The sequence below is a fragment of the Streptomyces sp. NPDC007808 genome (genome assembly GCF_042868655.1).
In the GTDB taxonomy this organism is placed as follows: domain Bacteria; phylum Actinomycetota; class Actinomycetes; order Streptomycetales; family Streptomycetaceae; genus Streptomyces.
In genome coordinates this window covers 1-56296 of sequence record NZ_JBIAEQ010000015.1, presented here as the reverse complement: position 1 = coordinate 56296, position 56296 = coordinate 1, and the positions used below count along the sequence as shown (strand labels likewise).

Below are 56296 nucleotides of genomic sequence, written 5' to 3'. Positions count from 1 at the left end.
GGCCCCGGCCCGTTCCGAGATGCTGCGCCGGGCGGCCCCGGCGCTCCTCGGGTACGTGGCCGTGCGCGCCCTCGGCCTGCTCGCCCTGACCCTGTGGAGCGCGGCGCGCGGCAAGGACGCGTACACCCTGCTGACCGCGCGCTGGGACGCGCTCTGGTACACCCGGGTCGCCGAGCTCGGCTACGGCTATGAGGTGCGCCTGCCCAACGGGGACGTGCACTCCAACCTCGCGTTCTTCCCGCTGCTGCCCTGGCTGGAGCGGCTGGTGGCGGAGGTCTCGCCACTGTCGTACGCCGACGGCGGCTTCGCCGTCAGCCTGCTGGCCTCGCTCGCGGCGGCCTGGGGGATCTTCGCGGTGGCGGACCATGTGTACGGCCGTCGCGTCGGGGTGTGCGCGGTTGTGCTGTGGGCCGTGCTGCCCGTCGGGATCGTGCAGTCGATGGCGTACAGCGAGTCGCTGTTCACCGCGCTGGCCGCGTGGTCGCTGTACGCGCTCCTGACCGGCCGCTGGCTCACGGCGGGCACCTTGGCGCTGCTGGCCGGGCTGACCCGTCCGGTCGGGCTGGCCGTGGTCGCGGCGGTGTGGGCGGCGGGCGTCGCCGCGCTCGTACGGGACCGCGGTGCGGGCCGGTCGCCGGACGCGGACGCCCCGGCCCGTGCCCCCGGCACCCCGGTGCGTCTCGTCCTCGGCATGCTGCTCGCCCCGCTCGGTGCGGCCGGGTACGTCCTGTGGGTCGGCCACCGCACCGGCAAGGGCCCGCTGGGCTATCTGGACGTCCAGGCGGGCTGGCGCAACGGCTTCGACGGCGGTTACGCCTTCGCCCGGTTCGTCGCCGAGAAGTTCACCTCGTTCCCCTCGGCCCTCGCCGGGGTCGGGCTGCTGGTCGGCGTCGGCCTGGTGATCCGGCTGTACGTCGTGTGCGTACGGCAACGCCAGCCGCTGCCGCTCCTGGTGTACGCGGGAGTCGTCACCGCGCTGGCCCTGTGCGCGTCGAGCTACTTCGGCTCGAAACCGCGGCTGCTGCTCCCCGCCTTCCCGCTGCTCCTGCCGCTCGCCCAGCCCCTCGCCCGACTGCGTACGCGGGGGGCCGCCTTGCTGGTGGGGGCCGTGGCCGTGGGGTCGGCCGTGTACGGGGCGTTCTGGCTGAACGGCAGCGGTCCGCCCTGACCGCCGGTCACTCCGAGTGTGCGCCGGGAGAATTCCGTATGAGGAAACGGTAAACGAACTCAAAAGCACGAAAAAACGTCCATCCGGAATGATCAAAAGAATTGAAGGCCACGGCCCTCGTCGAATACGGATTCGCTGGAAATAAACCTTCCACTGAGAGGAATCCCACATCACATCGTCATCACAAACCCGGTGAATCGACGAGGATCTGAGCTCACTCGCTGTAACGTCGATTGGGTGCGTACCGAACGGAAGCCCACCCGTCTGGACCGGGTGTTCGCCAGACTCGATCGTGAGCCGGAACGACCGGCCCACATCACCGTGCCGGAGACGAGCCGACACCGGATCGTCCTCTTCGGCGCGACCCTGGCCTTCTACGTGGCGATCGTGTGGGCCGTCGTCATCACCTCGTGGCTGGTCCGGCTCGACTGGCAGGTCATGTTCTTCCGGCCGTACCAGCAGTGGGCGGAGATCCACGCCTTCGTCGACTACTACGTGGTGCTCGGCCAGCGCGGCCCGACCGCCGTGATGGTCGCGGCCTGGCTGGGCTGGCGTTCCTGGCGGCAGCACACACTGCGTCCGCTGCTCGCGCTCGGCGTCTCGCTGCTGCTGCTGAACGTCACGGTCGGCGCCGCCAAGATCGGCATGGGCCGCCTCGGCCCGCACTACGCGACGACCGTCGGCTCCAACGAGATGTGGCTGGGCGGCGATATATTCCCCAGCGGCCACACCGCCAACGCCGTGGTGACCTGGGGAATCCTGGCCTATCTGGCCTCGACCCCGAGAGCGCGCCGCTGGCTGTCGGCCCTGTCGGCGGTGACCTCGCTGGGCGTCGGCCTGTCCACCGTGTACCTCGGTACGCACTGGCTGAGCGACGTACTGCTCGGCTGGGCCGCCGGACTGCTGATCCTGCTCGCCCTGCCGTGGTTCGAGCCGTTGATCGCCCGCTCGGAGGCCTGGATCTTCGACCTGCGCGACCGCTGGCGCGAGCGTCGGGCCGGCTCGGTCGCCGCGCCCACCGCCACACCGGTCCAGGCTCCGGTGCTGCTCACGCCGCGTCCCGCGCCCACCGACGACGAGGTGGCGGCATTCGAGGCGGCCCCCTCTGCCCGCTCACCCCGGGCTCCCGTCCATCTGGCTCCCGGCCCGCACACGGCCCGCGGCGAGCGCACCCCGGTCGGCGGCCGCCGCCCCCCGCATCCGGACCGCATCGCCCGCGGCGCGGCCCCGAAGGCCCGCTTCATCCCGGGGGGCTGAGCGACTTCGGCTCCCGGGCCGGTACGCACACCACGCCCGCACCACGACGGCCCCGGCTCCTGCGCAGGAGCCGGGGCCGTCACGCTGTGTCAGCCCTTCCAGGCCCTCGCCACGTGGCCGTTCTCGACCTCGAAGTTCAGGCGACCGCTGCGGTATTCCATGGTGATGATCGCCCCCGGCGGCAGCGAGCGCACCGTGGACCACCCTCGCTCTCGGGCACGTCGCTCGGCCCGGTCGGCATCGAGTCCGACGTAGGAGTCCGGGCTGTCCTGGGGCTCGGCAGGGAGATTCGGAATGGGTGCCATGCCGCCACGCTAGGGCCTTCGGGAAGGATCGGGCCAGAGCCGGGCGGGGAACCTTGTAGCGGCCATCCGGGTCATACATCCCCCTCCGGTCACGCTTTTGTCACAGGATCACGACACGCGTTTCGACTCCGCTCCGTCACACGGACGAGCGGTTTCATAGGCCTTCCGCAGGCATTCGATCGTAATTTCCGCGTGTCGTGACGGCCCCGCCGACAGCCCGACGGAAAAGTTCCCTGAGAACGATCCCCGGACCCCTTTTCCCTCCCATTTCGCGCGGGCCGCGGAAGCCGGTGCCGCACAGGAAATACATGGTTCCGGCACATGGCCTGCGCACGCCCCCTGTCGGAGCGTCGCCGACGCGAGCATCATGGCCTGAGCTCGCGTCGACGCGTGCGGCGCGGGTTGTGCGGGCCCGGGGCGCGACGAGCGAAGGGGCGAGCGAGCGATGGGGACGCAGACCGTACGGGCGACGGCACGGCCCACGGGGAGCAGACAGCCCGGCGGCCGGGTGGTCGTCGACTGGCTGACCACCACCGACCACAAGAAGATCGGCCATCTCTACCTGATCACGTCGTTCGTGTTCTTCCTGACCGGCGGTGTGATGGCCCTGCTGATGCGTGCCGAGCTCGCCCGGCCGGGGCTGCAACTGCTCAGCAACGAGCAGTTCAACCAGATGTTCACCATGCACGGCACGATCATGCTGCTGCTGTTCGCGACCCCCACCTTCGCGGGCTTCGCCAACGAGCTGATGCCGCTGCAGATCGGCGCCCCGGACGTCGCCTTCCCACGGCTGAACATGTTCTCGTACTGGTTGTTCCTGTTCGGCGGCCTGATCGTGCTGAGCTCACTGATCGTGCCGAACGGCCCGGCGTCGTTCGGCTGGTTCGCCTACGCGCCGCTGAACAGCCTGGAGCGCTCACCGGGTGTGGGGCCCGATCTGTGGATCATGGGTCTGGCGCTGGCCGGCTTCGGCACGATCCTCGGCGCGGTCAACTTCATCACCACGATCATCGGGATGCGCGCCCCCGGGATGACGATGTTCCGGATGCCGCTGTTCACCTGGAACACGCTCTTCACGTCGATCCTGATCCTGATGGCGTTCCCGGTGCTCGCGGCGGCGCTGCTGGTGCTGGAGGCGGACCGGCGGTTCGGCTCGCAGGTCTTCGACGCGGCGAACGGCGGGGCGATCCTGTGGCAGCACCTGTTCTGGTTCTTCGGGCATCCCGAGGTGTACATCATCGCGCTGCCGTTCTTCGGCATCATCACCGAGATCATCCCGGTCTTCTCCCGCAAACCGCTGTTCGGCTATCTGACGCTGGTCGCGGCGACGATGGCGATCACCGGTCTGTCGGTGGTGGTGTGGGCGCACCACATGTTCGCCACGGGCGCGGTGCTGCTGCCGTTCTTCTCCTTCATGAGCTTCCTGATCGCGGTCCCGACGGGAGTGAAGTTCTTCAACTGGTCCGGCACCATGATCAAGGGCTCGCTGTCCTTCGAGACCCCCATGCTGTGGTCGACGGGCTTCCTGGTGACCTTCCTGTTCGGCGGGCTGACCGGGGTGATCCTGGCGTCGCCGCCCCTGGACTTCCATGTCACGGACTCGTACTTCGTGGTCGCGCACTTCCACTACGTCGTCTTCGGCACGGTCGTGTTCGCGATCTTCGCCGGCTTCTTCTTCTGGTGGCCGAAGTTCACCGGCAAGATGCTCGACGAGCGGCTCGGCAAGATCCAGTTCTGGACGCTGTTCATCGGCTTCCACACCACGTTCCTGGTGCAGCACTGGCTGGGCGCGGAAGGCATGCCGCGCCGCTACGCCGACTATCTCGCCGCCGACGGCTTCACGGCGCTGAACACGGTCTCGACGATCGGCGCCTTCCTGCTCGGCCTGTCGACGCTGCCGTTCCTCTACAACGTCTGGAAGACGGCCAAGTACGGCAAGAAGGTCGAGGTCGACGACCCCTGGGGCTTCGGCCGGTCCCTGGAGTGGGCGACCTCCTGCCCGCCCCCGCGGCACAACTTCACGACGCTCCCGAAGGTGCGTTCCGAGTCTCCGGCGTTCGACCTGCACCATCCGCGGTACGCGGCACTGACGTCGCAGCCCGAGCCAAAGAGCGAGCAAGCAGGTCGTGAGCCCTCCTGATCTCCTCGATCAGCTCCGGTGGCTCCAGCACCTCGAACTCGAAGCCCATCAGCGTCACATGGATCACCATCACCTCAAGGCTGCCGGCCCCGGTGCGCAGGATGCAGGCGTCCTCGCCGTCGGCCTCCAGCACCCCGGCCGAGGGGGAGATCCGCTCGGCGGCCTCGTGCAGGGGCACCAGCAGCCGGACCACGGCGTGCGCGGCGTACGCGCGCGTGGAGACGCCTCGGGAGACGTACGCGGCGAGGTCCTCGGCGGGTGGAGTGCGCGGGGTGAAACGCGGGCCGTGCGGGGGCCTGGGGGTGATGCGGTCGACGCGGAACGTCCGCCAGTCGTCACGCTCGAGGTCCCAGGCGACCAGGTACCAGCGGCGCTCACTGCACACGAGGCGGTGCGGTTCGACGCTGCGGCGGCTGGCGGCGCCCTCGTGGTCGCGGTACTCGAAGCGCAGCCGCTCGGAGTCCCGGCACAGATGGGCGAGTTCGGTGAGCAGGGCCGGGTCCACGGAGGAGGGCTGAGGGCCGCGCAGCATCGGCACGGTGAAGGCGTTGAGGGCGCCGACCCGGCGACGCAGCCGGTTCGGCAGGACCTGCTCCAGCTTGGCCAGGGCCCGTACGGAGGTCTCGCCGATGCCCTCGATGCCGTGACCGGCCGCGGTGCGCAGGCCGACGGCGACGGCGACGGCCTCGTCGTCGTCCAGCAGCAGGGGCGGCAGTTCGGCGCCGGCTCCCAGCTGGTAGCCGCCGCCGGTGCCGGGGCTGGCGGTGACGGGGTAGCCGAGCTCACGCAGCCGGTCGACGTCCCGGCGGACCGTGCGCGGGGTCACGCCGAGGCGTTCGGCCAGTCGGGCGCCGGACCATTCGCGGTGGGCCTGGAGGAGGGAGAGCAGCCGCAGGAGTCTGGCGGACGTGTCGAGCATGGGGCGCCTAACACCTCGGAAGTGCGGGGTTCACGGGCGAGTGCGGGTCCATCATGGTTGATCGCGTACCTCCCCGCGGCCCTAACGGGGTGGCCGGTACCCGGCATTCGACGCTGAGGTTCCCCTGGCGGGTCTCGTAGGGGACGCGGGAGGCCGAGGGGTGGACGTCGATGGCGCCCGGCACCAGGCGGTCGGTGTGTTCGTCCCCGACGCTGGCGTACGCGTCCCAGTGGCCCTCGGGCAGGGCGACGCTGCTGGGCAGGGCCGCGCGCAGGCGACCCGTGGTCGCCGGGGCGAGGGGCAGGGTGACCTCCTCGGGGCCCTCGCGGTGGCGCAGGACGAGGCGGGCCTCGTCGGTCGCCCCGGTCGCGGTGACGTCGAAGGTCAGGCCGCCGGCCGAGTCCGCGATGCAGTCGGCGTGCAGCGGTGCGGCGTGCGACAGGGGCGTCATGCGCTGCGGTTCCTCCCTCGGCTCTGTGTGCTTCGCCGGTTGGACCGACGACACGGCCCTGTGGTTGCCCGTCAGGGCCGGTAGGGCAGTTGCGGCACCTCGAAGCACGTGTCGTTCATGTCTCCCTGGGAGATCCAGCCCCGGCCGTCCTCCCAGCGGGCCACCGACAGACAGCTGCGGCGGCTCTGCGGCGGCTCGGCCAGGCGGTCGAAGCGCACAGGGACGAGCAGGCCGTCGGCGGTGTACCCCTGGCTGCGGTTCATGTGGTCGTCGACGCACGCGCGCGTGATGCCCTCGTCGAGGCAGGACTTCGCCGCGTCCGTGAACCACATCGCCGCCGCCCACCCCTCCAGCTGCCACTGGGAGTGGGTCTTGAGGCCCTCGGTGGCGTCCCGGAACTCCCGTACGGCGGGATGCTCCGTGTCCTCGTGGTTGCGGGAGGCGCCGGTCGCCCACAGGGCGTTGCGGCAGCGCGGGGCGTCCTCGTAGTCCTCGGCGACGGTGGACGTCCAGTTCTGCACGTGGGTGACCTTGGCGGTGACGTCGGCGCCGACGTCGTCCATCGCCTCGCACAGCCGGGCGTTGCCGTGGCCGTCGATGGCGTCGAAGACGAGGTCCGCGCCCTGATCCTTCAGATCGGCCGCCACGGCGCGAAAGTTGGGCAGCGCGAAGTCGACCTGCTCGGCGACGACCTTGTAGCCCTCTGCCTTCAGTCCACGCTCGACGAGCCGGGCGTAGGCGGCGGACGCGGGCTGGTTGTACGAGACGACGGCGGCCGTGCGGGCGCCGTGCTCGCGTGCGAAGTACCGGTAGACCTCGGTGCCGCCGTACTGCTCGCCGTCCCAGCCGGTCGTGCCGTCGCGGGGCGCGAGGCTGCCGTAGATGCCGTACAGGTGCGGGTAGGTGTCGTAGGCGGGTCCGATGGGCTGGCCGCCGATGTCGGGCACGCGCGCGCGTGAGACGCGGGAGGCGCCCGCGTAGTCCAGGGCGGTGGTGGCGACGAGGGCGACGACCTCGTCCTCGTCGATCAGCCGGTGCACGCACTCGTTGTTGCCCACACCGCTGCCGCCGTCGTCGCACTCGCGCACCTCGACGCGGCGGCCGTCGATGCCCCCGCGCGCGTTGAGGCGCTCGAAGAAGGCCTTGGCGCCGTCGCGGGGGCCGGTGAACGCGTTGCCGCCCACGGGGCTCGTGGCGCTGGTGATGATGCCGACGCGGACCGGGGCCCGGTCACCGGCGGGCGCCGAGGGAGTGCCCCGGTCGCGGTGCTCGAAGTCGCTCTCCGGCAGCCTGCTGCCGCACGCCGTACTCAGAGCCAGCACCAGCACGGCGATCGCCGCCTCAACACCCCGGGATCGGCGACCCATTGCCGCTCATCTGCACCAGCGCGCACAGGGTCTTGACGGACACCTTCCAGGTGCCGTCCTCTTCGACCGCGGTTCCGGTGGCGCCGGGCAGGGCGGTGGCGCCCTTCAGGGTCAGGTCGTAGGTCACGTTCGCCTCGGTCGGGGAGGTGAACTCCACCTTGGAGACCTTCGCCTGGACCTGCCCGCCGCGCTCGTCGCCGCTGAACGCCCGCAGGACGGGGCCCATCCGGTCGCCGTTCTCCAGGACGGTCTGCTTGTCCTCCAGGGTCGTTCCGGGGTCGAAGAACCTCTGCCAGTTCTGCCTGATCTCCGTCTCGGCCGCCCCGGCGTCGGGGGGCGCGGAGGCGACCGGTGACTCGGTCCGCTCGACGGTCGGTGTGGGCGGTGTCGCGTCGCCGCCGCCTCCCTCGTCGTCGGTGCAGGCCGCGAGGGCCGGGGCGAGGAAGAGGAGCAGGGCTGCCGCCAGCGCGGTGCCCCGTCCCGCCGCCCGTGGGCCATGGACCGTGGGTGCCTTGCTCCGCCTGAGGTCGCTCCCGAGAACCATCTGGCTCACCACCGGGTGTCGGTCCGGGCGGTGTGCGCCCGGTGCTTTCAGGGTCAGCTTGCAAGGGGCATAGTGCAAGTCCATCGGCAGACATGGAATACGGCCAGGCACATGCACCGAAGACAGATGTGCGTGCAGTGAAAACCGGCATGTGGGAGCCAGCGATGCGGACAGCCCGACTGCGATCCGTGCACCCCGTCCTCTGGGCCGGCTGGGCCGCGCTCGCGGCCGGCGCCGTGCTGTGCGTCATCGGCTGGTACGGCGTCTCCGGCGAGCGGTTCGCCGAGCGGCAGCTGCCGTATCTCGCCTCCTGCACGGTCCCCGGGGCGGCGCTGATCATCGCCGGGTCGGTGCTGCTGACGCACGGCCGGGGCGGGCTCGCGGCCGCGCGCGTGGAGGAGTTGTACGGCCTCCTGGTGGACGCCGAGCCCGCCGAGGCCACGGAGTCCGGGCAGGCGGCCTCGGCGCCGCTCGCGGTCAGCCCGGACCTGCTGATGGTGCCGGGGGGAACCCTCTGGCACCGCGCGGACTGCCCGCTGGTGGCCGGCAAGGCCGAGGCCGCGCCGGTGGACGCGAAACAGGTGAGGAGCGGCGAACTGGGCCCCTGCCCCATCTGTGAGCCGGCCGAAGCGGACGACTGATGTCCGCCCTGACGTACGACCTCACCCTGGCCGGTCTGTCGGTCGGCAGCGCCGCCGCGCTCACCGGGATCGGCTTGATCGTGACGTACCGGGCGACCGGGGTGCTGAACTTCGCGCACGGGGCGATCGCGATGGTGTGCGCGTACACGTTGCGGCAGTGCGTGGTGGAGTGGGGATGGCCGCTGTGGGCGGGCGCGACGGTGACGCTGCTGCTGCTCGCGCCCGGGATCGGGATGGTGCTGGAACGGTTCGTCTTCCGGCCTCTGTCGGTCCTGGGCGGCGATCCCGCGCAGACCCTCGTCGCCTCCATCGGCGTGTTCGTGCTGCTGGTGGGCGGCGCGGCCCTGCTGTGGGGCCAGGGGGCGCGGGACGACGCGCCGGAGCTGCTGTCCGCCGAGCCCTGGGGGCAGTTGGCGGTGGCCGTGCTGCTGGCGGCCGGGGTCGGGGCGGTCATCCGCTGGACCCGCTTCGGACGGGAGCTGAGGGCGGTGGTGGACGACCGCCGGCTGGCCGTGCTCGGGGGCATCGACGCGGACCGGGTGGCGGCGGCGGGCTGGGCGTTCGGCTCGTTCACGGCGGGCCTGACGGGCGTCCTGCTGGCGCCGTACGTGCGCTTGGACCCGTACGGCATGCCGCTGCTGGTCATGGAGGTGGTGGCGGTCGCGGTGGCCGCGCGGATGCGGAGCCTGCCGGTCGCGGTGGCGGCGGCGCTGGCCATCGGGGTGGCGCAGAGCCAGCTGACGCGCCTGCACCCGTCCGGCTGGGGCGCCCCCCTCGTCCAGGCCGTCGGCACGAACCTCTTCGTCGTGGCCCTGCTGGTCGCCGCCCTGGCCCTCCCGGGCGTCGGCACCCGCGACGCCCTGCCGCGCACGGCCACCGCGCGCGTGCCGACCCCGCCGGGCGCCTGGATCGTGGCGGCGGTGCTGTTCCTGCTCCCGCTCGGCTTCGCGGGCTCCGATCTGCATACGTCGGTGCAGGTGCCGGCGCTGGGTGTGGTGCTGCTGTCCCTGGTGGTCGTCACGGGCCGGGGCGGCCAGATCTCCCTGGGGCAGGCGGCGTACGCGGGTCTGGGGGCCCTGTTCACGGCCCTGCTGGCGGCGGGCCGCTTCCCGGGCCTGCCCCGGCTGCCGGAGCTCGCGGCGCTGGCGGTGGCGGTGGTCCTCGTGGCCCCGCTGGGGCTGCTGACGGGTTGGCCGGCGATCAGCCGCCGTGGCCTCGCGCTGGCGCTGGCGACCTTCGCGGTCGGCGTCGGCGTGAGCCGCTTCGTCTTCGCCCAGCCGTACGCGATCGCGGGCCTGTCCCTCGGCCGCCCGGCGGGCTTCGAGGGCGACCGTGCCTACTACGTCCTGGAGCTGGCGCTCCTGGCAGCCGCTCTGCTGACGACCTGGCTGCTGCGCCGGGGCCGCACGGGCCGGGCGCTGGCGGCGATGCGCGACCACGAGGCGGGGGCGTCGGCGGCGGGTGTCCGGGTGCCCTCCCTCAAGCTCCTGGCCTTCGTCTCGGGCGCCGCCCTGGCGGCCTTGGGCGGCGGCATGCTCGGCATGGGCCTGCGCGCCTTCGACCCGGCCGCCTACGACCCCGTCCGCGGCCTCCTCTGGTTCGCCGCGGTGGTGGTGCTGGGCGCCGACAGCACCCTGGGCGCGCTGACCGCGGCGGCTCTCCTGGTCGGCCTGGACGCGGGTGCCCGGGGCGGTGTGGCGGCGGCCCTGATCGGGGTGCTGGCGGTGCTGGTGGGCCGGTTCCCCGGCGGTCCGTACGCGGTGTGGCGGGCGGCGACGGGGAGGCGGCGGGGGGTGACGCTCACGGCGGCGGGGGCGCGGGTGCGGCGACGGCTGCGGTCGGTGGGGCGGGAGACGGCGCCCCGAGCGGTCCTGACGGGGGTGACCGCGTCCGGGGTCGCGGCGGCGGCCCGGCGGGGCGAGCCCGTGCGGACACCGCCGCCGCGGGAGGGCGGTCGGGTGCGCCGCGGGCTGGCCGGCGAAGGCGGCACGGGTGGCTCAGGTGGTCCAAGTGGTCCAGGTGGTTCGGATGGTTCGCGTGGTCCGCGTGGTCCGCGCGGTCCGCGTGGTTCAAGTGGAACGGGCGACGCGGCAGCCGGGCCCCGCCGGCCCCGCCCTCCGGTCCTCTCCGCACGCCGGCTGCAGGCGCGCTACGACGGCTTCACCGCCCTGTCCGACGTGACGCTCACCGTCCCGGCGGCCCACATCACCGCGGTCGTCGGTCCCAACGGCGCCGGGAAGAGCACCCTGTTCCACTGCCTGGCCGGCACTCACCGGCCCAGTCGCGGCCAGGTCCTCCTCGGCCCACGGGACATCACCCGCCTGCCCGCCCACACCCGCTCGCGCCTCGGCATCGCCCGCACCTTCCAGCAGCTGGCCGTCTTCCCGTCACTGACCGTGGCGGAGAACGTCCGCGTCGGCGCCGAACAGGCCGGCGTCCACGACCCGTCAGCCGTCGAACGAACCCTCCGGCTCCTGGGCCTGGACGGCCCGCTGCGCACCCGCCCCGCCGCCGACCTGCCCACCGGCACCCTGCGCCGCGTCGAGTTGGCCCGGGCCCTCGTCGGTGGTCCGCGCGTGCTGCTGCTCGACGAGCCCGCCGCCGGTCTCGACAGCGCGGAGGTCGTCGCGCTCACCCGCGTCCTGAAGGCCCTCGCCGCCGACGGCACGGCCCTCCTGGTGGTGGAGCACGACCTCGACCTGGTGGCCGGCCTCGCCGACACCGTGCACGTGATGGCGGCCGGCCGCATCGTCGCCTCCGGCCCGCCCGACCGGGTCCTGCACGCCACGGGCCCCGAGGAGACCCCCGCATGACCACGATCTCCCTGCGCCGCGCCCGTGTGCGCTACGGGCCCCTGGAGGCCCTGCACGGCGTCACCCTCGCCGCCGCCGGCCCCGGTCTCACCGTCCTGCTGGGGCGCAACGGATCCGGCCGTACGACCGCCCTGCGCGCCCTGGCCGGGACGGTGGCCCTGTCCGGCGGCGCGGTGGTGTGGGACGGCATCGACGTCACACGGGTGCCCGCGCACGAACGGGCCCGCCGGGGGCTGTGCCTGGTCCCCGAGCGCCGGGCGGTGTTCGGTTCCCTCACCGTGCGCGAGAACCTCGAACTCGCGGCTGCCTCGTACGACACCGCGCTGCACGCCTATCCCCGGCTCGAACCCCTCCTCGCACGCCGGGCCGGCACGCTCTCCGGCGGCGAGCAGCGCATGCTCGCCCTCTCCCGTGCCCTGTTGGCGGGTGCGCGCGTGGTCCTCGTCGACGAGCCCGCGCAGGGCATGTCACCCGCGGTCGCCGCCCGCACGTACGAACTGCTGAGCGACCTGGACGCGTGCGTGGTCATCGCGGAGCAACGACTGCCGCCCGTACTGCGCGCACGGGCGGCATTCGTCCACGAACTGAGCCGGGGCGCGGTCGTGCTCAGCGGAGAGAGCGGCGAATGGGAGCGCCGTGCAGCACGCCGAACCGGGTGGAGCCCTTCCTGAAGAGCCGTGAGGTGCTGGAGTTCAGCCGGTCCGTGACGCTGGGCCTGCTCAGGTCCATACGGCCCTTGAGCCCGTACCGTCTGGAGCAGTGCGGCCAGGCACCCCACCCCTGCGAGGCCACCACCTTGCGGGCGACGGCGATCTGTTCCTTGCGGCTGGCGAGATCCGCGCGGGGTGCGTACTTGGCCCCGCCGTACCCCACCCAGGTCTGCTGCGAGAACTGGAGCCCGCCGTAGTGGCCGTTGCCGGTGTTGATGCGCCAGTTGCCGCCGCTCTCGCACTTGGCGACACAGCCCCAGGGCCACTGGTCCTTGGCACAGCCGTGGCCGGCGGGTTTGGGCGGCGGTCCTGGGGCCGGTCGTGGTGGCGCCATATGGCTCAAGCGTGATGCGTGCGTTGCCTGCGGTGCCTGCGCCGCGTGCGCCGTGCTCGGCGCGACAGCGGTGAGCAGAGCGGCGACGAGGGTCATCGTGAGCGGTGTGCATTTCATATGAGCACGCTAGGCAGCTTGTTGCGGTCGACCGCCGCGGCACGTCCGACGAACGCCGGGGCCCCACCCGGTCGGCGGACCGGGCGGGGCGGGTGGCGATGCTCAGAGTTCGAGGCGCTGCCCGGGAACGATCAGGTGGGGATCGCCGCCGATGACCGACTCGTTGGCGGCGTAGAGCTGCCGCCAGGTGGTCCCGTGCCGGTCGGCGATGCCGCTGAGCGTGTCGCCCACGCGGACGGTGTAGTCGCCGCGGGACGAACTGCGGTTGGTGTGGCCCGCCGAACGCTCCGACGTCCGTGACGGCGCCGAGGGGGCCGAGGGGGCCGCGTCGGCGGTGGAGGAGGACGCCGAGCCGGTGGCGGGTGCCGCGGGTGCGCCACCGCTTGCTCCGGCCCGCGCCGAACAGGTCGGCCACGCGCCCCATCCCTGGGCGCGCTGGACCTTGGTGGCCACCGCGATCTGCTGGGCCCTGGTGGCCCGGTCCGCCGTCGGCGCGTAGGCCGTGCCGCCGTACGCGCGCCAGGTCGAGGCGGCGAACTGGAGGCCGCCGTAGTAGCCGTTGCCGGTGTTGATGTGCCAGTTGCCGCCGCTCTCGCACTGTGCGATGCGGTCCCACACTCCGCTGTCCGCCGCCGCGGCGTTGCCGGTCGAGGCCAGCAGCCCGAGCGGGGCCAGGAGTACCGCCCCGGCGAGGACCGCCGTCGTACGGGTCCGGCTGCCGTTCGGGGCCTTGGGCGCCTTACGAACGTTGTCGTGAGTGGTATCGGCACATTCGGACATGTAGTTCCCTCTCGCAGGACCCGGGACACCCCGAGGCGGAACGCCGCCCGCCGCGCCATGGGGCGCGTGGGTCGCGCTCGCCCCGTCCGCCTGGGGCCGTGCGGTGCTTGCCGGTCGGTGCGTGCGGCGGACGTACCCGAGCGGTGCTCGATGCACACGGCGGAGGAATGTAGAGAGGTCGGCCGATCGGCATCAACCAACTCCTCGTCCTTCCAGGCCAGTTCGCCGTTACCTTCGGTATCGGCTTTTTTCAGCCACCCACTTCATTCGCTGATTTCAGGATTTGTCGACCCACCGCCATGGCGATCTGTGACTCACTTCACGCAACCAACTGCCTTGCGTTTCCGTCGAGTTGACGGTGAGTGGGCGGTTCCGTGCCTGCGGTGACCGTGCGCGTCGGATGGTTCGATTCCGTTCGGCTTGGTGCGTGACTCCCGCCACAGATCCTCCGTTGTCTCCTTCATGAGCCCGGGAGCCGCCCGGTTCACGGGCCGGGAGCCACCCGGCCCCGCCACGCACCACATCCCGAGGGAGCCACCCGTGCCGCGCATGCTCGACGTCAGCGACGAGGTACGTGCCGAGATCGGCGACGAGGAAGCCGACCGGCTGCTCGCCGGAGAGAACGCACCCGGCAGTTACGACTGCACCTCCTGCCGCACCCCGGGCGACTCCGAACAGGAGCGCACCAGCACCGTCCTGTTCATCGGGGACGAGACCGCCGTCCTCGCCTTCGCCCACGCCACCTGTCTGCCGTCGCAGGTCGTCCAGGTCACCGAGGAGCAGCTTCGGGGCGCGGTGAAGTCCATCACCGGCGACAGGGTCGACCAGGAGCCGCAGTCGATCGTCCCGGAGCAGGCCGTTCTCGGCGTGACCAGCGGACTGGTGCTGATCGCCGGGGAGTTGCACCCCGCGCTGGTCGTCGAGCCGACCGGGCCCATCGTGCGGCCCGGAGCGTTCGCCGCCGGCGACGACTTCCTGCCGCTGCTGATCGAGCAGGGGTTCATGCCGGTGACGGAACTGGCCGATGTGCCGCCGGTGCTGCACGGCTGGTCGGTGCTGCTGGCCATGGGACAGCTGCACGCGGTCCTGCAGCCGGGGCCGTCCGGGGGACAGCAGGTCGCGTGGTGGCAGGCGCACCAGCCGCTCCAGGTGACCGAAGGATGGCGGACCGCGGCGAACAAGCACCAGCAGGTACTGATGTTCGCGGCGCCGGTGGGGTCGATCGGGCGCCAGCCCCGGGAGGACCTGCTGCGGGACGCCCTGGACAAGGCGGCGGCCAACGGGAAGCTGGTCGCGGCGGCGCTGCCGCTCGCGGGGACCTGAGCGCCCGGGGGACGCCGAGCGCATCCCCGCTGAGCAGGCGATCCCTCACAGCGGCCGCATCTCTTCCCGTGCCGGGTCGTTTGGACATACGTGCACGCATACGACGTTCCCCGCCTTCAGGGCGGCCCATCGGCCACGCCCATCTACGACGCGCTCTACGCCGAGTACGTCAAGTCCTTCCGCTCGCTGCCGGGTGACCGCAGCGGCGAGGAGGATCTGGGGTTCACCGCGTTCGGAAACATCCCGCGCGGTACGGGCCCGTACGGCGGTCACCGCCCGGGGTCGTTCAGCAGCTCGTACACCGCCTACAGCGCAGGTGCCCACAGCGCCCGCCACGGCGGTGGTCAGCAGCCTCAGTGGCAACGGGTCGGACACATCGGCCCACAGGGCAGCGGGATGCATCACGTGCCCCCCGCACTGCCACCGGCACGCAGAGGCTGAGCACACGAAAGGGCGGCCCGCGCCGGGCCGCCCTTTCGCTGTCCGTGCCTACTTCTTCTTGCCGCGCTTCTCCCGCACTCGCACCGAGATGTGGATCGGCGTCCCCTCGAAGCCGAACTCCTCACGCAGCCGGCGCTCGATGAAGCGGCGGTAGCCCGCCTCGATGAAGCCTGAGGCGAAGAGCACGAACCGCGGGGGCTTGGTGCCGGCCTGGGTGCCGAAGAGGATGCGGGGCTGCTTGCCGCCACGGATCGGGTGGGGGTGGGCGGCGACCAGCTCGCCGAGGAAGGCGTTCAGACGGCCGGTCGGAACCCGGGTCTCCCAGCCCGCGAGGGCCGTCTCGATCGCCGGGACCAGCTTCTCCATGTGCCGGCCGGTGCGGGCCGAGACGTTGACGCGCGGCGCCCAGGCCACCTGGCCGAACTCGGTCTCGATCTCCCGCTCCAGGTAGTAGCGGCGCTCCTCGTCGAGGGTGTCCCACTTGTTGTAGGCGATCACCAACGCGCGGCCCGCCTCCACCGCCATGGTGACGATGCGCTGGTCCTGCACCGAGATGCTCTCGGCGGCGTCGATCAGGACGACGGCCACCTCGGCCTTCTCGACGGCGGCCGCGGTGCGCAGCGAGGCGTAGTAGTCGGCGCCCTGCTGCAGGTGGACGCGCTTGCGAATGCCGGCCGTGTCGACGAACTTCCAGGTCACCCCGCCCAGTTCGATCAGCTCGTCGACCGGGTCACGGGTGGTGCCGGCCAGCTCGTTGACGACGACGCGTTCCTCGCCCGCCACCTTGTTGAGCAGGGAGGACTTGCCGACGTTCGGGCGGCCGATGAGCGCGATACGGCGGGGGCCGCCGACCCCGGCGCCGCCGAAGGTCTGCGCGGGCGCCTCGGGCAACGCCTCCAGGACCGCGTCCAGCATGTCGCCGGTGCCCCGGCCGTGGAGCGCGGAGACCGGGTGGGGCTCACCGAGGCCGAGGGACCAGAGGTAGGAGGCGTCCGCCTCACCGCTGGGCCCGTCGACCTTGTTGGCACACAGCACCACGGGCTTTCCGGCCTTGCGCAGCAGTCGTACGACGGCCTCGTCGGTGTCGGTGGCGCCCACCTTGGCGTCGACGACGAAGACCACGGCGTCGGCGGCCTCGATGGCGAACTCGGCCTGCGCGGCCACGGAGGCGTCGATGCCGAAGACGTCCTGCTCCCAGCCGCCGGTGTCGACGACCTTGAAGCGGCGGCCCGCCCACTCGGCCTCGTAGGTCACGCGGTCACGGGTGACGCCGGGCTTGTCCTCGACGACGGCCTCGCGCCGCCCGATGATCCGGTTGACCAGGGTCGACTTGCCGACGTTCGGGCGTCCGACGACGGCCAGGACCGGCAGCGGCCCGTGCCCGGCCTCCTCGATGGCGCCCTCGACGTCCTCCAGGTCGAAGCCCTCTTCCGCGGCGAGCTCCATGAACTCCGCGTACTCGGCGTCGCCAAGCTCTCCGTGGTCGTGCTGCTCGCCCGAGCCGTCGGAGTGGATGTGGTCGTTCATGAAGTCCGTACCTCGTTCATCGTGGTGATCGGTGGACCGTCCGGAGCCTGTGTGCCGGCCTGATCCACTACTCAGTGTCGCCTAGCGACCGGTCAGTCGCCTGGCGTTTTCCAGGTGCGCGGTGAGCTGCTTCTGGATGCGCTCGGTCGCCTCGTCCAGCGCCTTGCGGGTACGCCGTCCACTGCCGTCGCCCGCCTCGAAGGGCTCTCCGAAGACGACGTCGACACGGCTGCGCAGCGGCGGCAGCGCCTTGGTCAACCGGCTGTGCCGCTCGGAACTTCCCAGCACGGCGACCGGCACGACCGGGGCCCCGCTGCGTACCGCGAAGTACGCGAGGCCCGCGCGCAGCGAGGCGAAGTCGCCCTCGCCGCGGGTGCCCTCCGGGAAGATGCCGAGGACACCGCCGGCGGCGAGGATGTCGAGTGCCCGCGTGATCGCCGTGCGGTCGGTGGTGTCGCGGTCGACCTTCACCTGGCCGATGCCGGTCAGGAAGGGGTCCAGCGGGCCGATGAACGCCTCCTTCTTGATCAGGAAGTGCGTCGGCCGGGGGGCCACGCCCATGACCATCGGCCCGTCGATGTTGTGGGAGTGGTTGACGGCGAATATCACCGGGCCGGTGGCGGGCACCTTCCAGGCGCCCAGCACCCGCGGCTTCCACAGCCCGTACATCAGGCCGACGCCGATGCGCCGTCCGACCTCGGCACCCCGCGCCGAAGGCAGCTCGCTCACTTCGCGGCCCGCTTCTCCTCGACGAGCGTGACGACGCACTCTATGACCTGCTGCAGCGTGAGGTCGGTGGTGTCCACCTCGACCGCGTCGTCCGCCTTGGCGAGCGGCGAGGTCTTGCGGCTGGAGTCGGCCGCGTCGCGCTTGAGCAGCGCCTCGCGGGTCGTGTGCACGTCGGCGCCCTTGAGCTCACCGCTGCGTCGGGCGGCGCGGGCCTCCGGGGAGGCGGTGAGGAAGATCTTCAGGTCGGCGTCGGGCAGCACCGTGGTGCCGATGTCACGGCCCTCGACGACGATGCCCTTCTGCGCCGACGACGCCAGCGAGCGCTGCAGCTCGGTGATCCGCGTGCGCACCTCCGGCACGGCACTGACCGCGCTGACCTTGGAGGTGACCTCGTGGGTGCGGATCGGGCCGGAGACGTCGGTGCCGTCGACGGTGATCGTCGGGTTGTCCGGGTCGGTGCCGGAGACGATCTCGGGCTTGCCGGTCACGGCGGCGATCGCGGACGGGTCCTCGAGGTCGATGCCGTTGCTCACCATCCACCAGGTGATCGCCCGGTACTGGGCGCCGGTGTCGAGGTAGCTCAGCCCGAGCTGCGCGGCGACGGCCTTCGACGTGCTCGACTTGCCCGTGCCGGAGGGGCCGTCGATGGCGACAATCACGGGCTTGGCGGCACCGTTTTCCACGGGGGGACACCTTCCTGGTGCGGTGTGTCGGGATGTCGGGGCGCGAACGTGCCCCGCACAAGGTTACTGCGTACGCGTCACTCGTCCGGCCGCGCGTGGGCCCGCCGGCCGTCCACCGGCGCGCGGCGGGCGGCGGGCGGCAGGCGGCGGGCGGGGCCTACTGCCGGATCGCCCAGCCCCGCTCCCGCAGCGCGGCGCTGAGCACCGGCGCCGCCTTGGGCTCCACCATCAACTGCACCAGACCGGCCTGCTGCCCCGTCGCGTGCTCGATCCGCACGTCCTCGATGTTGACCCCGGCCCGTCCGGCGTCCGCGAAGATCCGGGCCAGCTGCCCCGGCTGGTCGTCGATCAGCACCGCCACGACCTCGTACGCCCGGGGGGCCGCCCCGTGCTTGCCGGGGACGCGGACCTGCCCCGCGTTCCCCCGCCGCAGCACGTCCTCGACGCCGGTCGTCCCCTCCAGCCGCTTGGCCTCGTCGGACGACTGCAGGGCCCGCAGCGCCCGCACCGTCTCCTCCAGGTCGGCGGCGACGTCGGTGAGCAGGTCGGCGACGGGCCCGGGGTTCGCGGAGAGGATGTCGATCCACATCCGCGGATCGGAGGCCGCGATCCGGGTCACGTCCCGGATGCCCTGGCCGCACAGCCGTACGGCCGCCTCCTCGGCGTTCTCCAGGCGCGCGGCGACCATGCTGGAGATCAGGTGGGGCATGTGGGAGACGAGGGCGACGGCCCGGTCGTGGGCGTCGGCGTCCATCACCACCGGCACGGCACGGCAGTGGGAGACCAGTTCCAGGGCGAGGTTCAGCACCTCGGTGTCGGTGTCGCGGGTCGGTGTCAGCACCCAGGGCCGGCCTTCGAAGAGGTCGCCGGTCGCGGCCAGCGGGCCGGACTTCTCGCGGCCCGACATGGGATGGGTGCCGATGTACGCCGACAGGTCGAGCCCGAGCGCCTCCAGCTCACGGCGCGGTCCGCCCTTGACGCTGGCCACGTCGAGGTAGCCGCGCGCCACACCGCGGCGCATGGCGTCGGCGAGCACCCCGGCGACGTGGGCGGGCGGGGCGGCGACGATCGCGAGGTCCACCGGGCCCTCGGGCGCCTCGTCGGTGCCGGCGCCGAGCGCGGCCGCCGTACGGGCCTGCTCGGGGTCGCGGTCGGCGAGATGGACGACGACTCCGCGCTGGGACAGGGCGAGGGCGGCGGACGTGCCGATGAGGCCGGCGCCGATGACGAGTGCGGTTCTCACTGGGCGATGTCCTTGCGCAGGGCGGCCGCGGCACCGAGGTAGACGTGCGCGATGTCGGCGCGGGGCCGGTCGGACTCGATGTGCGCGAGGACCCGTACGACCCGGGGCATGGCGCCCTCGACGTCCAGCTCCTGGGCGCAGATCAGCGGGACGTCCACGATCCCGAGCTTGCGGGCGGCGGCCGCCGGGAAGTCGCTGTGCAGGTCGGGTGTGGCCGTGAACCAGACGCTGATCAGGTCGTCGGCGCTCAGACCGTTCCGCTCCAGGATGGCGGTGAGCAGGGCACCCACCTGCTCGTCCATGTGGCCGGCCTCGTCCCGCTCCAGCTGGACGGCCCCCCGGACCGCTCGTACCGCCACGGCACTGCTCCTTGCTGCTCTATGGATCGGCTCTACGACTGTCCAGCCTAGTCAGCCCGTGTGCGTCGGACGCGCGTCGCCCGCCCGCTGAGACACCCATGAGAAATGCACCATATGAGTTGCTTATGACATCTGATCCAAGGTTGCTTCTTCTTCTCCGAATTCGGTGCAAAGATGCATTTGCTCCGCCCGGAGCGACTGCCCGGCACCTTCGGAGTGACGACATGACCAACAGTCCGACGCGGCGCACGATCCTGATCGCGACGGGTGCGGCCGGCGCCGCGGCGCTCGTCGCGGGCTGCGGCGATTCCGGCGACGGCGGCGACTCGACAGCGCCCTCGGCCACCACCGCCGAACCCGGCCAGGACCTGGCCACCACCGGCGAGATCCCGGTGGGCGGCGGGAAGATCTTCAAGGAGGAGGAGGTGGTGGTGACCCAGCCGAAGGAAGGCGAGTTCAAGGCCTTCTCCGCCATCTGCACGCATCAGCGGTGCACGGTCGGCACCGTCTCCGACGGCACCATCAACTGCCCCTGCCACGGCAGCAGGTTCAGCATCACGGACGGGGCGGTGGCCAACCCGCCGGCGACCCGTCCGCTGCCCGAGAAGCAGATCGTCGTGGACGGAAATTCGATCCGCCTGGCGTGATCCGCCGCGTACGCTCCGGGGCATGCAGCCCGAGGCCCTGGTACGCGACCACACGATCTACGCCTGCGTGATGGGCTCACGCGCCTTCGGTCTGGCCACGGACGGCAGCGACACCGACCGCCGGGGCGTCTTCCTGGCGCCCACCGCCCTCTTCTGGGGCTTCGACAAGCCGCCGGCGCACATCGAGGGCCCTCGCGAGGAGCAGTTCAGCTGGGAGCTGGAGCGGTTCTGCGAGCTGGCCCTGCGTGCCAATCCGAACATCCTGGAGTGCCTGCACTCCCCGCTGGTGGAGTACGCCGACGACACGGGCCGCGAGCTGCTCGCCCTGCGTGAGGCGTTCCTGTCCCGCCGGGCGCATGAGACGTTCACCCGCTACGCGCTCGGCCAGCGCAAGAAGCTTGAGGCCGACGTCCGGGTCCACGGCGCCCCCCGCTGGAAGCATGCGATGCACCTGCTGCGCCTGCTGATCAGCGCCCGCGACCTGCTGCGCACCGGCCGCCTGACGATCGACGTGGGCGACCGGCGCGAGCCGCTGCTGGCGGTCAGGCGCGGCGAGGTCCCCTGGCCGCGGGTCGAGTCCCGGATGGCCCGCCTGGCTCAGGAGGCGGAGGAGGCGTCCCGGCGCAGCCCCCTCCCGCCGGAGCCGGACCGCCGCCGCGTCGAGGACTTCCTGATCCGCGTCCGGCGCGCCTCAGCCCTCCAGCCGGGTCCGGACGACGAAGGCGTGCAGGGCGTCGTAGGCGCGCGGGGCGTCGGGCAGCGCTGAGGCCGTCTGGGCCTCGTCCAGGGCCCCGTGCAGCCGCTCGACGTCGGCCCGTACGCGCGCGTGGTCGACATCGGCGGCCCCGTGCTCCTGCTCCGCCTTCGCCGCGATCAGCTCCGGCAGGTAGGCCGGGGCGTCCACGAGTTCCAGCAGGGTGGGCAGATGGGCCTGCACCTCTCCCCCGCGCATCAGGTGCACGCCGGTGAGCAGCACACGGAAGGTGTACAGCAGCGGCTTGAGCTCCCCGGTCTTCTCGAACAGCCGCCACTGGGTGCCGGCGAACCCCCGGTAGTGGTGGGCGTGGTGGCTGGTCAGGACGCCCGGCGCGAGGGCGGCCAGCTCCCGGTGGGCGTCCGTGGTGTGCACGACCAGCGGAGAGAGGAGCTGTTCCAGCACATAGCCGTTGCGGCGCAGCATCAGCCGTACGAACTTGCGCAGGTCGTGGGTGACGAGGTCCATCTCGACGCCGTCGCGCACCCACATCCGGGACCGTGTCTCGTCCGGTTCCCGCAGCCCGACCAGGTCGGCGGCCGGCAGCAGGTGCACGCCGCGCAGGTCCACGTCGGAGTCGCGGGACGGGAAGCCGTACAGGTGGGCGCCGGAGACGGTCGCGAACAGCACCGGGTCGGGCTGCTCGGCGACGACGGACGTGAGGTCGAGATCCAGGGTGTCGATCATCGGTCAAGCGTCCCAGAGCGCCCCGAGGGTCAGCAGATCACCCCGGTACTCGATCCGGTCCGCCCACTCGGTCGGCCAGGCGTCGGCTCCGAGCCAGGCGCCCGCGAACGCGCCCGTCAGGCAGGCGATCGAATCCGAGTCACCGGACGTGCAGGCGGCCCGCCGCAGGGCCGTCAGCGGCTCGTCGACGAACCACAGGAAGCTGAGCAACCCGGTGGCCAGGGCCTCTTCGGCGATCCAGCCCTCCCCGGTGGCCAGGCACGGGTCGGTCTCGGGCGAGACCGAGCGCACGGCCTCCTGGAGACGGTCCAGGGCCCCCAGGCACTCGTCCCAGCCGCGCGCGATGAAGTGCTCGGGGGTGGGGTCCTGGCTGCGGGTCCACAGGTCGCCGAGCCAGCGCTCGTGGTACCGGGTGCGGTTGTCGTAGGCGTACGAGCGCAGTAGGCCGACCAGGCCGGTCGGCTCGGCGCCCTGCGCGAGCAGGCGTACGGCGTGGGCGGTCAGGTCGGAGGCGGCGAGCGCCGTGGGATGCCCGTGGGTGAGGGCGGACTGCAACTGGGCGGCGCCCGCGCGCTGTTCGTCGCTCAGACCGGGGACGAGCCCGATCGGGGCGACCCGCATGTTGGCGCCGCAGCCCTTGGAGCCGATCTGGCCGGCGTCCTGCCAGGGCCTGGCCTCGCTCTTGAGGAGGTCGCAGGCGACCAGGCACGTCCGGCCGGGGGCGCGGTTGTTCTCCGGCGACCGGTACCAGTTCACGAACTCCTCCCGCACCGGCCGCTCCAACCGCTTCGGCCCGAGCACGCCGCGGTCCATCGCCGTCCGCAGCCCCTTGCCCAGCGCCAGGGTCATCTGCGTGTCGTCGCTGACGAGCGCCGGCGTCGGCAGGTCCATCTCCCGCCATGGCCCGCACTTGGCGAGGATCGACGGCACGTCGTCGAACTCGGTGGGGAAGCCGAGCGCGTCCCCGAGGGCGAGGCCGAGCAGGGAGCCGGTGGCGGCGCGCTTGCGGACGGTGGTCGTGGTCATGCGGGGCGTCCTTCCGGGGTCGGCCGGAGCAGAGGGGGGTGCAGGGTGGTGGCGGTGCCCGCGCGGTACAGCGCGGCGGGTTTGCCGCGGCCGCCGGTGAGGCGGGCGGCGCCGGGGACGGGCTCGACGAAGCCCGGTGTGGCGAGCACCTTGCGGCGGAAGTTGGGCCGGTCGAGGGTGGTGCCCCACACCACCTCGTAGACGTGCTGGAGCTCGCCGAGCGTGAATTCGGGCGGGCAGAAGGCGGTGGCGAGGTTCGAGTACTCGATCTTGGCGCCGACGCGGTCATGGGCGTCGGCCAGGATGCGGTCGTGATCGAAGGCGAGCGGGGCGGCCTGCTCGTACGGCACCCAGCGCGCCTGCGCCGCGTCGCTGCCGCCGTGCGGCTCGGGCGGGTGCGGCAGGAGGGCGGTGAAGGCGACGGTCACGACCCGCATCCGCGGGTCCCGGTCGGGCTCGCTGTAGGTCCGCAGCTGCTCCAGGTGCAGCCCCGAGACGTCCGCCAGGCCGGTCTCCTCCGCGAGTTCACGCCGGGCCGCCGTCTCCGCCGACTCGTCGGGCTGCACGAAACCGCCGGGCAGGGCCCAGCGGCCCCGGTACGGCTCCTGCCCGCGTTCGACGAGCAGGACGTGCAGAACGCCCTCGCGGATGGTGAGAACGGCGAGGTCGGCGGTGACGGCGAAGGGTTCGTGCGCGTACTTGTCGTAATCGGTGTCCATGCGAACCCACCCCCTTAATGGTCACCACGACTATAAATAGGGTCGGTGCGCGGCCGCAACCCCCCGGCAGTGCGGAAGTACCGCGCGGCCCCTGTCACTCCGCCCAGGCGGCCCGCCGCCCCAGGAAGGCCAGCAGCCGCACATCGGGGCCGGCCCCCTCCGGCACGGCGACCGGCGCGCCGAATCGCACACCGCGGTCCCCCCGCGCGACCGCGCGACGCGCTACCGGGAGCAGCTCGGCGGCGAGCGCGCCGGGCAGGGGCCGGGGCCGCCCGCACGCCTGGGCGACGTCCCACCCGTGCACGGCGATCTCCACGGCACCCACGGCGGCCATCACCCGCACATCCATCGGCCGCTGACCCACCAGCACCGACTCCGGCGGCCCGGACACCCAGGCACCGAGGACCGCGCACGCGCGCGTACGGAACCCGCAGACGGGGTCGGTGCGCGGAAACCCCCCGATCCGCCCGCCGGTCAGACCCTCGTACAAGGCGTCGAGAGAGTCGTCGAGATGACGCAGCAACTCCCCCAGATCCCACTCGGCACAGGGCGTCCCGCGCCCCAGCCCCGCGGTCTCCACCCCGGTGACGCTGCCCAGCGCATAGCCGAGCGCACGCTCCAGCAGCTCCCCGCAGTCCGTGCCCGTGGTCGTGTTCATCCCCGCTCCCTCCGTCAGGGATACAGACCGGCGGTGCGGCCGAAACGCATCGGCCGGCCCCGGATCGGATCCGGGGCCGGCCTGTACGCGCGCGGAGGACGGACGGGACCTACAGGTCGACTTCCTTCATCAGCATCCCGACCTCGGTGTTCGACAACCGCCGCAGCCAGCCCGACTTCTGGTCGCCGAGGGTGATCGGCCCGAAGGAAGTGCGCACCAGCTTCTCGACGGGGAAGCCCGCCTCCGCCAGCATGCGGCGCACGATGTGCTTGCGACCCTCGTGCAGGGTGACCTCGACCAGGTAGTTCTTGCCGGTCTGCTCGACGACCCGGAAGTGGTCCGCGCGCGCGTAGCCGTCCTCCAGCTGGATGCCGTCCTTGAGCTTCTTGCCCAGGTCGCGCGGGATCGGGCCGACGATGGCGGCGAGATAGGTCTTCTTGACGCCGTACTTGGGGTGGGTGAGGCGGTGCGCCAGCTCACCGTGGTTGGTGAGCAGGATGACGCCCTCGGTCTCGGTGTCGAGCCGGCCGACATGAAAGAGCCGGGTCTCACGGTTGGTGACGTAGTCGCCGAGGCACTGACGGCCCTCGGGGTCCTCCATCGTGGAGACGACACCCGCGGGCTTGTTGAGCGAGAAGAACTGGTACGACTGCGTGGCGACCGTCAGCCCGTCGACCTTGATCTCGTCCTTCTCCGGGTCGACCCGCTTGCCCTGCTCCAGCACGATCTCGCCGTTGACCTCGACCCGCGCCTGCTCGATGAGCTCCTCACAGGCGCGCCGGGAGCCGTAGCCGGCCCGCGCGAGCACCTTCTGGAGGCGCTCGCCCTCCTGCTCGGCGCCCGGGAAGGTCTTGGGCACCTTGACGTCCTTCTTGCCGGCGTAGCGCTCCCGGTTGCGCTCCTCGGCGCGGGCGTCGTACTCACGGGAGGTCGCAGGCGCCGAACGCCCCCGTCCGGTGCCGCTGGGCCGGCCGCCCTGCTTGGGCCCGCCCTTGGCGCCGCCGCGCGCGGAGGCACCGCGCCCGGACTTCGGGCCGTCCTGGGTGGCGCCGGGGCCTACGTCGTAGCGCCGCTCCTCCGGGCGCGGCTTCTTCGGCCGGCCGCCCTGCTTGTCGTCGCGGTTGTTACCGGCGCCACGGTAGTTACCGCGGCCCCCGCTGCTCCCGCCGCGGCCGCCGCTGTTGCCACCACGGCTCCCGCCGTTGTTTCCGCTGCTGTTCCTGCCGCTGCTGCTTCGCATCAAAGTTCCGTCTTAGTCGTCTACGTCGTCGGTGCCCGGAGTCACCGAGGGGGCCGGGATACCCGGAGCGTCGTCGTCGGGCGCGTCCGGGTCGAACGACGGAACGCCCTCCTGGGTCTCGGCCTCGATCGCCTCCGCCTCCGGGAGGAAGGGCGCGAGCTCCGGGAGCTCGTCCAGACCGCGCAGGCCCATCCGCTCCAGGAAGTAGTTCGTCGTCCTGTACAGGATCGCACCTGTTTCGGGTTCCGTGCCCGCCTCCTCGACCAGCCCGCGCTGAAGGAGGGTCCGCATGACACCGTCGCAGTTGACTCCGCGTACGGCGGAAACGCGGCTGCGGCTGACCGGCTGACGGTACGCGACGACCGCGAGCGTCTCCAGGGCGGCCTGGGTGAGGCGCGCGGTCTGGCCGTCCAGCACCAGGCGTTCCACGGCGGCCGCGTACTCGGGGCGGGTGTAGAAGCGCCAGCCGCCCGCGACGAAGCGCAGCTCGAAGCCGCGCCCCTGCACCGCGTACTCGTCGGCCAGCTCCCGAAGGGCGTCGGCGATCTGCCGGCGCGGCCGCTCCAGGAGCTTCGCGAGGCGCTCCTCGGTCGCGGGCTCGTCCACGACCATGAGCATCGCCTCCAGTGCGGGCTTGAGGTCGAGGTCGGCGACGGTGCGCAGCCCGGCCGGCAGCTCGGTGGTGTCCTCACTCACGCCTTCTTCTCCTCCTTGGGCGGCTCGGGCGGCCGGTCGAACTCGTCGGTCACCTTGGGCGTCTCGTCGCCGTCCCCGCCGGTCCACCGCACGAGGAGCTCACCGAGCGCGGTCTCCTGGTCGAGGGCCACGGCCTTCTCGCGGTACAGCTCCAGCAGGGCGAGGAACCGTGCCACGACGGTCAGGGTGTCGTCGGTGTCCTCGACGAGGGCCCGGAAGCTGGCCTCGCCGAGTTCCCTGAGCCGGGCGACGACGATCCCGGCCTGCTCCTGCACGCTCACCAGGGGCGCGTGGATGTGGTCGACGTACACCTGCGGCTTGGGCCTGGGCTGCATCGCCTTGACCGCGAGTCGGGCGAAACCTTCCGCCCCGATGCTGATGACGACTTCGGGCAACAGCTCGGCGTGCTGCGGCTCCAGTCCGACGGTCCGCGGGTAGCGCCGGGCCTCGTCGTCGAGGCGCCGGCTGAAGATGTCGGCGATCTGCTTGTACGCCCGGTACTGCAGCAGTCGCGCGAACAGCAGGTCCCGGGCTTCGAGGAGGGCCAGGTCGGCCTCGTCCTCGACTTCGGCGGCGGGCAGCAGCCGGGCCGCCTTGAGGTCGAGCAGGGTGGCGGCGACCACCAGGAACTCGGTCGTCTCGTCGAGGTCCCAGTCCGGCCCCATCGCCCGGATGTGCGCCATGAACTCGTCGGTCACCTTGGACAGGGCGACTTCGGTGACGTCGAGCTTGTGCCGGGAGATCAGCTGCAGAAGGAGGTCGAAGGGGCCCTCGAAGTTGGCGAGACGGACCTTGAAGACGCCGTCGCCCGGTTCCTCGGAAGCGGGGGCCTCGGGCTCGGCGGACGAGACCCCGGCCACCGTGGATTCGGGCGCCCCGGCCCCGGGTTCGGGCTCGACGACGTCGTGTTCAACGACGAGCGGGGCGGGCTCCACGGACTGCGGAACCGCCTCGGGAACCGCCTCCACCGGAGGGGCGACGGGCGAAGCACCCGGTCCCCGTCCCAGCGCGCGCCGGCGCCCGCCGGAGGCACCGGCGCCGGGGACGGGAACATTGTTCGAGGTCATAGCCCCCGCAGGCTACCGCTACCGCCCGCGAAGCCGTCGTACGAGGATGCTGGCGTCTCCGCGGGTCTCCAGATCGGCGAGCACCACGGCCACCGCCTCGCGGACGATCCGCCCGCGGTCCACGGCCAGGCCGTGCTCACCGCGGAGCACCAGACGCGCGTGCTCCAGATCCATCAGTTCCTCGGCGGAGACGTACACGGTGATCTTCTCGTCGTGCCGTTCGCGACCGCTGGGCCGGCGCGTGGCCGTCCGCCCGCGCTTGCGCGGCTGGGCGGTGGACCCGGCGGCGCCGGACCCGGCAGGCCCGCCCGCGGCGCCCGCGGACGCGCTGCCAGAACCTTCCTGCGCCCCCTGCCGCCGCGCGGAGCGCTCCGCGGCCCGGCTGCGCGACTCCCCGGTGTCGACGGACTCCGCGTCGACCGCCACATGCTCGGCGCCGTCGCCGTCACCGCCCTGCGCGGGCACCGACTGCGGCGCGTCCTCGGCGCCCGCGGCGGCGTCGCTCTCCCCCGCTGGAGCCGGCACCCGGGCCTCGCCGTTGGCCGGGCGCCGGGGAGTGGACGGCTGGAGCGCCATACCCCCTGTCGTGCGGAACAGTTCGTCGGCCCCCGGCAGACTCACTCGGCGTGACACCGGGCGAGCACCTCCCTGGCGAGCTGGCGGTAGGCGGCGGCACCGACGGAGTTGGAGGCGTACGTGGTGATCGGCTCACCGGCGACCGTGGTCTCCGGGAAGCGGACCGTCCGCCCGATGACCGTGTGGTAGACGTGGTCGTCGAAGGCCTCGACGACCCGCGCGAGCACCTCTCGGCTGTGCACGGTCCGCGAGTCGTACATCGTGGCGAGGATGCCGTCGAGCTCCAGCTCCGGGTTGAGCCGCTCCTGGACCTTCTCGATGGTCTCGGTCAGCAGCGCGACACCACGCAGCGCGAAGAACTCGCACTCCAGCGGCACGATCACCTTGTGCGCGGCCGTCAGCGCGTTGACGGTGAGCAGACCGAGCGAGGGCTGGCAGTCGATGACGATGAAGTCGTAGTCGGGCAGCAGCGGCTTCAGGGCGCGCTGGAGCGTCGACTCGCGCGCGACCTCGGAGACCAGCTGGACCTCGGCGGCCGACAGGTCGATGTTGCTGGGCAGCAGGTCCATGTTGGGGACCGCCGTCTTCAGGAGCACCTCGTCGGCCGACATGCCCCGCTCCATGAGCAGGTTGTAGACGGTGAGGTCGAGCTCCATCGGGTTGACGCCGAGACCGACCGAGAGCGCGCCCTGGGGGTCGAAGTCGACGAGCAGGACCCGGCGTCCGTACTCCGCGAGCGCGGCACCCAGGTTGATGGTCGACGTCGTCTTGCCGACGCCGCCCTTCTGGTTGCACATCGCGATGATCTTCGCGGGACCGTGGTCGGTCAGCGGACCCGGGATCGGGAAGTACGGCAGCGGACGCCCGGTCGGGCCGATGCGCTCACGGCGCTGGCGGGCAGCGTCGGGCGCGAGGGTGGCCGCGTACTCGGGGTCGGGCTCGTACTCCGCGTCGGGATCGTAGAAGTGCCCTTCGGGCAGTTCGTCGTAGTCGGCGAAGTGGTTGTGGGGCGCGCCACTTCCGTCGCCGGCCATGGCGTTCACGTGATGGCCATCCATGCTCTGGTTTGCTGACAGAGCCGTGTGGGGGCTGGTCTGGCTCTGGTGGGCTGCGAAGGTTCGGACAGCGACGGAGCCGACAGCCTCGAATCCCGCGGGACCCTGGCCCCGTACAGGCATTCCTGGTTGACCACCCCCGGGAGAAAATGTCGACTCATTCACAAGTCGTCTTACCTCCTTGGTGACCAGGAAACTTCTAGACAGGTCAGCGTGGCACCATGCCGACGGTTGGCGACTCTATGGCGTGTCGGCGGTTCGCAGCAACACAATCCACCGGACCGGGCAGATGTGTCGACAATGAAACATCCCGCTGTCAAGGGCGTACGGCCGTCGCACAGCAGGTTTCACCGGTGTGCGAATCGGTCGAAGGGTTGCGTTCGAGGCGAGTTGACCGAGAGTCGCAAAGTGACCATACACACATCCGGCCGGACCTTTTCGGGCAAGGTCCGGCCGGGTGCGTACGGTTGACGATTCGTGTTGACGTATCGCCTTTACCAGAAAGTGACTTAGCCGAACGGCTCAGCCGAGCAGCGAGGCGAGCTCCACGTGCTCCAGGCCGTGCGCCTCCGCCACCTCGCGGTAAACGACCTTGCCGTCATGCGTGTTGAGGCCCTTGGCCAGCGCGGGGTCACGGCGCAGCGCCTCGACCCAGCCCTTGTTCGCGAGCTCGACGATGTACGGCAGCGTGGCGTTGGTGAGGGCGTAGGTCGACGTGTTGGGCACCGCGCCGGGCATGTTGGCGACGCAGTAGAAGACGGAGCCGTGGACCGGGAAGGTCGGCTCGGCGTGCGTCGTCGGGCGGGAGTCCTCGAAGCAGCCGCCCTGGTCGATCGCGATGTCGACAAGGACACTTCCCGGCTTCATCCGCGAGACGAGCTCGTTGGTGACGAGCTTCGGCGCCTTGGCGCCCGGGATGAGGACGGCGCCGACGACGAGGTCGGCCTCCAGGCAGGCCTTCTCCAGCTCCAGGGTGTTGGAGACGACGGTCTGGATCTTCGTACCGAAGATCTTGTCCGCCTCCTTGAGCTTGTTGATGTCCCTGTCGAGCAGGGTCACGTGGAAGCCCAGACCGATGGCGATCTGCGCGGCGTTCCAGCCGGAGACTCCGCCGCCGATGATCACGGCCTTGCCGGCCGGCACGCCCGGGACGCCGCCGGGCAGCACGCCGCGGCCACCGCCCGCGCGCATCAGGTGGTAGGCGCCGACCTGCGGGGCGAGGCGGCCCGCGACCTCGGACATGGGGGCGAGCAGCGGCAGGGCCCGGGAGGGCAGCTCGACCGTCTCGTACGCGATCGCCGTGGTGCCGGACTCGATGAGCGCGTCGGTGCACTCCTTGGAGGCGGCCAGGTGCAGGTAGGTGAAGAGCGTCTGGTCCTTGCGCAGGCGGTGGTACTCCTCGGCGATGGGCTCCTTGACCTTGAGCAGCAGGTCAGCGGTGGCCCACACCTCGTCCGCGGTGGGCAGGATCTGCGCGCCCGCGGCGATGTACTCACTGTCCGGGATCGACGAGCCGACACCGGCGCCCTGCTCGATGACGACCTGGTGGCCGTGGCGCACCAGCTCCAGCACGCCGGCGGGGGTGATGGCCACCCGGAACTCGTTGTTCTTGACCTCGCGGGGGATGCCGACCTTCACGTCGATCACGGTCCTTGGCTCAGAGGGTGTAGGGCATTACATGACATACCCAGGCATGCAGGGCACACCGGGAGACACCGCAGGAGAAGGTGCGGCAGAGCCAGTCTAATGAAGGTGTTGCCGCTGTCTAGCCTTTCATTGCATCAATCTTCAGCTGATGTACTACGGATTTCGCAGGCGTTAGCGTCGTGTTCCGGCTCGAATGTGCCTTGCTCGGGCCCCGACTCGGCCACATCGAGCTCCTCGGGCTCCTCTCCCAGCATCCGCCGGGCCGCGTTCCGGTGCAGCTGCGCCGCCGCGGGATCGCCGAGGCGCTCCAGCGTGTCGGCGAGCCGCAGATACAGCGCGGCGTGCAGCCGGGGGTCCTCCGCGCGCCGCGCCCACTCCACCGCCTCCTGGCAGGTGCGCAGCGACTCCTCGGGCCGGCCCGCGTACTCCTGGACCCGCGCCAGCTCGCTCAACGCCCGGGCGTGCGCGGCGACATCACCGTTCCTGCGGTGCCCGGCGATCGCGGCCCGCCAGTTGCGCAGCGCCTCGCCGTACCGGCCCGCGTAGGTGTACGCGGCGGCGATACGCCCGTACAGCCGGGCGGCGTCCGCGCGCTCGCCCCGGGCCAGCCGCTGGGCCAGCGCCCGGCCGAACCAGTCGGCGGCCCGGTCGTAGTCGCCGAGCTCCAGATGGGCGCCGCCTACGGATTCCATCGCGCGACCGGTCGCGTACGGGTCGTTCGCCTCCCGTCCGGCGTCCAGCGCGGCCCGGTACCGCACCAGCGCCTCCCTCTGGCGGCCCGTCCGGGCGTCGACGTCCCCGAGGTTCAGCAGGGCCGCGGCCTTCTCGCGGGGCAGGTTCTGGCGCTCGGCCACGTCCAGGACGAGGCCGTGGATGTCGTACAGGTCGGCGGCGGCCGTCTGTGTGCCGACATGCACGACCAGCGCCCTGACCAGCTGGGACATCAGGCGCCGGGCGAGGGTGTCCAGCTCCCCGTCGGCGACCGCGGCACGGGCCGAGGCCAGCAGGGCGGGCCTGCGGATGCTCAGCCAGTCGGCGGCCGCCCTGGGGGTGGGGAAGCGCAGGGCGCGGGGCATGTCCAGGAGCTTCTGACGGGTCTCCGGGCTGTCCGTCTCGGTGATCGCCCGGCAGGACTGCAGCAGCCGTACGGTCCGCTCCAGCATCCGGGCGCGGGCGAGCTGCAGCTCGGCGGGGCGGTCCTGGGTCTCGGTGAGCGCCTTGAGGTGGGCGTGCAGACAGGCCGGGACCTGGTACGTCGGCAGCGGGGAGTCGACGGCGTGCAGCAGGCCGAGCCCGACCAGGTCGTCCAGGACGGCGCGGGCACCGTCTACCGAGGAGCCGGCGAGCGCGGAGGCGATGTGCGGGTCGACGAGGCCGCCCGGGGCGAGGCAGAGCAGGCGCAGTATCCGGGCGGGCGTGGTCGGCAGGGAGGCGTGGACGAGCCGGAGGATCCGGCCGAGCGGCGTGCCCTCGTCGCCCTCGGCGCGCAGTTGCTTGGCGAGGTCGGCGACGGCCGACTTGGGGTGGGCGGCGAGCCAGCCGGCCGCCAGTACGAGGGCGGCGGGCTGACCCTGGCACACCTCGGCCAGCCCTTCGGCGGACCGCGGGTCCACGGTGATGCGGACCGAGCCGGCCTGCCGGGACAGCAGCGCCACCGCGGACTTCGTGTCGAGGCCGCCGAGGGTGCAGGGCCGCACGTCCGCGATCCCGGTCAGCGGCCCGCCCGAGACGGCGACGACCAGGCATCCCGGGCTGTCCGGCAGCAGGGCGTCGACCTGCTCGGCCTCTGCCGCGTCGTCCAGCACGAGCAGCACCCGGCGCCCGGCCAGGGCCTTGCGCAGGGCGGCGGTGAGGTCGTCCTCGGCGACGCCGGGCGGGGTCGGCCGGTCCAGGGCGGCCAGCAGTTCGCGGGCGACCCGTCCCACCGGGACGGGGGTGCCGTCGGGCTCGCTCAGACGGGCACGCAGCACACCGTCGCCGTAACGGTCCGCCACCTGCCGTACGAGTTCCTCGGCGAGCGCGGTGCGGCCCGAGCCGGGGCGACCCGCGATGAGCAGCACGCGCGCGCGTGGCGCCTTACGACCGGAAAGGGTGTCCAGCCCCGCGCGCTCGATGTCGGCGCGCAGCTCCTTCAACTCGCGCGTGCGGCCCAGAAATCGGTTGCCGACGACAGCCTGCCCCGACACCTCCACGCCGCCTGTGTCCACCACCTGGTCCGCCACGGGCCACGCTCCCGTCCCACCGCACACGCAAGCCCGCCGGGACTCCGGTTCGGGCGTGTTCAGAGCCTAGTTCACGCTCTGCTACGTTCCGTGCGGAGCACGGCGGACGCATCCCCCGATCGGAACAGCCGATCTTCACACCGGAGGGTGTATCTGCGGTGGGTCCGGTCGGTGCGTGCGGTCGGAGGCGTGCGGTCGGAGGTGTGCGGTCGCAGGGGCGCGTTCAGGACTCGAAGGGGCGTGCGGGCCAGGGCGCCTCCGCCGGGCGCAGCGCGTCCAGGCCGTCGCCGCTGCGCGCGGCGACCAGGGACAGCACGCCCACGACGAGGCAGTTGTTGTGCAACTCGCCCGCGAGGACACCCCGGACGAGTTCGTCGACCGGCACGCGCGCGTGCTCCATGTCGGCCTCCTCGTCCTCCACCTCGAAGCGCTCTCCCTCGGCCTCGGACAGATCCCGGGCGAGGAAGATCCGTACGGCCTCGTCGCACCCGCCGGGAGTCGTGTACACGTCCGTCAGGACGCGCCAGTCCCCGGCCTTGACGTGGGCCTCCTCGTACAGCTCGCGCTGGGCGGCGTGCAGCGGGTTCTCGCCGGGCACGTCGAGCAGACCGGCCGGGATCTCCCACAGCTTGTGCCGCACCGGGTGGCGGTACTGCTTGATGAGCAGGACGCGGTCCTCGGCGTCGAGGGCGAGGACGGCCACGGAACCGGGGTGGACCTGGTAGTCGCGGCGGACCACGGAGCCGTCGGGCATGACCACGTCGTCCGTGCGCACGGAGGTCTTGTTGCCCACGAAGGGGGTCTCCGTGGCCCGGATCTCCCACTCCTGCGGGGTGTCCTTGATCGTCATGCCCTGCCTTTCCACGTGCGCAAAGAAAAACCGGGGTGCCCACCTTTGAAGGTTTGCACCCCGGTCACCGTACAACTCTCGTGTTACTTCGCGTTCTTGTGCGTGCCCTCGGCCTGCTGGCGCTCGACGGCCGCCTTCACCAGCCCGGCGAACAGCGGGTGCGGGCGGGTGGGGCGGGAGCGCAGCTCGGGATGGGCCTGGGTGGCCACCAGGTAGGGGTGGACCTCCCGCGGGTACTCCACGTACTCGACGAGCTTGCCGTCGGGCGACGTCCCGGAGAACACGATGCCCGCCTGCTTCTCCAGCTCCGCGCGGTAGGAGTTGTTGACCTCGTACCGGTGGCGGTGCCGCTCCTCGACGTACTCCTTGCCGTCGTACACCTCGCGCACGATCGAGCCCTCGGCCAGCTTCGCCGGGTACATGCCCAGCCGCATGGTGCCGCCCATGTCGCCCTCACCGGCGACGATGTCGAGCTGCTCGGCCATGGTGGAGATGACCGGGTGGCCGGTGGCCGGGTCGAACTCGGTGGAGTTGGCGTCGGAGATGCCGGCGAGGTTGCGGGCCGCCTCGATCACGATGCACTGCAGCCCCAGGCACAGGCCGAGCAGCGGGATCTTGTTCTCCCGGGCGTACTTGATCGCGCCGACCTTGCCGAGCACACCGCGGTCGCCGAAGCCGCCCGGGATGCAGATGCCGTCCACGTCGGCCAGTTGCTGCCTGGCCCCGGCCGGGGTCTTGCAGTCGTCGGACGTGACCCACTTGATCTTCACGCGGGCGCGGTTGGCGAAGCCTCCGGCGCGCAGCGCCTCGGTGACCGAGAGGTAGGCGTCGGGCAGGTCGATGTACTTGCCGACCAGCGCGAGGGTGATCTCGTGGTCGGGGTTGTGGACGCGGTCGAGCAGATCGTCCCAGGTCGTCCAGTCGACATCGCGGAACGGCAGGTCCAGCTTGCGGACGACATAGGCGTCCAGGCCCTCGCCGTGCACCGTCTTGGGGATGTCGTAGATCGAGCGGGCGTCGGGGCAGGCGACCACGGCCGCCTCGTCGACGTCGCACATCAGGGAGATCTTGCGCTTGATCGCGGTCGGCACCTCGCGGTCGCAGCGCAGCACGATCGCATCTGGCTGGATACCGATGTTGCGCAGAGCCGCAACCGAGTGCTGGGTCGGCTTCGTCTTCAGCTCACCCGAGGGGCCGATGTACGGCAGGAGCGAGATGTGGACCACGAAGACGTTGTCACGGCCGACCTCGTGACGGACCTGCCGGACGGTCTCCAGGAACGGCAGCGACTCGATGTCGCCGACCGTGCCGCCGACCTCCGTGATCACGACGTCGACCTCGTCCGTCGCCATGCGGCGGATGCGGTGCTTGATCTCGTTGGTGATGTGCGGGATGACCTGCACGGTGTCGCCCAGGTACTCGCCCCGGCGCTCCTTGGCGATCACCGTGGAGTACACCTGGCCGGTGGTGACGTTCGCCGATCCGTCCAGGTCGCGGTCGAGGAAGCGCTCGTAGTGGCCGATGTCCAGGTCGGTCTCGGCGCCGTCGTTGGTGACGAACACCTCACCGTGCTGGAACGGGTTCATCGTGCCAGGGTCGACATTGAGGTAAGGGTCCAGCTTCTGCATGACGACGCGCAGGCCCCGCGCCTTGAGCAGCATGCCGAGGCTGGAGGCCGTCAGGCCCTTGCCGAGCGAGGAGGCGACACCCCCGGTGACGAAGATGTGCTTGGTCGTCGTGGCTGTGCTGTTTCGAAAAGCAGCGGGCGGCATGGCCAAGAGGGGGCTCCCGTGGTCGCGATCTTGAAGTGCGGTTCGGGGGTCTTCACGCCCACCGGTCCACGGGCTACCAGGGTATCAGCGACTACGACCGATGGCTTCCGGCCACGCTCCGCACACGACTCGGCACGGATCCGCACGCTTCGCCGTTTTCCCGCGCATCGGTCACCCCTTGCTCACCCGTTCGGCTTACCCGGGTTGTCCGGAGCGGCACGCAGATCATCTACGTGCGTCGTATCCTGCTCGGACATTCGCTGCCGAGCCCGGCCGGCAAACACGGCACCACCCCCGCCCGTCACACCCGGAACAACGAGAGCTCGTCAGTTCGTTGAGCAGAGATTGTCAAGAAGAGACTGTCGTTTTGCCTCACGGCTCAGGCGACTGCTTTGCTTCACGGCTCAACGACGCATTACAACCACCCCTTGACCGCACTAGCGAGAGCCCCCTTGCCTTGAGGGGGTGACGTGGCCGTTCGACTGGAGTTGCACGTGGCCGGGCGCATCGAAGACTACGCACTCATCGGAGACATGCAGACCGCCGCACTGGTCTGCCGGGACGGCACAGTGGACTGGCTGTGCCTGCCCCGCTTCGACTCGCATGCCATCTTCGCCGGCCTGCTGGGCACCGAGGAGCACGGTTTCTGGCGGCTCGGCCCCGCGCACGCCTCCGACTCCCCGCCGCCCACCGCGGCCCGGCGCAGCTACCGCGGCGACTCGCTGATCCTGGAATCCGAGTGGGACACGCCCCGCGGCACGGTCCGTGTGACCGACTTCATGCCGCCGCGTGACGGCGCTCCGCAGCTGATCCGGATCGTGGAGGGCGTCTCGGGCCGGGTGCCGATGCGCTCGGCCCTGCGGATGCGGTTCTCGTACGGCCGGGTCGTGCCGTGGGTGCACAAGCACGAGGGGCGCACCGTCGCGGTCGCCGGCCCGGACTCGGTGTGGTTCGACACGGAGGCCGAGACCTACGGCAAGTCGCTGACGACGTACTCCGACTTCACGATCGCCCCGGGTGAGCGCATCGCGTTCACCATCTCCTGGGAGCCGTCGCACAAGCAGCCGCCGGCGCTGCCCGAGCCGGAGCAGTCGCTGGTGGCGACCGAGGACTTCTGGCGCGAGTGGGTCGAGCACTGTACGTACCACGGCCCCTACCGCGAGGCCGTCATCCGCTCGCTGATCACCCTGAAGGCGCTGACGTACGCCCCGACGGGCGGCATCGTCGCGGCGCCCACCACTTCCCTGCCCGAGGACATCGGCGGCGTCCGCAACTGGGACTACCGCTACACCTGGCTGCGCGACGCGGCGATCACCCTGTCCTCGCTGCTGCGCACCGGCTACCGCGAGGAGGCGCGCGCCTGGCGGGAGTGGCTGCTGCGGGCGGTCGCGGGCGACCCGGAGAACCTGCAGATCATGTACGGCATCGCCGGTGAGCGCGAGCTGGGCGAGGCCGAGCTGGACTGGTTGCCCGGCTACGAGAACTCCGCGCCGGTCAGGGTCGGCAACGGCGCCGCGCACCAGCTCCAGCTGGACGTGTACGGCGAGGTCACCGAGGCCCTGCACCTGGCGCACATGACCGGTCTGGCCCGCAACGACTACGCCTCGCTGCTGCAGCTGAAGCTGATCCGCTACCTGGAGGACCACTGGCAGGAGCCGGACGAGGGCATCTGGGAGGTGCGCGGCCCGCGCCGCCACTTCGTGCACTCCAAGGTGATGGCCTGGGTCGCCGTGGACCGGACGATCAAGCTCATCGAGTCCGGTGACGCGGACGGCCCGCTGGAGCGGTGGAAGGAACTGCGCGACGAGATCCACCGGGACGTGTGCGAGAAGGGCTACGACAAGGAGCGCAACACCTTCACGCAGTCCTACGGCTCGAAGGAGCTGGACGCGTCCCTGCTGCTGATCCCGCAGATGGGCTTCCTGCCGCCGGACGACAAGCGGGTCATCGGCACCATCGAGGCGATCCAGCGCGAGCTGTCCACCACGGACGGCTTCATCCTGCGCTACCCGACGGAGGGCGAGGACGAGGGCGTCGACGGGCTGCCCGGCGACGAGGGCGCCTTCCTGGCCTGCTCGTTCTGGATGGCCGACGACCTGGCGATGATCGGCCGCGTCGACGAGGCCCGCAAGCTGTTCGAGAAGCTGCTGTCGCTGCGCAACGACCTCGGTCTGCTCGCCGAGGAGTGGGATCCGGTCCGTCAGCGCCAGGTCGGAAACTTCCCGCAGGCCTTCAGCCACGTCCCGCTGATCGACACCGCCCTGCGGCTGACGGCGTCCGGGGCGTACGGCGGCTGAGCAGGCCACCACGGCCCTCGGCAGGACGGACGTGAGGCGCCCGCCTAGCCTGGAAGCAAGTAGGTGCCCCTTGCCCTGCCGCTTGTCGGAAGGGGGCGGCCATGGCTTCCCGCTCGAAGGCGGGCGCGGCCCTCGCCGCGCTGCGCGAGGATCTCTCCGGTGATGTGTTCGCCCCGGGGGATTTCGGTTACGACGACGCCCGGGGCGTCTTCAACACCATGATCGACCGGCGGCCCGCGGTGATCGCGCAGTGCGTGGACGAGGCCGACGTCGTACGGGCCGTGCGGTTCGGCCGGGATCTGGACCTCACCACCGCGGTGCGCGGCGGCGGGCACAGCGTCGCGGGCATGGCGCTGAACGACAACGGCCTGGTCGTCGACCTGCGGCACATGCGCGCGGTCACCGTCGACCCGGCGGCCGAGGCGGTGCGGGTCGCGGGCGGCGCCACGATGAGCGACCTGGACCGGGCCACCCAGCCGTACGGCCTCGCCACGACCGGCGGCCGGGCCTCCACCACCGGCGTCGGCGGTTTCGTCCTCGGCGGCGGCACCGGCTGGCTGGACCGCTGCTGCGGCCTCGCGGTGGACAATCTGCTCGGTGTGGAGCTGGTCACCGCGGAGGGCGCGCGCGTCCACGCGAACGCGGACGAGAACCCCGAGCTGTTCTGGGCCCTGCACGGCGGCGGCGGCAACTTCGGCATCGCCACCGCGCTCACCCTGAAGCTGCACGAACTGCCCGAGTTCGCCATCGCCATGCTGCTGTACCGGCCGGACTTCGCGCCCGAGGCGGTCCGCACCTTCCGCGACGTGATCGAGTCCGGCCCCGACGAGGTGGGCGGCGGCGTCCTTCACTTCACCGGGCCGCCCGAGGACTTCGTACCGCCGTCCCTGGTCGGCTCCCTGGTGTGCGGTGTGCTGCTGACGTACGCCGGCACCGAGCAGGCCATGCGCAAGTACGCCGAACCCCTGCTGGCCCTGGCGCACGAGGCGGAGATCGTCGGCGCGATGCCGTACGCCGAGGTCCAGTGCATGATCGACGATCCGCCCGGCATGCGGCACTACTGGTCGGCCGAGTACCTGACGAGCGCCCCGGACGAGTTCGTGGACGTCTACTGCGCCGAGGCCCGGTCCATGCCGGTGCCGACCGGCACCCAGCACGTCCTCTTCCCACAGGGCGGCGCGATCGCCGCCGGACCGCACGAGTACCCGGTGCCCTACCGGGACGCGCCCTGGGCGATCCATCCCTACGGCATGTGGCAGGACCCCGCGGACGACGAACGGTGCGTGCGGTGGGTCCGTTCCGTTCGTGCCGACGTGCGGCCGTGGAGCACCGGCGCGGTGTATCTGAACTTCATCGGCGACGAGGGCGCCGAACGCGTGGTGGCCGGTCTTGGCCCGGAGAACACCCGGCGGCTGGCGGATCTGAAGCGGCGGTGGGACCCGGACAACGTCTTCCGGTTCAACCACAACATCAGGCCGGCCTGAGCGCCGTCGGCGTCCGCTCCCCGCCGGGATCGCCGCCGTCCGCCGCGCGGTGCCGAACGGCTCGCGCACCGACACGGCCACGGGACCGGCCGCCGCGATCGGGCGGCGAGCACGGAGGAGTCCCGAGTCGGCCCCTCCCCCGGCAGCCGGTGATCGTCCTTCGCGGGCCCCTGTGGAGATGTCGTGGCAGCACGCCCGCGGGTAGCGTCCGCCTCATGGACAGCGGTACGGGCGGTACGGGCGGCACTGACAGCGGATTCGGCACCCAGGGAGCGGGGATCACCGTGCGGCGGGCGCTGGAGCTGCCCGGTCTGCGCAGCGGGCTCCCCGAGGTCCTGGCGGGCGCCGACCGGCTGGGGCGTACCGTGCGCTGGGTGCACGCGGGCGAGGTTCCCCACATCGCCTCCTTGCTCAAGGGCGGCGAGCTGCTGCTGACCACGGGGTACGGGCTCGGCACCCGCCCCGCCGACCAGCGGGCGTTCGTACGGACCCTGGCCGAGCGCGGTATCGCGGCCCTCGTCGTCGAGCTCGGCCCCCGCTTCACACGTCTGCCGGCCGCGCTGGTCGACACCGCCCGCACCGCGGGCCTGCCACTGGTCCAGCTGCACCGCGAGGTGCCCTTCGTGACGGTCACCGAGGAGATCCACACCGAGATCGTCAACGGCCACTACGCGCTGCTGCAACGGGCGGAGGAGGTGCACCGGCGGTGCACGCAGGCCCTGCTCGGCGGTGGCGGTGTGCCCCAGGTGCTGGGCATCCTCGCCGACTTCTGCGGCAACCCGGTCTTCCTGGAGACGACCGACGGCCTGCTGCTGTACGCCGCCGGGGCGGGCCCCGAGGGCGCCGATCCGCTGCAGGTGTGGGAGGGGCTCAGAGGGCAGCACAAGGACGCGCCACCGCCTGCCGGGTCGGTCCTGGTCGAGGTGCCGGGGGGCGGCCCCGGCACGGGCTCGGTGCGGGCACGGCTCGTGCTCCTTCCGGTGCGCGGGCCGCTCGCGCCCGTCCACCGGATGGCTGCCGAGCGGGCAGCGGGCATCCTGGCCGTGGTGCTGATGCAGGCGCGGCAGGAGGAGGAGCTCGCGGCACGCGGGCGCGGCGACTTCCTCACCGACCTCGCGGAGGGCCGCGTCACCGCCGAGGACGCCCCGGCCCAGGCGCGCGTCCTGGGTTTCAAGCCGGGCAGCAGCCCGCTGCTGCCGGTCGTGATGCGGCTCGGGGACGTGCTGTCGCCGGGTGGGGGCTGGGCGGTGCTGGCGCGTGCCGTCGCGGAGGAGCTGTCCTCGGTCGGGGTCCCGGTGCTGCTGGGCGTACGGCCGGTGGAGGGCCGTGTCCTGGTGCTGCTGGGCCTGCGCGCGGAGTCGGAGCGGCCGACGGTCGCGGACCGGGTCGCGGTGGCGCTGCGGGCGGGTGTGGAGCGCGCCGGGATCCAGCGGCCCGGGGCGCAGCCGCCGGTCGTGGTCGTCGGGGTGGCCGGGGGCTGGGCGGCGGCCTCGGCGGGTCTCAGGCACGCGGCGGAGACGGCGACGGCGGCCCAGGGCCTGTCGGACCGCCCCTGGTACGACGCCCGGCGTCTGGACATCGACCTGCTGCTGTGGCGGCTGCGCGACCACCCGGACCTCGCCGCCTTCGTGGACCGGGCGATCGGCCCGCTCCGCGACCACGACGACCGCTCCAGACCGCCTCTGCTGCCCACCCTGGAGACCTATCTGGCGCACGCGGGCCGCAAGGCGGAGACGGCCCGCGAGCTGCACCTCAACCGGCAGACGCTCTACAACCGCCTCGCCCGCATCGGCGAGTTGCTCGGCACGGACCTCGACGACCCGCAGACGGTACTGGCGTTGAGCCTGGCCCTGCGGGCCCGGCGGCACGTGCCGTAGCCGGGGGTGGGCGGTCGTCGTCGGACGCCGTCTAGATCATGGGCTGCGGCTGCGTCAACTCGTCGTAGACGCTGAGCACTTGGGCGACGGTCTCGTCCTCCGTGGGCCAGGTGGCCGCCTGCCGCGTGCCCCGCTCCCTGAGCAGTTCCCGGCGCTCGGGATCGCCGATCAACCGTACGACGGCCTCGGCGAGGGCCTGCGGGTCGCCGTAGGGGACGAGTTCAGCGGCGTCGCCGACGAGTTCCGGCATGCCGCCCACGTCGGTGGCGACGAGCGGCACGCGCGCACGCAGCGCCTCCTGGGCCAGCACCGAGCGTGACTCCCAACTGCTGGGCAGGAGCGCGGCGTCGGCGGCGGCGAGCAGCTCGAAGACGTCGTCGCGCCGTCCGATGAGCCGCACGGGCAGCCCCTCGTCCTCGATTCGGCGCTGAAGGGCCGCCCGCAGCGTCCCCTCCCCCGCGATCACGACCAACGGCACGGGGTCCAGCCGCAGCCACGCGCGCGAGGCGTCCAGCAGCACGTCGTACCCGCGATGCCGCTCCAGCGAGCCGACCGCGATCAGCAACGGGCGTCCGGTGGCGCCGAGTTCGGCGCGGACCTTGGGCCGCAGCCGGTCGGGGTCGTCATGCTCGACGACACCGCGGGGCGCGGGCATCGCCACCGCGGCGAGGCGCGCGTCGCGGGCACCGGTCCGACGGGCCCGGTCCACGAGCGTCGAGGTGGTCCCGAGCACGACGGAGGCGGTCTTGACGACCCGCCGCTCCAACAGCCGTACGAGATGGGCGCGGGCGCCCTCGGCATGCGCGCGGTCGTGCCAGGTGACGACGAGCGGGGTACGTCGCCCGCTGAGCGCGAGCACCGTACGGAAGGAGGCGTGCAGCCCGTGCGCGTGCACCAGGTCGGCGTCCGCGCACGCGGCCCGCAGCGCGGCCACGGAGGCGGGATCGCTGCTGCGCGGGACATGCACGTGTTCGGCTCCGGCGCCCGTGAAATCGTAGAGGTGATCGGCCTCCGCAGGGGCGCACACGGTGACCCGCACGCCCCGCGCGACCAGCCCGGAGGCCAGCGACCGCACATGCGCGCTGCTGCCGGCGTTGCCGCCGCCCAGCACCTGCACGGTGCGCAGCGAGGACTGGCCGTGCGGTGAGTGGCTGCTCACGGGGGTCACGTGGCCGGGGCTCCTGGTTCGGGTCGGGCGGTCACGAAGAACGTACAGAAGGATCGGGCGGAGGGGGTGTACCGCGGAGATCCCCACGCGTACGACGTCTCAAGGCCAAGGATGCCAGGAGCCGCGGTCCTTCCGGGAACCGCGGGAGGGCGGGAGGCGGGCGGGAGACGGGCGGTACCACGCGGGGTATCACCCACGTGGGTGAAGATCGCCGGGTTCCGTTCGAACGGGGAGAACGGTCGCGACCGTCACCGCCCGCCCAGCGCCCGCGCCGCCTCGGTCACCTTGTCGCCGTACACCGCGGCGGCCACGAGGGCGGCGGCGTGCGCGGCCAGCCCGGCCCGCCCGTTCCCGGCGACGACGGCGGTGCCCAGGGCCGCGCCGAGCGCATGGGCACCGGTGTCGCCGAGCATCGCCCGCTCACCGAGGTCATCGGGCAGCACGGCCGCCGCGGCACCCATGGCGGTGGCGGCGATCGCGGCGCCGGACCCGGGACGCAGCAGCCCCGGCGCCCCGAGGCCGAGCACCGCCGCCGCGGCCCTGCCCGGGCGTACGTCCACGAGGTTGACGAAGTGCGCGGCCCCGGCGATCACCACGCCCGCGAGCACCCGGTCCACGGGCCGTTCCTTCAGGAAGGCGCCCGCGACGAGCCCGGCGGCGGAGATCCCGAGCAACTTGACCGCCCCGCTGGTGACTTCGCCCTCCCGCAGGGCGGTCAGGTGCGCCCGGAACCCACGCCGGGGGTCACCGGCCCCGGCGACATCGTCGTACGCCCCGCAGGCTCCCGCGACGGCGACGGCGAGCCCGGCGGCCGGCCGTGCCCGCCCCGCGCCCACCGCGGCCGACAGGGCGACGGCGGCACCGGCGTACAACTCCACGGTCCGACCGGCGTAGTTCTTCCGTTCCCAGCGGTCGCGGCCACCGGGAGCCTTGGCGCGCAGGGCGGAGACGGCGGCACGGGTCAAGCCGGCGGAAAGGGCGAAAGCGGTGGTCCCGGGGGCGCGTCGGATCATGCCGCCACCCTACGACCGGCCCCCTGCCGCCCCTCTACGCGTCCGCCCGAGCCGCCTCCAGCAGCTCCTCCGCATGGGCCCGCGCGGTCTCGGAGTCCTCCTGGCCGGCGAGCATCCGGGACAGCTCCCGGATCCGCTCCTCGCCCTCCAGGACCTTCACACCGGACCGGGTGACCGACCCGTCGTCGGTCTTCTCGACCAGCAACTGCCGGTCCGCGAAAGCGGCGACCTGCGGCAGGTGGGTCACGACCACCACCTGCGCGGACTTCGCCAGCCGGGCCAGCCGCCGCCCGATCTCCACGGCCGCCTTGCCACCGACGCCGGCGTCGACCTCGTCGAAGAGGTACGTCGGCACGGGATCGGTCCCGGCGAAGACCACCTCGACCGCGAGCATCACGCGCGAGAGCTCACCGCCGGACGCGCCCTTGGCGATCGGCCGGGGCGGCGCTCCGGGGTGCGGCGCGAGCAGCAGCTCGACCTCGTCCGTGCCGGAAGGACCGTAGGCAACCGTCCGCCCGCCGACCTCCACGCCCTGAGGGTCCTCGGTCTGCCGGATGTCGAAGGACACCCGCGCGTGCGGCATGGCGAGCGAGGCCAGCTCCGCCGTCACGGCGGCGGCGAACCGCTCTGCGGCCTCCGCCCGCGCGTCCGTCAGCGCCTGCGCCAGCCCGCCCAACTCGGCACGCAGCGCGTCCCGCTCGGCGGTCAGCTCCTCGATCCGCTCGTCGTCGCCGTCCAGCTCGGTCAGCCGCGCGGCGCTCTCCTCGGCCCAGGCGAGCACGGCGGTGACGTTCTCGCCGTACTTCCGCGTGAGCGCGTTCAGCGCGGCCCGCCGTTCCTCGACGGCCGTGAGCCGCAAGGGGTCGGCGTCCAGATCGTCGGCGTATCCCGCCAACTCTCCTGCGACGTCGCCCAGCAGGATCCCGATCTCCCCGATCCGGTCGGCCAGGGCGGCCAGCGCCGGGTCGTGCGAGCGCACGGCCTCCAGGGCCCGCTGCGCGCCCGCGACGAGCGTCGCCGCGTCGATGCCCTCGGGGTCCTCCGGGTTGCCGGCGAGGGCGGCGTGAGCGGCCGTGGCGGCCGACGACAGCGCCTCGGCGTGCCCGAGCCGCTCCGCCTCCTCCGCGAGCTCCACGTCCTCTCCGGCCCGCGGTTCGACACCGGCGATCTCCTCCAGCCCGAACCGCAGCATGTCGGCTTCCTGGGCCCGCTCACGCGCGCGCGTGACGATCTCGTCGAGTTCGACGGAGACGGCCCGCAGCCGCCGGTACGCCTCGGTGTACTTGGCCAGCGGCACGGTGACGGAGTCCCCCGCGTACCGGTCGAGGGCCTGGCGTTGCCGGGACAGCTTCAGCAGGCCCTGCTGGTCGGTCTGCCCGTGCACGGCCACCAGGTCGTCGGCGAGTTCGGCGAGCAGTCCGACCGGCACGCTGCGCCCGCCGAGATGCGCCCGGGAGCGCCCCTCGGCGGAAACGGTACGGCTGATCAGCAGCGCGCCGTCGTCCAGCTCGGCCCCCGCCTCCTCGGCCCGCACCACGGCGGACGCGTCCGCGGCGACGGTGATCCGCCCCTCCACGACCGCGCTCTTCGCCCCGATCCGCACGAGCGCCGGGTCCGCCCGCCCGCCGAGCAGCAGGCCCAGGCTGGTGACCACCATGGTCTTGCCCGCACCCGTCTCACCCGTGACGGCGGTGAATCCGGGCGACAGCTCGACAACCGCGTCGTCGATGACTCCGAGCGACCGTATCCGCATCTCCTCCAACACGGACACGACCTTACGAGGTCAGGAGCCGGGAGTGCGACGCCCCCCGGTCCCAGTCGGGTGAAGCTCCTGGTGACGAATACGGATCGGCTTCACATGTCACCCAGGCGAGTGCAACGTTCTCAGGGGCCGGGGGGTGAAGCGAAGGTGTTCTTCAACCTGAGCGCAGTCGAGCGCGCAGGACTGCCGCACCGTCCCCCTCAAGGTCCTCGCAGGCCGCCGCGCGGCCTGCCATCCCCATCACCAGCGAGAGGGTCGGCCCCCGGAGCAGGTCCCCCGAGCCGGTGGTGAACGGTCCGTCTGTGGCCTCGACCCGCAAGCCCGCGATCGCAGTGTTGCTCGCGACGGTGAAATCGCGGCCGGCGAAGAACCGGGCCACGGCGGTCGTCGTGGCCACCGGAGGTGTCCGCACAAGACCCAATGGCCGGCGGATGTCCTCGCTGTGCACGACTATTTCGCCCAGCCAGGCCGCGGTATGTCCGGACGGCCCGGCGGGACCGGCAACAACCGCGCGAAATCGCCGCAAAGTCTCTTCAGGTGTAGCACCACGGTGCTGTGCGAGTCGTCGGTCGTTGTGCAGATCGGGGTCGAACCGCGCGGCCAGCATGCTCAGCAGCCAGCGCCACATCCTCGTGCCGGCACCTGCGGTCAGATGGGCTACGACCTCCTCCACGGTCCAGCGTTCACACAGTGATGCTTTCGCCCACTGGGCCTCGCTGAGCTCGGCGAGGTCTTGAGCGAGCGCCAATCGCTCGACCTGGATCGCCTGTTCCAGAGCCTTCCGCGTTTCTGGAACGTGTGGTTCAGCCATAGGGCAGCCTCCGGAGATCGGGTGTCCTCCTTCAGACTCTTGTCGCCGCCCGAACTCATCGACTGCACCCGACGCCGGCTACGACGTGACGCCGCCAGAGCACCAGAACCGCACCGACCCGGCCCCGGACGACCGCCCGGCACCCCGAACAAGCACCGGGCACCCCGCAATGGCGTGGGCGAAACCGTCCGCCGCGAGAAGACCGTCACCGCCCTACGACGGTCGAAAGGTCGAAGAACGAGCTCAGTGCGGCGCCCCGCGCCACCCGGAGACGGGCAGCGCGAACTTCGCGACCAACCGATCCGTGAAGGAGGCGTGGTGCAACCGGGCCAGCCGCACGGGTACGGCTCCTCGCCGCACCTCGACCCGCGCCCCCGGCGGCAGCTCCACCGTCCGCCGCCCGTCGCACCACAGCACGCCCGGCGGAATGTGCGGCAGCACCTCCACCGCGAGCACCGAGTCCGGCGAGGTCACCAGCGGCTTCGCGAACAGGGCGTGCGCGCTGATCGGCACCATCAGCAACGCCTCCACCTCGGGCCACACCACCGGCCCGCCCGCGGAGAAGGCGTAGGCGGTGGAACCGGTCGGCGTGGACAGCACGATCCCGTCGCAGCCGAACCCCGTCACCGGCCGCCCGTCGATCTCCAGCACGACCTCGAGCAGCTTCTCCGCTCCGGCCTTCTGCACGGCCGCCTCGTTCAGCGCCCAGTCGGTGTGCACGATGTCGCCGTTGCGGTGCACGACGACGTCGACGGTCATCCGCTCCTCGACCTCGTAGGACTTGGTCACCACGCGGTCGACAACCTTGTCGAGGTCGTCCCGCTCGGCCTCCGCGAGGAACCCGACCCGCCCGAGGTTGACGCCGAGCATCGGCACCCCGGACGCCCGCGCGAACTCAGCGCCCCGCAGCAGCGTCCCGTCACCGCCCAGCACGATGAGCAGCTCGCACCCGTCGAGGCACTGCGGGGTCGCCTCCTTGACCAGCTGCACCTCGTCCGGCAGCGGCAGGTCCTCGGCCTCCGCCTGCAGGACGCGCACGCCGATCCCCGACCGCAGCAGTCCCTTGACCACCAGCTCGGCGCTGCGAATGGCCGCGGGCCGCCCGGTGTGGGCGAGCAGGAAAACAGTACGAGCTCGGTCCTGTGTCAACGCGGCCCCTCCGCCACTGCACGGTCAACGTCGGCCGGGTCCAGGGCGGGCGCCCCGGCACGCAGCCACAGAAAGTACTCGACATTCCCGGAGGGACCGGGCAACGGACTGGCCGTGACCCCCTTCACCCCGAGCCCGAGCTCCCACGCCCTCTCGGCCACGCCGCGCACGGCCTCGGCCCGCAACTGGGCACTGCGGACCACTCCACCGCTGCCCAGACGTTCCTTCCCCACCTCGAACTGCGGCTTGACCATCATCACCAGGTCGGCGTCCGGCTTCACACACCGCACAAGGGCGGGCAGCACCAGTCCGAGCGGGATGAAGGACAGATCCCCCACGACAAGATCCACTGGTTCCCCATCGATCGCTTCGAGCGTCAACTCGCGTACGTTCGTACGGTCCTTGACGGTGACGCGTTCATCGCTTCGAAGAGTCCAGGCGAGTTGCCCGTATCCGACGTCGACGGCGACCACGTGCGCGGCCCCCGACCGCAGCAGGACGTCGGTGAAGCCCCCGGTGGACGCGCCGGCGTCCAGCGCCCGCCGCCCTTCCACCATCAGCCCCCGGGGTACGAAGGCCGCCAGCGCGCCCGCGAGTTTGTGGCCGCCTCGCGACACGTACTCGGGATCGCTGTCGTCGGACGCCACGACGATCGCCGCCGCGGTCTCCACCTGCGTGGCCGGCTTGGTCGCGACGGTCTTGCCGACGGAGACCCGCCCGGCGGCGATCAGCTGGCTGGCGTGCTCACGCGAGCGCGCGAGCTTCCGGCGGACCAGCTCCGCGTCGAGACGACGGCGTGCGACTCCTGCCACTTTCGGTTCAGCTCCTGTTCCCGTACGGCATCGATGGGCGCGACCCGAAGGGTCTCACGGTGGGGTGGTGGTCCGGTGGGGGGCGGGAGCCGGTGGCCCCTGGCGGGCGTCGAGCGCGGTGAGCGCGTCACGCAGCCCCCGGTGCACATCCTCGTACACCTCGACGTGCCCGTCGGTGGCCAGGTGGTCGGCATCACCCAGCCTCTCCAGCTGGGCGTCGACGACGGCGTTGCCGGTGGGGGTGCGGGGGACGTTCAGCGGGGCGGGGGCGGCGGGGTCGTAGTCGGGTTCGGCCCCTTCAGCCCCTTCGGCTGCTTCAGCCGCTTCGACCCCTTCGACCGCTACGGCCCCTTCGACCGCGCCGACCGTTCCCACCGCTCCGGCCGCGAGCCCGGCCGCCGCTTCGGCCTCGGCCGCCGCCTGCGGGATCTCCGTCTCCGGAAACGTGTCGCTCATGCCCAGACGCTACCCCGAACCGCTGGGGTACCGTCGATCGCGATGGCCACGATCGAGGAGTGCCGCGCCGCACTCGAGAAGCTCTCGGAGAACATGCAGCACGCCGAAGGGGACGTCGGGGCGGCCGCGGCCCTGGACCGCTCGGTGAGCTGCCACATCACGGACCTTGACGTCACGTTCGCCGGCCGCATGTCGGGCGGCCGGATCCACGTCCACGACACCCTCCAGGGCCCGCCCCGCGAGAAGGCCCAGATCAGGCTCAGCATGACCGGCGACGACCTGGTGGCCCTGGTCGCCGGGGATCTGCACTTCGCCAGGGCCTGGGGTGCGGGCCGGGTGAAGCTGCACGCGGGTGTACGCGACCTGCTGGTCCTCAGGAAGCTTCTGTAGCCGCGACCTTCTCGACGTCTCGGCGGGCCTGCCGCGCCGCCGGCACCACCAGCGGCGTGCCCGTCTCCGGGTCGTCGATCACCTGGCACCGCAGCCCGAAGACCTCTTCGACCAGCTCGGCCGTGACGATGTCGTTGGGCGCGCCCTCGGCGATGACGGTGCCGCCGCGCAGGGCGATGAGGTGGGTGGCGTACCGGGCGGCGTGGTTGAGGTCGTGCAGCACGGCGACCAGCGTGCGCCCCTGTTGCTCGTGCAGCTCGGCGCACAGGTCGAGGACGTCGATCTGGTGCTGGATGTCGAGGTAGGTCGTCGGCTCGTCGAGCAGCAGCAGCGGGGTCTGCTGGGCGAGCGCCATCGCGATCCACACCCGCTGGCGCTGACCGCCGGACAGTTCGTCGACATAGCGATCCGCGAGCTCCGCGACCCCGGTCTGCTCCATCGACTCCTGGACGACCCGCTCGTCCTCGGTCGACCACTGCCGCAGGATCCCCTGGTGCGGGTACCGGCCGCGGCCGACGAGATCGGCGACCGTGATCCCGTCCGGCGCGATGGAGGACTGCGGCAGCAGACCCAGGGTGCGGGCGACCTTCTTCGCCGGCATCGACTGGATGACCTGCCCGTCCAGCAGAACCCGCCCCTGGCTGGGCTTGAGCATCCGCGACAGCGCCCGCAGCAGCGTGGACTTCCCGCACGCGTTGGGACCGACGATCACCGTGAAGGAGTTGTCGGGTATCTCCACCGACAACTGCTCGGCGATGACCCGCTGGTCGTAGGCGAGGGTGACGTTGTCGGCGGACAGGCGGTTCACAGTGCTCCTTCGATGGTTCGGCCCGGTCTTCGGCCCGCTGCTCGTGCGGCTGCCGGCGCTCATATGCGGCCCGCCCTGCGCTCGGTGACCAGCAACCAGAGCAGATAGACACCGCCGAGTACGCCGGTGACCACGCCGACGGGCAACTGGTCGGCGCCGAAGACCCGCTGGGAGATCCAGTCGGCGGTGACGAGGAGGGCGGCGCCCATGCACAGGGAGGGCAGCAGGTTGGGGCCGGGTGAGCGGGTCAGGCGACGGGCGAGCTGCGGCGCGGTCAGCGCCACGAAGCTGACGGGGCCGGCGGCGGCGGTGGCGGCCGCGGTGAGCAGCACGGCGGCCAGCATCAGCAGCAGCCGTATGCGCTCGACGCGCACGCCGAGGGCGTACGAGATGTCGTCGCCCATCTCCATCATCCGCAGCCCGCGCGCGTTGCCGAGGACGAGCGGTACGAGGACGGCGCACAGGGCGAGCAGCGGCCAGACCTGGGCCCAGTCCCGGCCGCTGAGCGACCCGGTCATCCACACCACCGCGCGGGCCGCGTCGACCAGGTCGGCCTTGGTCAGAAGATAGCCGTTGACCGCCGTCATGATCGCGGACATGCCGATGCCGACCAGCACCAGCCGATAGCCGTGCACGCCTCGCTTCCAGGCGAGCAGATAGATGGCGAACCCGGTGGCGAGTCCGCCCACGAGTGCTCCGGTGGTCACCTGGGTGGCGTCGCCGGAGAACACCACGATCACCACGAGCGCCCCGGCCGTGGCTCCCTGCCCGAGCCCGAGGATGTCGGGGCTGCCCAGCGGGTTGCGGGACAGCGCCTGGAACAGCGCACCGCCCAGGCCGAGGGAGGCACCGACCAGAAGCCCGACGAGCACACGCGGCAACCGCAGCTCGTTGACGATGAACTCCTGTCCCGCGTTGCCGTCGCCGGCCAGCGTCCTGAGTACGTCGCCCGCCGGGATCGGGAAGTCGCCGGTGCCGATCAGCACGACACTCGCGCCGAGCGCGGCGACGAGCAGCAGGACGACGGCGGTCAGGGCCCGGACGTCCAGCCGGACGGACAACCCGCCCGGGGTCCGCACGGCACGACTGCGCCGGGCGCCCTTCACCACGGTCCCGGCCCCGCCCTTCCGCCGGCTCTTCACACCGGCTTTCACGTCGGCCTTCACGTCGCTCCGCGCCTCGCCCTCCGCCTCGTTCTCCGCCTCGCTGTTTCGTACGGTCCTCACAGCTGGGCCGTCCTCCGCCGTCGTACGAGAAAGATGAAGACCGGGCCGCCGAGGATCGCGGTGACGATGCCGACCTGGAGCTCGGAGGGCCGGGCGACGAGCCGGCCGAGGACGTCGGCACCGAGCAGCAGCACCGGCGACAGGACGGCCGCGTACGGCAGGATCCAGCGCAGGTCGGGCCCGGTGAAGGAACGCACGACGTGCGGCACCATGAGACCGACGAACACGATCGGCCCGCAGGCCGCGGTCGCGGCCCCGCACAGCACGGTCGCCGTGAGCATGGACAGCACCCGGGTCCGGTTCAGGTCGGCCCCGAGCGCCTTGGCCGTGTCGTCGCCCATCTCCATGGCGTTCAGCGGCCGGGCGAGGGCGAGCGCGAGGACCATGCCGACCCCGAGGAACGGCAGCACCTGCTCGATGGTCGCGTCCGTCGCCGAGGACAGCGACCCGACCGTCCAGAAGCGCATCTTGTTCAGCGCCGCGTCGTCCATGATCATCACGGCTTGGAGATAGCCGTAGAGGGCCGCGCTGATCGCCGTACCCGCGAGCGCGAGCCGTACCGGCGTGGCGCCCCGGCTGCCGCCGAGGAACCACACCACGGCGCCGACCGCGGCCGCGCCGAGGAAGGCGAACCACACGTACCCGCTCAGGCTCGTGACGCCGAAGAAGGTGATGGCGGTGACGACCGCGGCCGACGCGCCCGCGTTGATGCCGAGCAGTCCGGGATCGGCGAGCGGGTTGCGGGTCAGGGCCTGCAGCACGGACCCGGCGAGGCCGAGGGCGGCCCCGGCCAGCAGCCCGAGGAGGGTACGTGAGATCCGGTCGTCGACCACCACGTCGCCGTACGTCCCCGAGGCGTCGAACAGCCCGTGCCAGACCTCCCCGATGGACAGCTGTTTCGCCCCGATCGCGATGCTCGCCAACGCGACGACCACCAGGATCAGGACAGAGACGAGCAGCCCAACGGCACGTACGAGCCGTCGGGTTGGGGGCGCGGACACGGACTCCGCGCGCTGTTCGGGGGGACTGTCGACCAACACGCAGTTAGGTTAGCCTACCCTGCCAATCCGGCACGATCCCGCTCCGTACCCGCCCCAACCGCAGGTCATCGCCTTGGTCGCGGGCCCACGGACCGCTCACAACCCCAGCCGGGCCAGCGCCTTCCCGGTTTCCAACTCGCACACACCCTCACCGGCCGCGCTCCAGGCCGCCGCACACAACGCCCGCAGCCCGTCCAAGCTCTCCCCCTCACCGTCGAGTTCAAGCCGCTCGGCACCGGCGGTCGCCGTCCAGCCACCGCACCGGAACCCCTCCCCGTCCACGACGACCTCCGGCTGCCCGGTGAGCAACCCGCGCAGATCGGCGTCGACATACGTCGGCCGGTGCTGCGGCGGCGCGGCCAGCAGCAGGGCGCCGTCGGTCACGCCGGTCAGCACCAGAAGCGAGTCGACACCGCCGTTGAACGCCCCCTCGATGTCCGTGTCCAGCCGGTCGCCGACCACCAGCGGACGCTCGGCCCCGGTCCGCAGGATCGTCTCCCGGTGCATGGGCGGCAATGGCTTGCCCGCCACCTGCGGCTCGGCACCGGTGGCTATCCGCACCACCTCCACCGCCGCCCCGTTGCCCGGAGCGATCCCACGCCCGCTCGGAATCGTCAGGTCGGTGTTGGAGGCGAACCACGGCACCCCGCGCGCCACGGCATAAGACGCCTCGGCGAACCGCCCCCACGGCAGCTCGGGCCCGCCGTACCCCTGCACGACCGCGGCCGGATCGTCGTCCGCCGACTCCACCGGCTCCAGCCCGCGCTCCCGCAGCGCCACCCGCAGCCCCTCACCGCCGATCACCAGGACCCGTGCCCCGGCCGGCACCTGCTCACTGATCAGCCGCGCGACCGCCTGCGCCGAGGTGATGACGTCGTCCGCCCCCGTCGGTATCCCCAGCTCCGTCAGATGCCCGGCCACGACGTCCGGGGTCCGCAAGGCGTTGTTCGTGACGTACGCGAGATGCATCCCGCCCTCACGGGCGATGGCGAGCGACTCCACGGCATGCGCGATGGCGCTGCCGCCCGCGTACACCACACCGTCGAGGTCGAGCAGCGCCGTGTCGTACGCCTCGCTCAGGGCCCTGCCACTGCCCTCCGGCCTCGTCCTGACGCTCTGGCTCATTCGGCATCGCTCCTCGTTCGACGGCTTCACCCGATCATCCCCCATGCCACTGACACCCGTACGATGCCGGGATGAACACAGCAGGTCACCCGGAAGCAACGGCGCGCCGAGGCCTCGAACTCACCCCGTTCCGAGGGCTTCGCTACGACCCCGACCGGGTCGGCAGCCTGGCCGCCGTCACATCCCCTCCGTACGACGTCGTCGTCCGCCCCGACGGCCTGCACCACCTCCAGGACGCGGACCCGTACAACATCGTCCGCCTGATCCTCCCCCAGGCGGCCACGCCCGGCGCCCGCAACGAGCAGGCGGCCACCACCCTGCGCCGCTGGCTCTCCGAAGGCGTCCTGGCCGTCGACCCGGAGCCCTGCCTGTACGTCTACGAGCAGCACGACGGCGAGGGCATGCTGCAGCGCGGCGTCATCGGCGCCCTGCGCGTCTCGGAACCCTCGGAGGGCCTGGTCCTCCCGCACGAGGACGTCATGCCCCACGTGGTCGCCGACCGGGCCGCCCTGATGCGCGCCACGTCCGCGAACCTCGAACCACTGCTCCTCACGTACCGCGGCGACGGCACGACGGCCGACACGACCGCCGTCATCGAGCGCACGATCGAGTCCCCTCCGCTCCTGGCGACGACCACCGAGGACGGCTTCAGCCACCGCCTGTGGTCGATCACCGACCCCGCCGACCTGGCCCACGTCCGGTCGGACCTGAGCCGGCGCCAGGCCCTGATCGCCGACGGCCACCACCGCTGGGCCACGTATCTGCGTCTACGCGCGGAGCATGCCTCGCCCGGCCCCTGGGACCACGGCCTGGTCCTCCTGGTCGACACGGCCCGCTACCCCCTGCGCGTCCGCGCGATCCACCGCCTCCTGCACGGCCTGCCGGTGCCGGAGGCCCTGGCCGCCCTCGACGGCCTGTTTCGCATACAGCGCCTCGACGTCCCGCTGGGCAAGGCCCTGGAGGCGCTGGCCGACGGGGCCCGCGCCGGCAACGCCTACCTCCTCGCCGGAGACGGCGCCTTCCACCTGATCGACCGTCCGGACCCGGCCCTCCTCGCCCGCACGGTCCCGGCCGACCGTCCCGCCGCCTGGCGCACCCTGGACGCGACGGTCCTGCACGCCGCGCTCCTCGCCCACATCTGGCACATCCCCGAGGACGATCCCACGCGCATCGCCTACATCCACGACACGGCGGCCACCGTACGCAAGGCCGAACGCGACGGCGGTACGGCCGTCCTGATGCACCCGGTCCGCGAGGACGTCGTCCGCGACCTGGCACGCCAAGGTGTCACCATGCCCCGCAAGTCGACGTCGTTCGGCCCCAAGCCGGCCTCGGGCCTGGTGCTGCGCGCGCTGGACCTGTGAACGCCGAAGGGGCGGGACCCCTGCCCGGGATCCCGCCCCTCACCTGAAGCCTCGCTCAGTCCCTGTCGCCCTCGTCCGGCCCGTCCTGAACCTCAGCGGCACCGCCACCGCTGCCCTTGTCCTCGCCCTCATCCTCGGAGAGGGCGTCGACGAACTCGACACCGTCCAGCTCGGCGAGCCGGTCGGAGGCGTCCGTGCTGCCGTCCTTGTCGGCCTCGACGGCCTTGGCGAACCACTCACGCGCCTCACCGTCACGCCCGGCGGCAAGCAGCGCGTCGGCGTAGGCGTACCGCAGCCGCGCGGTCCACGGCTGTACGGCGTTGGAGGCGAGCTCGGGGCTCTGCAGCGTCACGATGGCCGCGTCCAGCTGCCCAAGATCACGCCGGGCGCCGGCCGCGACGAGCCGCATCTCGACCTGCCCTGCCTTGTCCAGCTTGTGCACGTCGGGCGCCCCGGCCATGTCCAGCGCCTTCTCCGGACGCCCGAGCCCACGCTCGCAGTCGGCCATGACGGGCCACAGGTCGGTGTTGCCGGTCATCCGCCGAGCGGCCCTGAACTCGGCGAGCGCCTCCCCGTACTTCTGGTTCGCGTACGCCGCGAACCCGGCCGCCTCTCGCACGGCCGCGACACGCGACGCCAGCCGCAGCGCCACCTTCGAGTAGGCGTAAGCGCCCTCGGGGTCCTCGTCGATGAGCCGCGCGACCATCACCAGGTTCCTGGCGACGTCCTCCGCGAGTGTCTTGGGCAGGCTCTGCAGCTCCTGCCGTACGTCCTTGTCGATCTCGTCGCCCGTGACGTCCTCGGGGATCGGCAGCCGCTTGATCGGCTCGCGATCCCGGTCCCGCTCGTCACGGAACCGGCCACCACCGCGCCGGTCGTCCCGACGGTCGTCACGCCCACGGAACCCGCCGGGACGCCCACCTCGGTCATCGCGACGGGGCCCACGAGCACCACGGTCGTCCCGCCCCCGGAAGCCCCCGCGTTCGCCCCGGTTGTCGTCCCGCCGGAACCCGCCACGGTCGTCACGGCGGTCATCCCGACGGTCATCGCGGCGGAAGCCACCGCGCGCGTCGTCACGACGCTCCCCGCGGTCGTCGCGAGAGAAGGAGGGACGGTCGCCCTCACGACGGAACCCACGGTCGCGGTCGTCACGACGGAAGCCCCGCTCGCGGTCATCACCACGGAACCCACGGTCCCGATCGTCTCGACGGAAGCCACCGCGGTCGCCGTCACGGCGCTCATCACTCCGGCGGTCGTCACGACGGTCATCCCGCCGGTCATCACGCCGGCCGTAGCCGCCACCCCGGTTGTCGTCACGCCGGAAGCCACCACGCTCGTCACCACGACGATCGTCACGACGGTCATCCCGACGGTCGTCACGACGGTCATCACGGCGGAAGGACGGACGGTCGCCCTCACGCCGGAAGCCACGGTCGCGGTCGTCACGACGCGGCCCACCGGAACGGTCGTCCCTGCGGAACGCCGGACGGGGCCCACGATCGCCTTCACGTCGGTCGCCACCCCGGTCATCACGCCGGCCGTAGCCGCCACCCCGGTTGTCGTCACGCCGGAAGCCACCACGGTCGTCACCACGACGGTCGTCACGGCGACCATCGCGGCGGTCATCACGACGGTCATCGCGACGGAACCCACCACGGTCACCGCCCCGGTCGCCACCACGACGATCGTCACCACGGCGGTCATCACCACGGCGGTCATCACGACGGCCGTAGCCACCGCGGTCGTTGTCGCGACGGAAACCGCCTCGATCACCCCGGTCGCCGCGGTTGTCGCGATCACCACTGTCCCGTCGCCGCTGGTCGCGCTCCGGTCGGTCGTCGGGAGAGTTGGTGGACATCGGTGGCTCCTGTCTTCGGTACCGCAAGCATTGTAAAAACGAAAGGACCCCTGGTCCCAGCTGAACGCTGGTGACCAGGGGTCCTTCCCAAAGATTGTTCGGCGGTGTCCTACTCTCCCACAGGGTCCCCCCTGCAGTACCATCGGCGCTGTAAGGCTTAGCTTCCGGGTTCGGAATGTAACCGGGCGT

General features: G+C 72.0%; 51 protein-coding genes, 1 rRNA gene and 1 pseudogene (1 of these 53 cut by a window edge). 15 read left to right on the top strand and 38 right to left on the bottom strand.

Features of this window, described 5'->3' with window-relative positions; translation table 11 throughout:
• A protein-coding gene (locus ACFYNL_RS39015; protein WP_388812820.1) for a hypothetical protein crosses the window boundary here: on the top strand, positions 1-1168 show its 3' portion. Its footprint begins 23 nt before the window's first position; the window shows 1168 of its 1191 coding nt (coding positions 24-1191); the start codon falls outside the window, past its left edge; its stop codon occupies positions 1166-1168.
• Between the two features lie 237 nt (positions 1169-1405).
• Positions 1406-2425, top strand: a complete 1020-nt coding sequence (locus ACFYNL_RS39010; protein WP_388812817.1) for a phosphatase PAP2 family protein — start codon at positions 1406-1408, stop codon at positions 2423-2425.
• A gap of 89 nt (positions 2426-2514) precedes the next feature.
• On the opposite strand, the gene ACFYNL_RS39005 is transcribed toward ACFYNL_RS39010, so the two are convergent.
• Positions 2515-2730, bottom strand: a complete 216-nt coding sequence (locus tag ACFYNL_RS39005; RefSeq protein ID WP_388812814.1) for an I78 family peptidase inhibitor — start codon at positions 2728-2730, stop codon at positions 2515-2517.
• Between the two features lie 445 nt (positions 2731-3175).
• On the opposite strand from ACFYNL_RS39005, the pseudogene ctaD reads away from it, so the two are divergent.
• A pseudogene (ctaD, locus tag ACFYNL_RS39000) lies at positions 3176-4708 on the top strand (cytochrome c oxidase subunit I); the annotation flags it as partial.
• Positions 4709-4748: 40 nt separating this feature from the next.
• Here the strand turns inward: ctaD and ACFYNL_RS38995 are convergent.
• The 4 genes from ACFYNL_RS38995 to ACFYNL_RS38980 all read right to left on the bottom strand — a co-directional run bounded on the left by ACFYNL_RS38995 (position 4749) and on the right by ACFYNL_RS38980 (position 8151).
• Entirely contained in the window at positions 4749-5789 is a 1041-nt protein-coding gene (locus ACFYNL_RS38995; RefSeq protein WP_388812811.1) for a helix-turn-helix transcriptional regulator, read from the bottom strand.
• A gap of 7 nt (positions 5790-5796) precedes the next feature.
• The gene (locus ACFYNL_RS38990) at positions 5797-6240 is read right to left on the bottom strand and encodes a hypothetical protein (RefSeq protein ID WP_388812808.1); all 444 of its coding nucleotides are present in this window, start codon (positions 6238-6240) and stop codon (positions 5797-5799) included.
• 71 nt (positions 6241-6311) lie between these two features.
• Positions 6312-7607, bottom strand: a complete 1296-nt coding sequence (locus ACFYNL_RS38985; protein ID WP_388812805.1) for an ABC transporter substrate-binding protein — start codon at positions 7605-7607, stop codon at positions 6312-6314.
• Complete coding sequence (locus ACFYNL_RS38980; protein ID WP_388812802.1) at positions 7582-8151, bottom strand: hypothetical protein; 570 nt, start codon at positions 8149-8151, stop codon at positions 7582-7584. The genes ACFYNL_RS38985 and ACFYNL_RS38980 overlap by 26 nt, the downstream gene beginning before the upstream one ends.
• Positions 8152-8315: 164 nt before the next feature.
• On the opposite strand from ACFYNL_RS38980, the gene ACFYNL_RS38975 reads away from it, so the two are divergent.
• The 3 genes from ACFYNL_RS38975 to ACFYNL_RS38965 are packed head-to-tail and all read left to right on the top strand — an operon-like array spanning position 8316 to position 12276.
• The gene (locus tag ACFYNL_RS38975) at positions 8316-8792 is read left to right on the top strand and encodes a hypothetical protein (protein WP_388812799.1); all 477 of its coding nucleotides are present in this window, start codon (positions 8316-8318) and stop codon (positions 8790-8792) included.
• Positions 8792-11605, top strand: coding sequence for an ATP-binding cassette domain-containing protein (locus ACFYNL_RS38970; RefSeq protein WP_388812796.1), 2814 nt, complete (start codon positions 8792-8794; stop codon positions 11603-11605). Before ACFYNL_RS38975 ends, ACFYNL_RS38970 begins: the two co-directional genes overlap by 1 nt.
• A complete protein-coding gene (locus ACFYNL_RS38965) occupies positions 11602-12276 on the top strand; it encodes an ABC transporter ATP-binding protein (RefSeq protein ID WP_388812793.1) in 675 nt (224 codons plus the stop codon). The genes ACFYNL_RS38970 and ACFYNL_RS38965 overlap by 4 nt, the downstream gene beginning before the upstream one ends.
• Here ACFYNL_RS38965 and ACFYNL_RS38960 read toward each other — a convergent pair.
• Together ACFYNL_RS38960 and ACFYNL_RS38955 are read right to left on the bottom strand one after the other, a co-directional pair.
• Complete coding sequence (locus ACFYNL_RS38960) at positions 12212-12649, bottom strand: transglycosylase family protein (protein ID WP_388812790.1); 438 nt, start codon at positions 12647-12649, stop codon at positions 12212-12214. The two genes, ACFYNL_RS38965 and ACFYNL_RS38960, sit on opposite strands and share 65 nt — an antisense overlap.
• A gap of 219 nt (positions 12650-12868) precedes the next feature.
• Positions 12869-13546 carry a transglycosylase family protein gene (locus tag ACFYNL_RS38955; RefSeq protein ID WP_388812788.1) on the bottom strand — a complete coding sequence of 226 codons (678 nt, stop codon included), beginning with the start codon at positions 13544-13546 and terminating at the stop codon, positions 12869-12871.
• A gap of 540 nt (positions 13547-14086) precedes the next feature.
• Here ACFYNL_RS38955 and ACFYNL_RS38950 point away from each other — a divergent pair.
• Positions 14087-14869 carry a hypothetical protein gene (locus ACFYNL_RS38950; protein WP_388812785.1) on the top strand — a complete coding sequence of 261 codons (783 nt, stop codon included), beginning with the start codon at positions 14087-14089 and terminating at the stop codon, positions 14867-14869.
• A gap of 90 nt (positions 14870-14959) precedes the next feature.
• On the top strand, positions 14960-15310 hold the full coding sequence (locus ACFYNL_RS38945; RefSeq protein WP_388812782.1) for a hypothetical protein: 351 nt from the start codon (positions 14960-14962) through the stop codon (positions 15308-15310).
• Between the two features lie 48 nt (positions 15311-15358).
• Here the strand turns inward: ACFYNL_RS38945 and der are convergent, their stop codons facing one another.
• The 5 genes from der to aroH form a co-directional block, all read right to left on the bottom strand.
• Positions 15359-16837: a ribosome biogenesis GTPase Der gene (gene der / locus ACFYNL_RS38940; RefSeq protein ID WP_388812779.1), complete on the bottom strand. Its 1479-nt coding sequence runs from the start codon at positions 16835-16837 to the stop codon at positions 15359-15361.
• Positions 16838-16918: 81 nt separating this feature from the next.
• The gene (locus ACFYNL_RS38935; protein WP_388812856.1) at positions 16919-17506 is read right to left on the bottom strand and encodes a lysophospholipid acyltransferase family protein; all 588 of its coding nucleotides are present in this window, start codon (positions 17504-17506) and stop codon (positions 16919-16921) included.
• A gap of 56 nt (positions 17507-17562) precedes the next feature.
• A complete protein-coding gene (gene cmk, locus ACFYNL_RS38930) occupies positions 17563-18249 on the bottom strand; it encodes a (d)CMP kinase (RefSeq protein ID WP_388812776.1) in 687 nt (228 codons plus the stop codon).
• 157 nt (positions 18250-18406) lie between these two features.
• Positions 18407-19492 (bottom strand): prephenate dehydrogenase, encoded by a 1086-nt coding sequence (locus tag ACFYNL_RS38925; RefSeq protein ID WP_388812773.1) that lies wholly within the window; start codon positions 19490-19492, stop codon positions 18407-18409.
• Positions 19489-19851, bottom strand: a complete 363-nt coding sequence (gene aroH, locus ACFYNL_RS38920) for a chorismate mutase (RefSeq protein WP_388812770.1) — start codon at positions 19849-19851, stop codon at positions 19489-19491. Before aroH ends, ACFYNL_RS38925 begins: the two co-directional genes overlap by 4 nt.
• A 224-nt stretch (positions 19852-20075) precedes the next feature.
• Here aroH and ACFYNL_RS38915 point away from each other — a divergent pair, with 224 nt between their 5' ends.
• Both ACFYNL_RS38915 and ACFYNL_RS38910 read left to right on the top strand, forming a co-directional pair.
• Positions 20076-20498: a Rieske (2Fe-2S) protein gene (locus ACFYNL_RS38915; protein WP_388812767.1), complete on the top strand. Its 423-nt coding sequence runs from the start codon at positions 20076-20078 to the stop codon at positions 20496-20498.
• A gap of 22 nt (positions 20499-20520) precedes the next feature.
• A complete protein-coding gene (locus ACFYNL_RS38910; RefSeq protein WP_388812764.1) occupies positions 20521-21264 on the top strand; it encodes a DNA polymerase beta superfamily protein in 744 nt (247 codons plus the stop codon).
• On the opposite strand, the gene ACFYNL_RS38905 is transcribed toward ACFYNL_RS38910, so the two are convergent.
• The 13 genes from ACFYNL_RS38905 to ACFYNL_RS38845 all read right to left on the bottom strand — a co-directional run bounded on the left by ACFYNL_RS38905 (position 21190) and on the right by ACFYNL_RS38845 (position 35467).
• Positions 21190-21939, bottom strand: a complete 750-nt coding sequence (locus ACFYNL_RS38905) for a DNA polymerase beta superfamily protein (RefSeq protein ID WP_388812761.1) — start codon at positions 21937-21939, stop codon at positions 21190-21192. The two genes, ACFYNL_RS38910 and ACFYNL_RS38905, sit on opposite strands and share 75 nt — an antisense overlap.
• 3 nt (positions 21940-21942) lie before the next feature.
• Positions 21943-22965: an ADP-ribosylglycohydrolase family protein gene (locus ACFYNL_RS38900; RefSeq protein ID WP_388812758.1), complete on the bottom strand. Its 1023-nt coding sequence runs from the start codon at positions 22963-22965 to the stop codon at positions 21943-21945.
• Positions 22962-23684, bottom strand: a complete 723-nt coding sequence (locus ACFYNL_RS38895; protein ID WP_388812755.1) for an NUDIX domain-containing protein — start codon at positions 23682-23684, stop codon at positions 22962-22964. Before ACFYNL_RS38895 ends, ACFYNL_RS38900 begins: the two co-directional genes overlap by 4 nt.
• Positions 23685-23778: 94 nt before the next feature.
• Positions 23779-24342: a TIGR03086 family metal-binding protein gene (locus ACFYNL_RS38890; protein WP_388812753.1), complete on the bottom strand. Its 564-nt coding sequence runs from the start codon at positions 24340-24342 to the stop codon at positions 23779-23781.
• 109 nt (positions 24343-24451) lie between these two features.
• Positions 24452-25582 carry a pseudouridine synthase gene (locus ACFYNL_RS38885; protein WP_388812752.1) on the bottom strand — a complete coding sequence of 377 codons (1131 nt, stop codon included), beginning with the start codon at positions 25580-25582 and terminating at the stop codon, positions 24452-24454.
• Between the two features lie 12 nt (positions 25583-25594).
• On the bottom strand, positions 25595-26278 hold the full coding sequence (scpB, locus tag ACFYNL_RS38880) for an SMC-Scp complex subunit ScpB (RefSeq protein WP_388812750.1): 684 nt from the start codon (positions 26276-26278) through the stop codon (positions 25595-25597).
• Positions 26275-27345: a segregation/condensation protein A gene (locus tag ACFYNL_RS38875; protein WP_388812747.1), complete on the bottom strand. Its 1071-nt coding sequence runs from the start codon at positions 27343-27345 to the stop codon at positions 26275-26277. Before ACFYNL_RS38875 ends, scpB begins: the two co-directional genes overlap by 4 nt.
• 18 nt (positions 27346-27363) lie before the next feature.
• The gene (locus tag ACFYNL_RS38870; RefSeq protein WP_388812744.1) at positions 27364-27978 is read right to left on the bottom strand and encodes a hypothetical protein; all 615 of its coding nucleotides are present in this window, start codon (positions 27976-27978) and stop codon (positions 27364-27366) included.
• A complete protein-coding gene (locus ACFYNL_RS38865; protein ID WP_078504310.1) occupies positions 27963-29099 on the bottom strand; it encodes a ParA family protein in 1137 nt (378 codons plus the stop codon). Before ACFYNL_RS38865 ends, ACFYNL_RS38870 begins: the two co-directional genes overlap by 16 nt.
• 399 nt (positions 29100-29498) lie before the next feature.
• Positions 29499-30623: an alanine dehydrogenase gene (gene ald, locus ACFYNL_RS38860; RefSeq protein ID WP_388812742.1), complete on the bottom strand. Its 1125-nt coding sequence runs from the start codon at positions 30621-30623 to the stop codon at positions 29499-29501.
• 134 nt (positions 30624-30757) lie between these two features.
• Positions 30758-32845: a tetratricopeptide repeat protein gene (locus tag ACFYNL_RS38855; protein ID WP_388812739.1), complete on the bottom strand. Its 2088-nt coding sequence runs from the start codon at positions 32843-32845 to the stop codon at positions 30758-30760.
• A 223-nt stretch (positions 32846-33068) separates the two neighbouring features.
• Positions 33069-33695: an NUDIX domain-containing protein gene (locus ACFYNL_RS38850; protein WP_388812735.1), complete on the bottom strand. Its 627-nt coding sequence runs from the start codon at positions 33693-33695 to the stop codon at positions 33069-33071.
• Positions 33696-33778: 83 nt separating this feature from the next.
• Positions 33779-35467 carry a CTP synthase gene (locus tag ACFYNL_RS38845; protein ID WP_388812854.1) on the bottom strand — a complete coding sequence of 563 codons (1689 nt, stop codon included), beginning with the start codon at positions 35465-35467 and terminating at the stop codon, positions 33779-33781.
• A gap of 494 nt (positions 35468-35961) precedes the next feature.
• Here ACFYNL_RS38845 and ACFYNL_RS38840 point away from each other — a divergent pair, with 494 nt between their 5' ends.
• The 3 genes from ACFYNL_RS38840 to ACFYNL_RS38830 all read left to right on the top strand — a co-directional run bounded on the left by ACFYNL_RS38840 (position 35962) and on the right by ACFYNL_RS38830 (position 41125).
• Positions 35962-37764, top strand: coding sequence for a glycoside hydrolase family 15 protein (locus ACFYNL_RS38840; RefSeq protein WP_388812851.1), 1803 nt, complete (start codon positions 35962-35964; stop codon positions 37762-37764).
• Between the two features lie 101 nt (positions 37765-37865).
• The gene (locus tag ACFYNL_RS38835) at positions 37866-39248 is read left to right on the top strand and encodes an FAD-binding oxidoreductase (RefSeq protein ID WP_388812732.1); all 1383 of its coding nucleotides are present in this window, start codon (positions 37866-37868) and stop codon (positions 39246-39248) included.
• A gap of 215 nt (positions 39249-39463) precedes the next feature.
• Positions 39464-41125, top strand: a complete 1662-nt coding sequence (locus ACFYNL_RS38830) for a PucR family transcriptional regulator (RefSeq protein WP_388812729.1) — start codon at positions 39464-39466, stop codon at positions 41123-41125.
• 31 nt (positions 41126-41156) lie between these two features.
• Here the strand turns inward: ACFYNL_RS38830 and ACFYNL_RS38825 are convergent, their stop codons facing one another.
• The 7 genes from ACFYNL_RS38825 to ACFYNL_RS38795 form a co-directional block, all read right to left on the bottom strand.
• Positions 41157-42293, bottom strand: coding sequence for a glycosyltransferase family 4 protein (locus ACFYNL_RS38825; RefSeq protein ID WP_388812727.1), 1137 nt, complete (start codon positions 42291-42293; stop codon positions 41157-41159).
• Between the two features lie 248 nt (positions 42294-42541).
• A complete protein-coding gene (locus ACFYNL_RS38820) occupies positions 42542-43306 on the bottom strand; it encodes a hypothetical protein (RefSeq protein WP_388812725.1) in 765 nt (254 codons plus the stop codon).
• Positions 43307-43340: 34 nt separating this feature from the next.
• Positions 43341-45059: a DNA repair protein RecN gene (gene recN, locus ACFYNL_RS38815; RefSeq protein WP_388812848.1), complete on the bottom strand. Its 1719-nt coding sequence runs from the start codon at positions 45057-45059 to the stop codon at positions 43341-43343.
• A 163-nt stretch (positions 45060-45222) separates the two neighbouring features.
• On the bottom strand, positions 45223-45879 hold the full coding sequence (locus ACFYNL_RS38810) for a maleylpyruvate isomerase family mycothiol-dependent enzyme (RefSeq protein ID WP_388812723.1): 657 nt from the start codon (positions 45877-45879) through the stop codon (positions 45223-45225).
• A 243-nt stretch (positions 45880-46122) separates the two neighbouring features.
• Entirely contained in the window at positions 46123-47028 is a 906-nt protein-coding gene (locus ACFYNL_RS38805) for an NAD kinase (protein WP_388812721.1), read from the bottom strand.
• A complete protein-coding gene (locus ACFYNL_RS38800) occupies positions 47025-47840 on the bottom strand; it encodes a TlyA family RNA methyltransferase (RefSeq protein WP_388812720.1) in 816 nt (271 codons plus the stop codon). The genes ACFYNL_RS38805 and ACFYNL_RS38800 overlap by 4 nt, the downstream gene beginning before the upstream one ends.
• Before the next feature lie 54 nt (positions 47841-47894).
• Positions 47895-48215, bottom strand: a complete 321-nt coding sequence (locus ACFYNL_RS38795; protein WP_388812845.1) for a hypothetical protein — start codon at positions 48213-48215, stop codon at positions 47895-47897.
• A gap of 123 nt (positions 48216-48338) precedes the next feature.
• On the opposite strand from ACFYNL_RS38795, the gene ACFYNL_RS38790 reads away from it, so the two are divergent.
• Complete coding sequence (locus tag ACFYNL_RS38790) at positions 48339-48686, top strand: sterol-binding protein (protein ID WP_388812719.1); 348 nt, start codon at positions 48339-48341, stop codon at positions 48684-48686.
• Here the strand turns inward: ACFYNL_RS38790 and ACFYNL_RS38785 are convergent.
• From ACFYNL_RS38785 to ACFYNL_RS38770, 4 genes are all read right to left on the bottom strand, one after another.
• The gene (locus tag ACFYNL_RS38785) at positions 48670-49557 is read right to left on the bottom strand and encodes an ABC transporter ATP-binding protein (RefSeq protein WP_388812717.1); all 888 of its coding nucleotides are present in this window, start codon (positions 49555-49557) and stop codon (positions 48670-48672) included. The genes ACFYNL_RS38790 and ACFYNL_RS38785 overlap by 17 nt on opposite strands.
• On the bottom strand, positions 49554-50600 hold the full coding sequence (locus tag ACFYNL_RS38780) for a FecCD family ABC transporter permease (RefSeq protein ID WP_388812842.1): 1047 nt from the start codon (positions 50598-50600) through the stop codon (positions 49554-49556). The genes ACFYNL_RS38785 and ACFYNL_RS38780 overlap by 4 nt, the downstream gene beginning before the upstream one ends.
• A 116-nt stretch (positions 50601-50716) precedes the next feature.
• Positions 50717-51760, bottom strand: a complete 1044-nt coding sequence (locus tag ACFYNL_RS38775; protein ID WP_388812714.1) for a FecCD family ABC transporter permease — start codon at positions 51758-51760, stop codon at positions 50717-50719.
• A 96-nt stretch (positions 51761-51856) separates the two neighbouring features.
• Positions 51857-52885 (bottom strand): HAD hydrolase-like protein, encoded by a 1029-nt coding sequence (locus tag ACFYNL_RS38770; RefSeq protein ID WP_388812712.1) that lies wholly within the window; start codon positions 52883-52885, stop codon positions 51857-51859.
• Positions 52886-52956: 71 nt separating this feature from the next.
• On the opposite strand from ACFYNL_RS38770, the gene ACFYNL_RS38765 reads away from it, so the two are divergent.
• The gene (locus ACFYNL_RS38765; protein WP_388812709.1) at positions 52957-54249 is read left to right on the top strand and encodes a DUF1015 domain-containing protein; all 1293 of its coding nucleotides are present in this window, start codon (positions 52957-52959) and stop codon (positions 54247-54249) included.
• 55 nt (positions 54250-54304) lie between these two features.
• Here ACFYNL_RS38765 and ACFYNL_RS38760 read toward each other — a convergent pair whose 3' ends face one another.
• Positions 54305-55063, bottom strand: a complete 759-nt coding sequence (locus ACFYNL_RS38760; protein WP_388812839.1) for a hypothetical protein — start codon at positions 55061-55063, stop codon at positions 54305-54307.
• 1140 nt (positions 55064-56203) lie between these two features.
• A 5S ribosomal RNA gene (gene rrf, locus ACFYNL_RS38755) occupies positions 56204-56296 on the bottom strand; the annotation flags it as partial.

What these genes read in the sequence shown, in the direction of transcription:
- ACFYNL_RS39005 (WP_388812814.1), bottom strand. Translation starts at nt 2,730, where the DNA reads ATGGCACCCATTCCGAATCTCCCTGCCGAGCCCCAGGACAGCCCGGAC.
- ACFYNL_RS38995 (WP_388812811.1), bottom strand. Translation starts at nt 5,789, where the DNA reads ATGCTCGACACGTCCGCCAGACTCCTGCGGCTGCTCTCCCTCCTCCAG.
- ACFYNL_RS38990 (WP_388812808.1), bottom strand. Translation starts at nt 6,240, where the DNA reads ATGACGCCCCTGTCGCACGCCGCACCGCTGCACGCCGACTGCATCGCG.
- ACFYNL_RS38985 (WP_388812805.1), bottom strand. Translation starts at nt 7,607, where the DNA reads ATGGGTCGCCGATCCCGGGGTGTTGAGGCGGCGATCGCCGTGCTGGTG.
- ACFYNL_RS38980 (WP_388812802.1), bottom strand. Translation starts at nt 8,151, where the DNA reads ATGGTTCTCGGGAGCGACCTCAGGCGGAGCAAGGCACCCACGGTCCAT.
- ACFYNL_RS38975 (WP_388812799.1), top strand. Translation starts at nt 8,316, where the DNA reads ATGCGGACAGCCCGACTGCGATCCGTGCACCCCGTCCTCTGGGCCGGC.
- ACFYNL_RS38970 (WP_388812796.1), top strand. Translation starts at nt 8,792, where the DNA reads ATGTCCGCCCTGACGTACGACCTCACCCTGGCCGGTCTGTCGGTCGGC.
- ACFYNL_RS38965 (WP_388812793.1), top strand. Translation starts at nt 11,602, where the DNA reads ATGACCACGATCTCCCTGCGCCGCGCCCGTGTGCGCTACGGGCCCCTG.
- ACFYNL_RS38960 (WP_388812790.1), bottom strand. Translation starts at nt 12,649, where the DNA reads ATGGCGCCACCACGACCGGCCCCAGGACCGCCGCCCAAACCCGCCGGC.
- ACFYNL_RS38955 (WP_388812788.1), bottom strand. Translation starts at nt 13,546, where the DNA reads ATGTCCGAATGTGCCGATACCACTCACGACAACGTTCGTAAGGCGCCC.
- der (WP_388812779.1), bottom strand. Translation starts at nt 16,837, where the DNA reads ATGAACGACCACATCCACTCCGACGGCTCGGGCGAGCAGCACGACCAC.
- ACFYNL_RS38935 (WP_388812856.1), bottom strand. Translation starts at nt 17,506, where the DNA reads ATGTACGGGCTGTGGAAGCCGCGGGTGCTGGGCGCCTGGAAGGTGCCC.
- ACFYNL_RS38915 (WP_388812767.1), top strand. Translation starts at nt 20,076, where the DNA reads ATGACCAACAGTCCGACGCGGCGCACGATCCTGATCGCGACGGGTGCG.
- ACFYNL_RS38910 (WP_388812764.1), top strand. Translation starts at nt 20,521, where the DNA reads ATGCAGCCCGAGGCCCTGGTACGCGACCACACGATCTACGCCTGCGTG.
- ACFYNL_RS38905 (WP_388812761.1), bottom strand. Translation starts at nt 21,939, where the DNA reads ATGATCGACACCCTGGATCTCGACCTCACGTCCGTCGTCGCCGAGCAG.
- ACFYNL_RS38900 (WP_388812758.1), bottom strand. Translation starts at nt 22,965, where the DNA reads ATGACCACGACCACCGTCCGCAAGCGCGCCGCCACCGGCTCCCTGCTC.
- ACFYNL_RS38895 (WP_388812755.1), bottom strand. Translation starts at nt 23,684, where the DNA reads ATGGACACCGATTACGACAAGTACGCGCACGAACCCTTCGCCGTCACC.
- ACFYNL_RS38890 (WP_388812753.1), bottom strand. Translation starts at nt 24,342, where the DNA reads ATGAACACGACCACGGGCACGGACTGCGGGGAGCTGCTGGAGCGTGCG.
- ACFYNL_RS38885 (WP_388812752.1), bottom strand. Translation starts at nt 25,582, where the DNA reads ATGCGAAGCAGCAGCGGCAGGAACAGCAGCGGAAACAACGGCGGGAGC.
- ACFYNL_RS38875 (WP_388812747.1), bottom strand. Translation starts at nt 27,345, where the DNA reads ATGACCTCGAACAATGTTCCCGTCCCCGGCGCCGGTGCCTCCGGCGGG.
- ACFYNL_RS38865 (WP_078504310.1), bottom strand. Translation starts at nt 29,099, where the DNA reads ATGCCTGTACGGGGCCAGGGTCCCGCGGGATTCGAGGCTGTCGGCTCC.
- ACFYNL_RS38850 (WP_388812735.1), bottom strand. Translation starts at nt 33,695, where the DNA reads ATGACGATCAAGGACACCCCGCAGGAGTGGGAGATCCGGGCCACGGAG.
- ACFYNL_RS38845 (WP_388812854.1), bottom strand. Translation starts at nt 35,467, where the DNA reads ATGCCGCCCGCTGCTTTTCGAAACAGCACAGCCACGACGACCAAGCAC.
- ACFYNL_RS38835 (WP_388812732.1), top strand. Translation starts at nt 37,866, where the DNA reads ATGGCTTCCCGCTCGAAGGCGGGCGCGGCCCTCGCCGCGCTGCGCGAG.
- ACFYNL_RS38830 (WP_388812729.1), top strand. Translation starts at nt 39,464, where the DNA reads ATGGACAGCGGTACGGGCGGTACGGGCGGCACTGACAGCGGATTCGGC.
- ACFYNL_RS38820 (WP_388812725.1), bottom strand. Translation starts at nt 43,306, where the DNA reads ATGATCCGACGCGCCCCCGGGACCACCGCTTTCGCCCTTTCCGCCGGC.
- recN (WP_388812848.1), bottom strand. Translation starts at nt 45,059, where the DNA reads ATGCGGATACGGTCGCTCGGAGTCATCGACGACGCGGTTGTCGAGCTG.
- ACFYNL_RS38810 (WP_388812723.1), bottom strand. Translation starts at nt 45,879, where the DNA reads ATGGCTGAACCACACGTTCCAGAAACGCGGAAGGCTCTGGAACAGGCG.
- ACFYNL_RS38790 (WP_388812719.1), top strand. Translation starts at nt 48,339, where the DNA reads ATGGCCACGATCGAGGAGTGCCGCGCCGCACTCGAGAAGCTCTCGGAG.
- ACFYNL_RS38785 (WP_388812717.1), bottom strand. Translation starts at nt 49,557, where the DNA reads ATGAGCGCCGGCAGCCGCACGAGCAGCGGGCCGAAGACCGGGCCGAAC.
- ACFYNL_RS38770 (WP_388812712.1), bottom strand. Translation starts at nt 52,885, where the DNA reads ATGAGCCAGAGCGTCAGGACGAGGCCGGAGGGCAGTGGCAGGGCCCTG.
- ACFYNL_RS38765 (WP_388812709.1), top strand. Translation starts at nt 52,957, where the DNA reads ATGAACACAGCAGGTCACCCGGAAGCAACGGCGCGCCGAGGCCTCGAA.